This is a genomic window from Oceanobacillus sp. FSL K6-0118 (assembly GCF_038006665.1).
In the GTDB taxonomy this organism is placed as follows: Bacteria; Bacillota; Bacilli; order Bacillales; family Amphibacillaceae; genus Oceanobacillus; species Oceanobacillus caeni.
The window spans coordinates 461374-519044 of record NZ_JBBOVR010000001.1 but is presented as its reverse complement, the minus strand read 5'-3'; the positions used below and the strand labels follow the sequence as shown (position 1 = coordinate 519044).

General features: G+C 37.2%; 49 protein-coding genes, 1 tRNA gene, 3 rRNA genes and 1 riboswitch (2 of these 54 only partly in view). Of the genes, 22 read left to right on the top strand and 31 right to left on the bottom strand.

Features of this window, described 5'->3' with window-relative positions:
- Both thrB and MHI02_RS02650 read left to right on the top strand, forming a co-directional pair.
- Window positions 1–835, top strand: partial view of a homoserine kinase gene (thrB, locus tag MHI02_RS02655; RefSeq protein WP_047185625.1) — the 3' portion only. 59 nt of this gene lie to the left of the window's left edge; the window shows 835 of its 894 coding nt (coding positions 60–894); its start codon lies off the left edge, out of view; it ends in the stop codon at window positions 833–835.
- Window positions 836–915: 80 nt separating this feature from the next.
- Window positions 916–1908, top strand: a complete 993-nt coding sequence (locus MHI02_RS02650) for an NADPH:quinone oxidoreductase family protein (protein ID WP_047185626.1) — start codon at window positions 916–918, stop codon at window positions 1906–1908.
- 59 nt (window positions 1909–1967) lie between these two features.
- Here MHI02_RS02650 and MHI02_RS02645 read toward each other — a convergent pair whose 3' ends face one another.
- Window positions 1968–2138 carry a hypothetical protein gene (locus MHI02_RS02645; RefSeq protein WP_328150399.1) on the bottom strand — a complete coding sequence of 57 codons (171 nt, stop codon included), beginning with the start codon at window positions 2136–2138 and terminating at the stop codon, window positions 1968–1970.
- A 137-nt stretch (window positions 2139–2275) separates the two neighbouring features.
- Between MHI02_RS02645 and MHI02_RS02640 the strand changes: the two genes are divergently transcribed.
- On the top strand, window positions 2276–3193 hold the full coding sequence (locus tag MHI02_RS02640; RefSeq protein ID WP_047185628.1) for an SDR family oxidoreductase: 918 nt from the start codon (window positions 2276–2278) through the stop codon (window positions 3191–3193).
- Window positions 3194–3232: 39 nt separating this feature from the next.
- Here the strand turns inward: MHI02_RS02640 and argF are convergent, their stop codons facing one another.
- The 5 genes from argF to MHI02_RS02615 form a co-directional block, all read right to left on the bottom strand.
- Window positions 3233–4198 (bottom strand): ornithine carbamoyltransferase, encoded by a 966-nt coding sequence (gene argF / locus MHI02_RS02635; protein WP_047185629.1) that lies wholly within the window; start codon window positions 4196–4198, stop codon window positions 3233–3235.
- A 221-nt stretch (window positions 4199–4419) separates the two neighbouring features.
- Complete coding sequence (locus MHI02_RS02630; protein ID WP_047185630.1) at window positions 4420–5616, bottom strand: class I SAM-dependent rRNA methyltransferase; 1197 nt, start codon at window positions 5614–5616, stop codon at window positions 4420–4422.
- A 94-nt stretch (window positions 5617–5710) separates the two neighbouring features.
- Entirely contained in the window at window positions 5711–6802 is a 1092-nt protein-coding gene (hisC, locus tag MHI02_RS02625) for a histidinol-phosphate transaminase (protein WP_047185631.1), read from the bottom strand.
- Between the two features lie 106 nt (window positions 6803–6908).
- Window positions 6909–7325 carry an NUDIX hydrolase gene (locus tag MHI02_RS02620; protein ID WP_225344211.1) on the bottom strand — a complete coding sequence of 139 codons (417 nt, stop codon included), beginning with the start codon at window positions 7323–7325 and terminating at the stop codon, window positions 6909–6911.
- A gap of 99 nt (window positions 7326–7424) precedes the next feature.
- Window positions 7425–7715 (bottom strand): DUF3219 family protein, encoded by a 291-nt coding sequence (locus tag MHI02_RS02615; protein ID WP_047185632.1) that lies wholly within the window; start codon window positions 7713–7715, stop codon window positions 7425–7427.
- A gap of 138 nt (window positions 7716–7853) precedes the next feature.
- On the opposite strand from MHI02_RS02615, the gene MHI02_RS02610 reads away from it, so the two are divergent.
- On the top strand, window positions 7854–8297 hold the full coding sequence (locus MHI02_RS02610; RefSeq protein WP_047185633.1) for a YaiI/YqxD family protein: 444 nt from the start codon (window positions 7854–7856) through the stop codon (window positions 8295–8297).
- A 527-nt stretch (window positions 8298–8824) separates the two neighbouring features.
- Here MHI02_RS02610 and MHI02_RS02605 read toward each other — a convergent pair.
- The 5 genes from MHI02_RS02605 to MHI02_RS02585 all read right to left on the bottom strand — a co-directional run bounded on the left by MHI02_RS02605 (window position 8825) and on the right by MHI02_RS02585 (window position 14506).
- The gene (locus MHI02_RS02605) at window positions 8825–9397 is read right to left on the bottom strand and encodes a GNAT family N-acetyltransferase (protein ID WP_257456603.1); all 573 of its coding nucleotides are present in this window, start codon (window positions 9395–9397) and stop codon (window positions 8825–8827) included.
- 186 nt (window positions 9398–9583) lie between these two features.
- A 5S ribosomal RNA gene (gene rrf / locus MHI02_RS02600) occupies window positions 9584–9698 on the bottom strand.
- Between the two features lie 68 nt (window positions 9699–9766).
- Window positions 9767–12683 (bottom strand): 23S ribosomal RNA (locus MHI02_RS02595).
- A 92-nt stretch (window positions 12684–12775) separates the two neighbouring features.
- Window positions 12776–12848: transfer RNA gene (locus tag MHI02_RS02590), tRNA-Ala, on the bottom strand.
- A gap of 92 nt (window positions 12849–12940) precedes the next feature.
- A 16S ribosomal RNA gene (locus MHI02_RS02585) occupies window positions 12941–14506 on the bottom strand.
- The 16S, 23S and 5S rRNA genes sit together here with 1 tRNA gene alongside, the layout of an rRNA operon.
- A gap of 479 nt (window positions 14507–14985) precedes the next feature.
- On the opposite strand from MHI02_RS02585, the gene MHI02_RS02580 reads away from it, so the two are divergent.
- From MHI02_RS02580 to MHI02_RS02555, 5 genes are all read left to right on the top strand, one after another.
- The gene (locus MHI02_RS02580; protein ID WP_047184534.1) at window positions 14986–15717 is read left to right on the top strand and encodes an ABC transporter ATP-binding protein; all 732 of its coding nucleotides are present in this window, start codon (window positions 14986–14988) and stop codon (window positions 15715–15717) included.
- A complete protein-coding gene (locus tag MHI02_RS02575; RefSeq protein ID WP_047184533.1) occupies window positions 15714–16475 on the top strand; it encodes an ABC transporter permease in 762 nt (253 codons plus the stop codon). Before MHI02_RS02580 ends, MHI02_RS02575 begins: the two co-directional genes overlap by 4 nt.
- 138 nt (window positions 16476–16613) lie before the next feature.
- Window positions 16614–17048 (top strand): MarR family winged helix-turn-helix transcriptional regulator, encoded by a 435-nt coding sequence (locus MHI02_RS02570; RefSeq protein ID WP_047184532.1) that lies wholly within the window; start codon window positions 16614–16616, stop codon window positions 17046–17048.
- A gap of 382 nt (window positions 17049–17430) precedes the next feature.
- A riboswitch (PreQ1 riboswitch) is annotated at window positions 17431–17475 on the top strand.
- A 6-nt stretch (window positions 17476–17481) separates the two neighbouring features.
- Entirely contained in the window at window positions 17482–17967 is a 486-nt protein-coding gene (locus MHI02_RS02560) for a QueT transporter family protein (RefSeq protein WP_047184531.1), read from the top strand.
- A 143-nt stretch (window positions 17968–18110) separates the two neighbouring features.
- A complete protein-coding gene (locus MHI02_RS02555; RefSeq protein ID WP_047184530.1) occupies window positions 18111–18878 on the top strand; it encodes a DUF3891 family protein in 768 nt (255 codons plus the stop codon).
- A 30-nt stretch (window positions 18879–18908) separates the two neighbouring features.
- Here the strand turns inward: MHI02_RS02555 and MHI02_RS02550 are convergent, their stop codons facing one another.
- Both MHI02_RS02550 and yfkAB read right to left on the bottom strand, forming a co-directional pair.
- A complete protein-coding gene (locus MHI02_RS02550) occupies window positions 18909–20003 on the bottom strand; it encodes a mechanosensitive ion channel family protein (RefSeq protein ID WP_047184529.1) in 1095 nt (364 codons plus the stop codon).
- 110 nt (window positions 20004–20113) lie between these two features.
- Window positions 20114–21244 (bottom strand): radical SAM/CxCxxxxC motif protein YfkAB, encoded by a 1131-nt coding sequence (yfkAB, locus tag MHI02_RS02545; protein WP_047184528.1) that lies wholly within the window; start codon window positions 21242–21244, stop codon window positions 20114–20116.
- A gap of 137 nt (window positions 21245–21381) precedes the next feature.
- Here yfkAB and MHI02_RS02540 point away from each other — a divergent pair, with 137 nt between their 5' ends.
- Window positions 21382–23004 (top strand): catalase, encoded by a 1623-nt coding sequence (locus MHI02_RS02540; RefSeq protein ID WP_047184527.1) that lies wholly within the window; start codon window positions 21382–21384, stop codon window positions 23002–23004.
- Window positions 23005–23054: 50 nt separating this feature from the next.
- Here the strand turns inward: MHI02_RS02540 and MHI02_RS02535 are convergent, their stop codons facing one another.
- Together MHI02_RS02535 and MHI02_RS02530 are read right to left on the bottom strand one after the other, a co-directional pair.
- A complete protein-coding gene (locus MHI02_RS02535) occupies window positions 23055–24233 on the bottom strand; it encodes a trans-sulfuration enzyme family protein (RefSeq protein ID WP_047184526.1) in 1179 nt (392 codons plus the stop codon).
- A gap of 180 nt (window positions 24234–24413) precedes the next feature.
- Window positions 24414–25610 carry an ornithine--oxo-acid transaminase gene (locus MHI02_RS02530; RefSeq protein ID WP_047184525.1) on the bottom strand — a complete coding sequence of 399 codons (1197 nt, stop codon included), beginning with the start codon at window positions 25608–25610 and terminating at the stop codon, window positions 24414–24416.
- Between the two features lie 302 nt (window positions 25611–25912).
- Here MHI02_RS02530 and MHI02_RS02525 point away from each other — a divergent pair, with 302 nt between their 5' ends.
- The 5 genes from MHI02_RS02525 (at window position 25913) to MHI02_RS02505 (ending at window position 30109) form a co-directional block, all read left to right on the top strand.
- Window positions 25913–26674, top strand: a complete 762-nt coding sequence (locus MHI02_RS02525; protein WP_047184524.1) for a GTP cyclohydrolase II — start codon at window positions 25913–25915, stop codon at window positions 26672–26674.
- Complete coding sequence (gene ribD / locus MHI02_RS02520) at window positions 26667–27758, top strand: bifunctional diaminohydroxyphosphoribosylaminopyrimidine deaminase/5-amino-6-(5-phosphoribosylamino)uracil reductase RibD (RefSeq protein WP_047184523.1); 1092 nt, start codon at window positions 26667–26669, stop codon at window positions 27756–27758. The genes MHI02_RS02525 and ribD overlap by 8 nt, the downstream gene beginning before the upstream one ends.
- 14 nt (window positions 27759–27772) lie before the next feature.
- Window positions 27773–28339, top strand: coding sequence for a 5' nucleotidase, NT5C type (locus MHI02_RS02515; RefSeq protein WP_047184522.1), 567 nt, complete (start codon window positions 27773–27775; stop codon window positions 28337–28339).
- Between the two features lie 245 nt (window positions 28340–28584).
- Complete coding sequence (locus MHI02_RS02510) at window positions 28585–29241, top strand: GntR family transcriptional regulator (RefSeq protein ID WP_047184521.1); 657 nt, start codon at window positions 28585–28587, stop codon at window positions 29239–29241.
- 160 nt (window positions 29242–29401) lie between these two features.
- Window positions 29402–30109 (top strand): SDR family oxidoreductase, encoded by a 708-nt coding sequence (locus MHI02_RS02505; RefSeq protein WP_047184520.1) that lies wholly within the window; start codon window positions 29402–29404, stop codon window positions 30107–30109.
- A gap of 98 nt (window positions 30110–30207) precedes the next feature.
- On the opposite strand, the gene brnQ is transcribed toward MHI02_RS02505, so the two are convergent.
- A complete protein-coding gene (gene brnQ / locus MHI02_RS02500; protein ID WP_047184519.1) occupies window positions 30208–31569 on the bottom strand; it encodes a branched-chain amino acid transport system II carrier protein in 1362 nt (453 codons plus the stop codon).
- Window positions 31570–31819: 250 nt separating this feature from the next.
- Here brnQ and MHI02_RS02495 point away from each other — a divergent pair, with 250 nt between their 5' ends.
- Window positions 31820–32983 carry a pyridoxal phosphate-dependent aminotransferase gene (locus MHI02_RS02495; RefSeq protein WP_047184518.1) on the top strand — a complete coding sequence of 388 codons (1164 nt, stop codon included), beginning with the start codon at window positions 31820–31822 and terminating at the stop codon, window positions 32981–32983.
- Window positions 32984–33040: 57 nt separating this feature from the next.
- On the opposite strand, the gene MHI02_RS02490 is transcribed toward MHI02_RS02495, so the two are convergent.
- Genes MHI02_RS02490 through glgB form a run of 5 tightly spaced genes read right to left on the bottom strand, consistent with a single transcriptional unit; the run spans window position 33041 to window position 41132 of the window.
- Window positions 33041–35470: a glycogen/starch/alpha-glucan phosphorylase gene (locus MHI02_RS02490; RefSeq protein WP_047184517.1), complete on the bottom strand. Its 2430-nt coding sequence runs from the start codon at window positions 35468–35470 to the stop codon at window positions 33041–33043.
- Window positions 35471–35484: 14 nt separating this feature from the next.
- Window positions 35485–36912: a glycogen synthase GlgA gene (gene glgA / locus MHI02_RS02485; protein ID WP_047184516.1), complete on the bottom strand. Its 1428-nt coding sequence runs from the start codon at window positions 36910–36912 to the stop codon at window positions 35485–35487.
- 37 nt (window positions 36913–36949) lie between these two features.
- Window positions 36950–38056, bottom strand: coding sequence for a glucose-1-phosphate adenylyltransferase subunit GlgD (gene glgD / locus MHI02_RS02480; protein ID WP_047184515.1), 1107 nt, complete (start codon window positions 38054–38056; stop codon window positions 36950–36952).
- Window positions 38053–39213 (bottom strand): glucose-1-phosphate adenylyltransferase, encoded by a 1161-nt coding sequence (locus tag MHI02_RS02475; protein ID WP_084824031.1) that lies wholly within the window; start codon window positions 39211–39213, stop codon window positions 38053–38055. Before MHI02_RS02475 ends, glgD begins: the two co-directional genes overlap by 4 nt.
- Window positions 39214–39242: 29 nt before the next feature.
- Window positions 39243–41132, bottom strand: coding sequence for a 1,4-alpha-glucan branching protein GlgB (gene glgB, locus MHI02_RS02470; RefSeq protein WP_341165621.1), 1890 nt, complete (start codon window positions 41130–41132; stop codon window positions 39243–39245).
- A 313-nt stretch (window positions 41133–41445) separates the two neighbouring features.
- Between glgB and pulA the strand changes: the two genes are divergently transcribed.
- Complete coding sequence (gene pulA, locus MHI02_RS02465; RefSeq protein WP_341165620.1) at window positions 41446–43599, top strand: type I pullulanase; 2154 nt, start codon at window positions 41446–41448, stop codon at window positions 43597–43599.
- Window positions 43600–43636: 37 nt separating this feature from the next.
- Here pulA and MHI02_RS02460 read toward each other — a convergent pair whose 3' ends face one another.
- Window positions 43637–44254, bottom strand: a complete 618-nt coding sequence (locus MHI02_RS02460; RefSeq protein ID WP_047184513.1) for a methyltransferase — start codon at window positions 44252–44254, stop codon at window positions 43637–43639.
- A 245-nt stretch (window positions 44255–44499) separates the two neighbouring features.
- Between MHI02_RS02460 and MHI02_RS02455 the strand changes: the two genes are divergently transcribed.
- The 5 genes from MHI02_RS02455 (at window position 44500) to MHI02_RS02435 (ending at window position 48779) form a co-directional block, all read left to right on the top strand.
- Complete coding sequence (locus MHI02_RS02455) at window positions 44500–45036, top strand: ribonuclease H-like YkuK family protein (protein ID WP_047184512.1); 537 nt, start codon at window positions 44500–44502, stop codon at window positions 45034–45036.
- Window positions 45037–45234: 198 nt separating this feature from the next.
- Entirely contained in the window at window positions 45235–45585 is a 351-nt protein-coding gene (locus tag MHI02_RS02450) for a DnaJ family domain-containing protein (RefSeq protein WP_047184511.1), read from the top strand.
- Between the two features lie 64 nt (window positions 45586–45649).
- Window positions 45650–46705, top strand: coding sequence for a sporulation integral membrane protein YtvI (gene ytvI / locus MHI02_RS02445; protein WP_047184510.1), 1056 nt, complete (start codon window positions 45650–45652; stop codon window positions 46703–46705).
- Between the two features lie 449 nt (window positions 46706–47154).
- Complete coding sequence (locus tag MHI02_RS02440) at window positions 47155–47340, top strand: hypothetical protein (protein ID WP_047184509.1); 186 nt, start codon at window positions 47155–47157, stop codon at window positions 47338–47340.
- Window positions 47337–48779, top strand: coding sequence for a sodium:solute symporter family protein (locus MHI02_RS02435; protein ID WP_047184508.1), 1443 nt, complete (start codon window positions 47337–47339; stop codon window positions 48777–48779). Before MHI02_RS02440 ends, MHI02_RS02435 begins: the two co-directional genes overlap by 4 nt.
- A gap of 78 nt (window positions 48780–48857) precedes the next feature.
- Here the strand turns inward: MHI02_RS02435 and MHI02_RS02430 are convergent, their stop codons facing one another.
- From MHI02_RS02430 to MHI02_RS02390, 9 genes are all read right to left on the bottom strand, one after another.
- On the bottom strand, window positions 48858–49559 hold the full coding sequence (locus tag MHI02_RS02430) for a LutC/YkgG family protein (RefSeq protein WP_047184507.1): 702 nt from the start codon (window positions 49557–49559) through the stop codon (window positions 48858–48860).
- Window positions 49543–50979: a LutB/LldF family L-lactate oxidation iron-sulfur protein gene (locus tag MHI02_RS02425; RefSeq protein ID WP_047184506.1), complete on the bottom strand. Its 1437-nt coding sequence runs from the start codon at window positions 50977–50979 to the stop codon at window positions 49543–49545. Before MHI02_RS02425 ends, MHI02_RS02430 begins: the two co-directional genes overlap by 17 nt.
- Window positions 50980–50996: 17 nt before the next feature.
- The gene (locus tag MHI02_RS02420) at window positions 50997–51713 is read right to left on the bottom strand and encodes a (Fe-S)-binding protein (protein WP_047184536.1); all 717 of its coding nucleotides are present in this window, start codon (window positions 51711–51713) and stop codon (window positions 50997–50999) included.
- Window positions 51714–51754: 41 nt separating this feature from the next.
- Window positions 51755–52468, bottom strand: a complete 714-nt coding sequence (locus tag MHI02_RS02415; RefSeq protein WP_047184505.1) for a FadR/GntR family transcriptional regulator — start codon at window positions 52466–52468, stop codon at window positions 51755–51757.
- A 212-nt stretch (window positions 52469–52680) separates the two neighbouring features.
- Window positions 52681–53982, bottom strand: a complete 1302-nt coding sequence (locus MHI02_RS02410; RefSeq protein ID WP_047184504.1) for an MFS transporter — start codon at window positions 53980–53982, stop codon at window positions 52681–52683.
- A gap of 369 nt (window positions 53983–54351) precedes the next feature.
- The gene (locus MHI02_RS02405) at window positions 54352–54918 is read right to left on the bottom strand and encodes an NADPH-dependent FMN reductase (protein ID WP_047184503.1); all 567 of its coding nucleotides are present in this window, start codon (window positions 54916–54918) and stop codon (window positions 54352–54354) included.
- Between the two features lie 12 nt (window positions 54919–54930).
- A complete protein-coding gene (locus tag MHI02_RS02400) occupies window positions 54931–55989 on the bottom strand; it encodes an LLM class flavin-dependent oxidoreductase (RefSeq protein WP_047184535.1) in 1059 nt (352 codons plus the stop codon).
- A 200-nt stretch (window positions 55990–56189) separates the two neighbouring features.
- Window positions 56190–56627, bottom strand: coding sequence for a MarR family winged helix-turn-helix transcriptional regulator (locus tag MHI02_RS02395; RefSeq protein WP_047184502.1), 438 nt, complete (start codon window positions 56625–56627; stop codon window positions 56190–56192).
- A gap of 229 nt (window positions 56628–56856) precedes the next feature.
- On the bottom strand, window positions 56857–57671 hold the 3' portion of the coding sequence (locus MHI02_RS02390) for an ISLre2 family transposase (protein WP_341165619.1). 595 nt of this gene lie beyond the right edge of the window; the window shows 815 of its 1410 coding nt (coding positions 596–1410); its start codon lies beyond the right edge, outside the window; it ends in the stop codon at window positions 56857–56859.

Here is a 57671-nt window from a genome sequence, read left to right as displayed (position 1 = left end):
TTCGATGGGACTTGCGTTAAAACTATACTTGACTTTACAGGTTGAAAAGTCAGACCAGTGGGAATTTATACCCGCCTCTGTCCCTAACTCTGACATCCCTTATGAAGAGAATTTCATATACAAGATTGCAAAACAAATAGCGGAACGTCATAATAAAACACTTCCCCCATGCAAGGTAACAGAAATAAGTGATATTCCTTTAGCAAGGGGACTTGGAAGTAGCGCTTCTGCTATATTAGCTGGTATTGAAATTGCCAATCAAGTTTGTCATTTAAATCTAAGTGATGACGATAAATTACGTTATGGTACAGAAATAGAGGGTCATCCGGATAACATAGCACCCGCCCTATTTGGCGGATTAGTCATATCTACGGATTTTGGTGAGGAAATCGTCCATATGGACCTACCTAATTTGGAATTGGATACGGTGGTATACATTCCAAATATAAAATTAAAAACGGAAGCATCAAGGAAAGTACTTCCAGAAGCATACCCAATGAAAACCGCTGTAAAATCTAGTGGGATAGCCAATCTCGTAGTAGCAGCATTGTTACAAGGCGACTATACACTTGCAGGACGCATGATGGAAAAGGATTTATTCCACGAACCATTTCGGAAAGAACTTATTCCAAATTACGATAAAATACGTGAAGATGCAAAAGGTCTAGGTGCTTATGGCACTATTTTAAGTGGAGCTGGGCCAACTATGATTTCCTTTGTACCAGCTGGACAGGGTACAACTATTGCAGGGGCATTGCAACAAATATTGCCTGATTATAATGTTAAAGCCTTGAACATGTGTACAGAAGGTTTACAGGTTTTTTATCAAGAATAATCGAGAGAGGAAAACATTGTTTTTCCTCTTTTTTTTGTTCATAATAAAATTATCTTTATGTTTCAGAAAGGAGTTTCATGATGAATCAATCATTTGAAGCACTAGTTGTTGACAAACAAGAAGATACATTCTTAACAGAAGTGAAAACATTATCCATAGATGATTTACCAAAAGGAAACGTTCTAATCAAAGTGCACTATTCCGGTGTGAACTACAAGGATAGTCTAGCTGCTATTCCAAATGGAAATATTGTAAAATCTTATCCATTTGTTCCAGGAATTGATTTAGCAGGTGTAGTAGTTTCCTCAGAAGACGATCGTTTTAAAGAAGGCGATCAAGTTATTGCCACAAGTTACGAAATCGGGGTATCCCACTTTGGTGGATATAGCGAGTATGCTAGAATTCCATCTGAATGGATCGTTCCCCTACCAGATGGATTGAGCCTAAAAGAAGCAATGATTATTGGAACTGCTGGATTCACAGCGGCTTTATCTGTTCAGCGATTGTTAGAAAACCGTTTGAAACAAGAAAATGGCAAAGTCCTTGTTACAGGTGCTACCGGTGGTGTTGGAAGTTTCGCTACAGCCATCTTAGCAAAACTAGGCTTTGAAGTAGAAGCTAGTACAGGAAAAGACAGTGAGCACCAATACTTAAGAGACCTTGGCGCATCTTCCATTGTATCACGGGAAGAAGTGTATGATGGAAAGATCCGTTCACTTGGCAAACAAAAATGGGCAGCTGCTGTGGACCCCGTTGGTGGTGAAGTTCTAGCTTCCGTTCTAAGTAATATTCAATATGGGGGCTCTGTTGCAGTAAGTGGGTTAACTGCTGGTAATAAAGTTCCAACAACCGTTTTTCCGTTTATTCTTCGAGGCGTTAACCTCCTTGGAATAGACTCTGTATTTTGTCCCATGGAAACACGTGTAGATATATGGGAGCATCTAGCGTCTGATTTTAAACTAAACAATTTAGATTCCCTTGTACAGCAGGAAATTACCTTACAACAGCTCCCTGATGTTTTACCAACCCTTTTGAAAGGCGGAGCACGTGGGAGAACCATTGTTAAATTATAACTATCAAAGCGATTAGAAAACTGGCATTCGCCTAACTTAAGCGGATGCCAGTTTTCTAATTAAATAACAGGATAATAAGCTTCATACCTTGGATTGCAGTAATATGGTGGTCTGTTTCCTATCATTGGCAATTCAAACGGCTTTTGGTTTTTATTATAATATACTGCTACCTTTTCATTAGATTGATTGATTAACAAATATTTAACCTCAGGATTATAATAATACTTCACAACATCCCTCCTAACATTCATCTTTCTTACACAGTATTCGAAAATTAACTAAAGTGAGCACGTACCTTCTATTCAAGCACAAGTATCGCCCAATCATCATAAATTAATCTTAACGTTTAACTATAGGAGGAAAGATAATGTCCAATGATAAAACTAATAATCAAGATTACCCTTTGTACCCGAATTACGGAAAAATCACGAAGTATGAGGATGTTGCGATTACAGTACCTGAACAAAGGCAATACTTCCAGCCTGGGGTAGAGAGTCTCATGGTTCCGCAACCAATTATAGAAAACCCTAATTATAAAGGTAGTGGGAAATTAAAGAATAAAGTAGCTCTTATTACTGGCGGTGATAGTGGAATCGGAGCAGCTGCAGCTATTGCTTTTGCGAAAGAAGGAGCAGATATTGCGATATCCTATTTAAACGAACATGAAGATGCCCATCGAACAAAGAACAGAATTGAAGAATTAGGACAACGCTGTCTAACACTGCCGGGAGATCTTCGGGAAAAACAACAATGCGTTCACATTGTTCGTAAGACAATAGAAACATTTGGTAAACTCGATATTCTTTGTAATCATGTAGGAATTCAATTCCAACAATTAAGCTTATTAGATATTACGGATGAACAATTTGATGATACATTTAAAGTCAATGTGTATTCCCATTTTTACACAACAAGAGAAGCACTTAAATACTTAAAAGCCGGAAGTTCCATTATTAACACTTCCTCTGTCGTTGCATTCGATGGAAATGATCAACTCATCGAGTATTCTGCAACGAAAGCAGCTATTGTTGGGTTTACACGTGCGTTGGCAAGAAATTTAGTAAAAAAGGGAATCCGGGTAAATGCTATTGCTCCTGGGCGAATATGGACACCTTTAATACCATCTAGCTTTTCCGCTGATCAAGTATCTCTTGCGGGTAACCCTATGGATCGCCAAGGTCAACCATTTGAACTCGCCCCAGCCTTTGTGTATCTTGCCTCAGATGATTCAAGATTTGTAACAGGTCAAGTTCAACACGTAAACGGCGGCCAAGTCTTTGGCTAAAGAGCAAAAATGAGCCCTTCTGGGAGCTCATTTTTGTATCTAGCCCATTAATGCCGTCATTAATGCCTTTTGTGCGTGTAGACGGTTCTCTGCTTGTTGGAAGACTACAGAATGTTTTCCATCAATAACTTCTGCAGTAACCTCTTCTTCACGATGCGCTGGTAAGCAATGCATAAAAGAGACATCCGACTTCGCTAAAGATAAAAGTTCTTTATTTACTTGATATCCCTTAAAGGCTATTTCACGTTTCGCTTGTTCTGCTTCTTGCCCCATACTTGCCCAAACATCTGTATAAATGACATCAGCATTTACTACTGCTTCTTTCGGGTCTTCCATTACACTTATCATTGCCCCATGTGATTTCGCGATATGTTGTGCTCTGGCTACAATGGTAGGATCAGGCTGATAACCTTGAGGTGCTACGACAGTTAACTCCATTCCCATCAAGGCTGCACCAATCATAAGGGAATGAGCCATATTATTCCCATCACCTATGTATACCATTTTCACACCATTAAGTGCACCTTTTACTTCTTTAACCGTTTGTAAATCAGCAAGAACTTGGCATGGGTGATAGGTATCAGTTAATCCATTAATAACTGGGATACTAGCATATTTAGCCAATTCGTCTACCACTTTTTGTGAAAACGTACGAATCATCATTCCATCTAAATATCCGGATAAAACTTGAGCAGTATCAGCAATCGTTTCCCCTCTTCCAATTTGGATATCTTTAGAGGAAAGAAAAATCCCCATTCCACCAAGTTGATAAATACCAGCTTCAAAAGAAACCCGGGTTCTAGTAGACGACTTTTCAAAAATCATTCCTAACGTTTTCCCTTTTAAAGGTTCAAACGTAATCCCTTTTTTTCTTTGATCCTTTAAATAGTCTGCTAAATCTAATAGATAATTTATTTCATCTTTTGTATAGTCAGCAAGTGTTAAAAAGTCACGTCCATGTAGTTCATGATTATTAAACGTTATTTGATTGTCCTTAGTTATCATAAGGTTCCCCCCCAAATTCATCTCTATATGAATTATTATGCATCATTAGGAATAAATATACAATACCTATTCTATCATTTTTAAATTATTTTTATTTATAGGAAATGCTAAGAAGCCGTAACAAATTATTGTTACGGCTTCTTATGCTATAAACAAGACTTGTTCTCCCACCTCCCTCCTTTGTTTCCCCAGAAGCTTGAGGTGGGAGTCTTACTGCCCGTTTAGTGGGATAACTTTTCCAAAATAACGACCTTCAAGTAATTTCCTTGTGGGAAATTCCGATCAACTTGAAAATCGCTTGGCAAGCTAAATTCCTCTAAAATCTTATATTTTGTCTTACTATCCTTAAATCCTTTATCTATAAACCCTTTGAATTTCTTCATACTAAAAGAAGCATTGTTTGTGGACGCAACAATGATTCCACCTTTTCCCGTAATGGCAATTGTATCTTTTATTAAGGACGGGTAATCCTTCGCAGTACTAAACGTTCGCTTCTTGGAGCGAGCAAAACTCGGCGGATCTAAAATAACTAAATCAAATACCAAATTCTTTCGGTTTGCATATTTAAAGTAATCAAACACATCCATCACAATGATGTCTTGTTCTTCAAAATCAATTCCATTCGTACTGAATTGTTCAATTGTTTTACTTTTACTACGCTTTGCCAAATCCACGCTTGTTGTTTTCTTAGCTCCGCCTAAAGCAGCCGCTACAGAAAAAGCCCCTGTATAAGAAAAAGTATTTAACACATTTTTCCCTTTAGCATATTTATCACGAATAATCTTCCTTACATTACGTTGATCAAGAAATATCCCCACCATTGCACCGTCATTTAAATAAACAGCATAATTCATTCCATTTTCTTTCACAATGATTGGAAATTCTCCCCGTTCCCCTTTCACAAAATCATCATCATTGATATATTTCCCTTTTGTATCAAAACGTTTTTTCTCATAAATTGCTTTGTACTCTCCGATTTCGTCTAATACATCTATAACCGTTTCTTTAAAAGAGTAGGCGCCCTCACTATACCAATTAATGACATAATAACCGTCATAATAATCAATAGTGATGCCACCAATTCCATCTCCTTCCCCATTAAATATACGGAACGCATTTGTATTTTCATCCTGGAAGAATGCTTTCCTTTTATCGATTGCATTCGAGATTTTCTTTTTGAAAAAGGAAAAATCTATATTTTCATGTTGTTTATCGGATAATACCCAACCTAAACCTTTATTTTGTTTTCCATAATAACCTTTAGCAATAAATTTTCCATTTGGTTCTACTAAATGAATGATGGAGCCTTCCTTTTGAATATCTTCTGAGTTGATAATCGTATCCTTATTGATTAATGGAAAATGTCTTTGATATTGATTGATATAACTAGCTTTCACTTTTAATTCTATTGGTTTCATATTTTCATCCTTTACCAGCCTTTATTCTAAGTATACCCGTTATAGTCATAAAAAACCTGAGTAACCACTATGCTTGTTACTCAGGTTTTACCAATTAATTTAAAACTTCTTTAAGAGCATTAAGGAAAAATTCATTCTCCTCTTTCGTTCCAATCGTCACACGAACATACTCTGGTAGACCCCAGATTTTTCCGTAGCGTACAATGACACCCTTAGCTAATAGTTCATTGTATAACTTTTCAGCATCTGATCCTAATTGTAATAAAATAAAATTACTCATTGTTTCTACATAATTTAAACCTAGTTCAGAAAATGCTTGATAAAGCTCTTTTGCACCAGAAGCGTTCGCCTCTTTAGAAGCATTCACATGGTCCTCATCTAGAATAGCAGCCTTTGCAGCAGCTTGTGCTATACTGTTCACATTAAATGGTTCTTTTACTTTTAAGATTGTTTGAATAATTCCTTCCGAGGCAACACCAAACCCAACGCGTAATCCAGCTAAACCATATATTTTAGAGAATGTTTGTAGCACTAGAACATTTTTACCAGTCTTTACAAATTCAATTCCATCCGTATAATCTTCAGCTGTTGCGTAATGACTATATGCACCATCAAAAACTACTAATACTCTTTCCGGTACTGCATTTAATAGAGTTTCCAAATCAGCTTTTGCTAAATATGTACCTGTAGGATTATTCGGTGAACAAATATAAAGTAATTTTGTCTTATCTGTTATAGCATCTACCATTTTTTGAACATTAAACTGAAACCCTTCGTCAAACGGAACGGGAACAACAGTAGCTCCCATTAGGTCAGCACCAAAGTCATACTCGCTAAACGATGGGGATGGTACCACGATTTCATCTCCTTCATCTAAGAAGGCTTCCGATATTAAAGTAATCAATTCATCCGCACCGTTTGTAACAATAACTTGTTGTTTGGAAACATCTAATTTTCCCGAAATAGCTTCTTTTAATGCAGCCGTATCTGCATCTGGATAACGATTTAGTTCTGCTAATCTCTCAGATATTGCCGCCACACCTTTAGGTGACGGTCCTAAAGGGTTTTCATTAGAAGCTAACTTTACAACCTTTTCTAAGCCCAACTCTTCTTGTAACTCCCAAATAGGTTTTCCAGGAGAGTATGGTTTAATTTTTTCTAAGACTTTACGCGGTTTAACAGTCATATATGTATCTCCCTTTCTCAATTTCAATAACAAATTTAAGTAGATTGTTTCATTTAATTCATTCCATTATATAATATAAAGTTTCAATATGGTAGAAGAAATATTCTCAATTTATATACCCTTTTTTAAATATATGGTATTTCTCAAAGTCTTGAAGAATATTTTGACGTAATAATTTTTTTGCATCTTCTTGATTAGCCCAGTAGAAGTCGGTATGTTCATTTGATAGTGTAACTTCATCATTATCAGTACTACATAGGTAATGCAAAAAAATTAATTGTCTATCTGGGTCATCGTTGATGGTGGTTGCATATAAGATTTTCTCAGGAATGACTTTTAAGCCTGTTTCCTCTTCAATTTCTCGTATAAGCGATTCTTCTAATTCTTCGCCATTTTTTAGCTTTCCCCCAGCTAATTCCCATTCCCCACCTCCAAATTTATTATGTGAAGATCGTTTAAGGAGTAAAATTTCCCCATTATATATGATAAGACCTTTTACAATGACAACCATTTTCTTTTCCACTATTATACAACTCCCGAGTGTTTTTAAATGACGTGTTCAAAAAGGAGGATGAAAAGAAGCGCCGAAGTGTCATTTTCACCGAACTTTTTGAACAACCTCTTAAAGCTTTTCTATTAGCTGTAGCCTAAATTCTCCAACCTTATTCTCTTCATATAAATTCGTAATCGATGTTGAATAATTATAAATGACTGCTTGAAAGTCTAACTCCGCCTCCGGAATCTCTACACGAAAGTCATTTTTATAAAGTAGTGTAGTAATTTCATGATAGTCTTCACTTTTAACTTGAAATTCAAAGGAAATCAATATAGCTTCTTTTCCGTCTTTTTGTATGACATCTTTGGTAAGGTTCTCTACATGAAGTGTCCTATCATTAATTTTTACTTTAGCCATTTCATACATCCTCTCTTTATCCCATAATAAAAGATTTTGACTATTATTTGTAGAAATTCAACTTTCATGTGAAAGAAATTTTACGGTAAACATGCTAAGATAATAGTTAGAACACAATGATCAATAGGAGAAAAACAAATGAAAATTTATGTTGATGCTGATGCTTGTCCAGTAAAGGATATTGTCATTACGGAAGGAACAAAATTCAATCTTCCTGTCATTCTTGTCACTAGTTTCTCACATTACTCAAATGAAAGACAACCAAATGGCGTTGAAACTATTTATGTGGATACTGGAGCAGATTCTGCCGATTACCGTATTATGAAACTTGCTAAACAGGGAGATATCATTATCACGCAAGACTACGGACTTGCTTCCCTTGGTCTAGGTAAAGGTTGTTACGTATTGCATCATAAAGGATTTAGGTACAATCATGACAACATAGATCAACTTCTTCAAACTAGATATTTAAGCGCTATGGCACGTAAAAGTGGAAAGCGAACAAAAGGTCCGAAACCTTTTACGGAAGAAGATCGAATGAAATTCAAAAAACTCTTTGTAGAAACATTAAAGGAACTTTAGGTATTCTCATTCATCCTCCTCTGATGGTTAGTCAAAGTCAGTAGAAGAGAAGAGTAACACTTAGTCTATTTATAGGGATAATTTGATCTATAGAGGGCAAAAAATACGGGATATAAGTATAATATTTCTCCAACCATTTAATTAAAGGAAGAATAATTGAATCAATTAAGGGCTCCAAATTTTCAAAGGCAAATCTATTCTGTTAAATTTTAGTTAATTATATTATTAGACCGATTGTATTAATCATAGCTCATGTAACTCCTTTAAAATTAAACCAGCATCTAAAAAGGATGCTGGTCTTTTAAATATTATGTACTGATGGGTATTGATGGCAATTGTACATTACAGCTTTAGAGGCTTTAGTAACCTTTTTTAATTCCAATGGTTTTCAAACTATTTGCCCCTCTATTTTTTACATAACAAATTATACCGTTATTTAAGAAAATTGAAATTTTTGTAGAGACAAAATTATATACCAATTATGGAGACCACTTTCCTCTACTAAGGAAGCTCATGATCCCTACAAATTAAAATCTGCAATTATCTTCCCATTCTTCCTTTAAAATACCCATACGAATAGAATCATAATACTTCCCATTATACAATCTGCATTTTCGTAGACGCCCTTCAAGTTGCATACCAATCTTTTCTGCTACTCGGATCATTCTCTTATTTCCAGACCACGTAGCTAACCCTACTCTAACTAAAGGGAGTTCACCAAATAAATAATCAATCCATAGCTTTAAGGCTTCTGTGCCATAGCCACCACTCCAATAAATTGGATTATAAATACCAATTCCTACCTCTAGCCAATTAGATGGTCTATGTTCCCAATAATAACTTACCGTCCCAATTATTTTTCCATCTGTCTCAATAATTAATCTAGGTTCAACCTCATTTTGATTAGCAACTCTTAGTTTATTAAGAGTCTCACTTTTATAAGTTTCATATTCCTTTTTTTCTAAAGGAATATAGGGAGCATCCCATTTTTTCCATTCCGGATTTTCCTTTCCGTAAATAAGACGCCATAATATAGGTAAGTCATTTTCTTGAATGCTTCGGATTATAACTTTTTCACCCCGTAAAACTGTATCCCTGATCATAATATAGCTAGGTCTCCTCTCCTTTATTTCTATAATATATATAATATATACATTATATAACTTTAATTTACATAGAAATTCAATTGGAATTGAAACCCCAATAAACACTACCGTTTGCGGTTATTCTTAAAACAAAAAAAGACAAGATACAATTTTGCAATCATATCTTGTCTTTACATTATTGCCTGGCGGCGTCCTACTCTCGCAGGGGGAACCCCCAACTACCATCGGCGCTGGAGAGCTTAACTTCTGTGTTCGGTATGGGAACAGGTGTGACCTCTCCGCCATCGCTACCAGACAATTGATATTCAATTAGGATTTGTATCCTGAAAACTAAATAAGAGTAAATGAAGACATGAAAAGAATTTAGTTAAGTCCTCGATCGATTAGTATTTGTCAGCTCCACGTGTCGCCACGCTTCCACCTCAAACCTATTAACCTCATCGTCTCTGAGGGATCTTACTCATTTAAAATGATGGGAAGTCTCATCTTGAGGGGGGCTTCATGCTTAGATGCTTTCAGCACTTATCCTTTCCATACGTAGCTACCCAGCTATGCTCCTGGCGGAACAACTGGTACACCAGCGGTATGTCCATCCCGGTCCTCTCGTACTAAGGACAGCTCCTCTCAAACTTCCAACGCCCACGACGGATAGGGACCGAACTGTCTCACGACGTTCTGAACCCAGCTCGCGTACCGCTTTAATGGGCGAACAGCCCAACCCTTGGGACCGACTACAGCCCCAGGATGCGATGAGCCGACATCGAGGTGCCAAACCTCCCCGTCGATGTGAACTCTTGGGGGAGATAAGCCTGTTATCCCCGGGGTAGCTTTTATCCGTTGAGCGATGGCCCTTCCATGCGGAACCACCGGATCACTAAGCCCGACTTTCGTCCCTGCTCGACTTGTAGGTCTCGCAGTCAAGCTCCCTTCTGCCTTTACACTCTGCGAATGATTTCCAACCATTCTGAGGGAACCTTTGGGCGCCTCCGTTACCTTTTGGGAGGCGACCGCCCCAGTCAAACTGCCCGCCTGACACTGTCTCCGAACCGGATCACGGTCCTGGGTTAGAAGGTCCATACAGCCAGGGTGGTATCCCACGGATGCCTCCACGTAAGCTGGCGCTCACGTTTCTAAGGCTCCCACCTATCCTGTACAAGCTGCACAGACATTCAATATCAGGCTACAGTAAAGCTCCACGGGGTCTTTCCGTCCTGTCGCGGGTAATGCGCATCTTCACGCATCGTATAATTTCACCGGGTCTCTCGTTGAGACAGTGCCCAAGTCGTTGCACCTTTCGTGCGGGTCGGAACTTACCCGACAAGGAATTTCGCTACCTTAGGACCGTTATAGTTACGGCCGCCGTTTACTGGGGCTTCGGTTCTAAGCTTCGGGCGAAAGCCCTAACTCTTCCCCTTAACCTTCCAGCACCGGGCAGGTGTCAGCCCCTATACTTCGCCTTTCGGCTTCGCAGAGACCTGTGTTTTTGCTAAACAGTCGCTTGGGCCTATTCACTGCGGCTCTACTCCGTAGAGCACCCCTTCTCCCTAAGTTACGGGGTCATTTTGCCGAGTTCCTTAACGAGAGTTCTCCCGCTCACCTTAGGATTCTCTCCTCGCCTACCTGTGTCGGTTTGCGGTACGGGCACCTGTGACCTTGCTAGAGGCTTTTCTCGGCAGTGTGAAATCAGGAACTTCGGCCAGAAGGCCTCCCCATCACAGCTTGAAATGGCCAGGCGGATTTGCCTACCTGACTTTCTCACTGCTTGGGCGCACACATCCATCCGTGCGCATTCCTTATCCTACTGCGTCCCCCCATCGCTCAAACGGTCATGAGGTGGTACAGGAATATCTGCCTGTTGTCCATCGCCTACGCCTTTCGGCCTCGGCTTAGGTCCCGACTAACCCTGAGAGGACGAGCCTTCCTCAGGAAACCTTAGGCATTCGGTGAAAGAGATTCTCACTCTTTTTTCGCTACTCATACCGGCATTCTCACTTCTAAGCGCTCCACCAGTCCTCACGGTCTGACTTCACAGCACTTAGAACGCTCTCCTACCATTGTTCGTAAGAACAATCCACAGCTTCGGTGATACGTTTAGCCCCGGTACATTTTCGGCGCAGAGTCACTCGACCAGTGAGCTATTACGCACTCTTTAAATGGTGGCTGCTTCTAAGCCAACATCCTGGTTGTCTAAGCAACTCCACATCCTTTTCCACTTAACGTATACTTTGGGACCTTAGCTGGTGGTCTGGGCTGTTTCCCTTTCGACTATGAACCTTATCACCCATAGTCTGACTCCCAAGTTTAAGTATCTGGCATTCGGAGTTTGACTGAATTCGGTAACCCGATGAGGGCCCCTAGTCCAATCAGTGCTCTACCTCCAGTACTCATCATCTTGAGGCTAGCCCTAAAGCTATTTCGGAGAGAACCAGCTATCTCCGTGTTCGATTGGCATTTCACCCCTACCCACACCTCATCCCCGCATTTTTCAACATACGTGGGTTCGGGCCTCCAGTCAGTGTTACCTGACCTTCACCCTGGACATGGGTAGATCACACGGTTTCGGGTCTACGACCGCATACTAAATCGCCCTATTCAGACTCGCTTTCGCTACGGCTCCGTGTCTTCCACTTAACCTTGCATACAATCGTAACTCGCCGGTCCATTCTACAAAAGGTACGCCGTTACGCATTAACGCGCTTCGACTACTTGTAGGCACACGGTTTCAGGTACTCTTTCACTCCCCTCCCGGGGTGCTTTTCACCTTTCCCTCACGGTACTGGTTCACTATCGGTCACTAGGGAGTATTTAGCCTTGGGAGATGGTCCTCCCGGATTCCGACGGAATTCCACGTGTTCCGCCGTACTCAGGATCCACTCCGGAGGAAATTCTTTTTCGATTACAGGGCTGTTACCCTCTTTGGCTAACCTTTCCAGGTTGATTCATCTAAAGAATTTCTTTGTAACTCCTTGTGGAGTGTCCTACAACCCCAGAGAGCAAGCTCTCTGGTTTGGGCTGTTTCCGTTTCGCTCGCCGCTACTTGGGAAATCGCATTTGCTTTCTCTTCCTCCAGGTACTGAGATGTTTCAGTTCCCTGGGTGTGCCTCTTATGCCCTATGTATTCAGACATAAGTCCTGTTCCATTACGAACAGTGGGTTTCCCCATTCGGAAATCCTCGGATCTATGTTTACTTACAACTCCCCGAGGCATATCGGTGTTAGTCCCGTCCTTCATCGGCTCCTAGTGCCAAGGCATCCACCGTGCGCCCTTATTCACTTAACTAAGTTTACAATGAATAAGCGTGCTATTATATAGCCTTGCTTTAAAAATTGATGTCGTTTGTTTACTCTTATTTAGTTTTCAAGGTACAAAAATGGAGCCTAGCGGGATCGAACCGCTGACCTCCTGCGTGCAAAGCAGGCGCTCTCCCAGCTGAGCTAAGGCCCCTTGTAATTAATATAGAGAAATTACTCTCTCAAAACTGAACAAACAACACAATATGCTTCATCCAAATTAGGATGTTCCGTAATAATCCTTAGAAAGGAGGTGATCCAGCCGCACCTTCCGATACGGCTACCTTGTTACGACTTCACCCCAATCATTGGTCCCACCTTCGGCGGCTGGCTCCAAAAGGTTACCTCACCGACTTCGGGTGTTACCAACTCTCGTGGTGTGACGGGCGGTGTGTACAAGACCCGGGAACGTATTCACCGCGGCATGCTGATCCGCGATTACTAGCGATTCCGGCTTCATGTAGGCGAGTTGCAGCCTACAATCCGAACTGAGAATGGTTTTATGGGATTTGCTTGACCTTGCGGTTTCGCTGCCCTTTGTACCATCCATTGTAGCACGTGTGTAGCCCAGGTCATAAGGGGCATGATGATTTGACGTCATCCCCACCTTCCTCCGGTTTGTCACCGGCAGTCACCTTAGAGTGCCCAACTTAATGCTGGCAACTAAGATCAAGGGTTGCGCTCGTTGCGGGACTTAACCCAACATCTCACGACACGAGCTGACGACAACCATGCACCACCTGTCACTTTCGTCCCCGAAGGGAAATCCCTATCTCTAGGGAGGTCGAAAGGATGTCAAGACCTGGTAAGGTTCTTCGCGTTGCTTCGAATTAAACCACATGCTCCACCGCTTGTGCGGGTCCCCGTCAATTCTTTTGAGTTTCAGCCTTGCGGCCGTACTCCCCAGGCGGAGTGCTTAATGCGTTAACTTCAGCACTAAGGGGCGGAAACCCCCTAACACCTAGCACTCATCGTTTACGGCGTGGACTACCAGGGTATCTAATCCTGTTCGCTACCCACGCTTTCGCTCCTCAGCGTCAGTTACAGACCAGAGAGTCGCCTTCGCCACTGGTGTTCCTCCATATCTCTACGCATTTCACCGCTACACATGGAATTCCACTCTCCTCTTCTGCACTCAAGTCCTCCAGTTTCCAATGACCCTCCACGGTTAAGCCGTGGGCTTTCACATCAGACTTAAAAGACCGCCTGCGAGCGCTTTACGCCCAATAAATCCGGACAACGCTTGCCACCTACGTATTACCGCGGCTGCTGGCACGTAGTTAGCCGTGGCTTTCTGGTTAGGTACCGTCAAGGTCAGGTCAGTTACTACCTGACTTGTTCTTCCCTAACAACAGAGTTTTACGATCCGAAAACCTTCTTCACTCACGCGGCGTTGCTCCGTCAGACTTTCGTCCATTGCGGAAGATTCCCTACTGCTGCCTCCCGTAGGAGTCTGGGCCGTGTCTCAGTCCCAGTGTGGCCGATCACCCTCTCAGGTCGGCTACGCATCGTTGCCTTGGTGAGCCTTTACCTCACCAACTAGCTAATGCGCCGCGGGCCCATCTATAAGTGACAGCTTACGCCGCCTTTCAAACTTCTTATTATGCAATAAAAAGTATTATCCGGTATTAGCTCACGTTTCCGCGAGTTATCCCAGTCTTATAGGTAGGTTGCCCACGTGTTACTCACCCGTCCGCCGCTCGTTCCACTCTCTTCACCCCGAAGGGATCAGAAGAGATTCCCGCGCTCGACTTGCATGTATTAGGCACGCCGCCAGCGTTCGTCCTGAGCCAAGATCAAACTCTCCAAAAAAGTTTGTTTAGAATTAACATAATTAATTCTATCTCTTAGCTTTTAGAAGTGTTACCTTCTATTTTTAAAAGAAAACGAGTTTCTCTTATCTTAACATACTGGTTGTTTGTTCAGTTTTCAAAGAGCAATTAATTTCTCGCCGCTTATTTAAAGCAGCTTTATTAATATAACATAGTTCCTATTCGTTGTCAACAATTAATTCAAATTGTTTTTTCAACAGCAACTTTTATATTATATCAACCACCGAAATCTATGTCAACATTTTTTAAAAAGTTATTTTTAAAAGGAGCTAACTTTGATAACAGCAAAATTTATATTACTATTCTCTAACCAAAAAGTCAACACTTTTATTTCATATCTTTATATTAATTCATTAAACACGATACAAGAAGCTGATTATGCATATTTATAGAATGCTAAAGGAAAATATTGAATAATAGAAGGGGTTTAAAAATTTGTTTATAAGGAAGGTAAATATAATGACAACTGAATTTGAGCCAATTATTACATTTAAAAACGTTACATTTTCTGATCGTAATGTTCCTATAATAAAAAATATTTCCGGCTCGTTTGCCAAAGGTAAAATAACAACACTAGTGGGCCCTTCTGGTGCAGGTAAGACAACTTTATTTCGATTATGTAATGGACTTATTTCTCCTGACTCGGGACAAATAATAATAAATGACAAACCTATTGATGAGTATGATCCAATAATATTACGTCGCAAAATCGGACTTGCGTTGCAAAGTGCTACAATGCTAAGTGGATCGGTATATAAAAACCTTTCATTACCACTTACTTTAAAAGGCGAAACATTACCTGAAGATGATGCAAAAGAATTATTAGAAGATGTATCACTAGGAAAAGACTTCTTAAATCGGAATATTAATGATCTATCTGGAGGACAGAAGCAAAAAGTTTCTATCGCTCGTACATTAGTAAATCGTCCTAAGGTTCTCTTATTAGATGAAATCACTTCTTCTCTCGATCGTATATCTCAACACGACATTGAAGAATTAATACAAAAGATAAACCAAAAATACGGAACAACAATTGTTTGGATTACGCATAATTTAGACCAAGCCTTGACCATTGGTGACTATTCATGGGTTATGATGGCTGGCGAGGTCCTTGAAACGGGCAAGAGTGAATTTTTAAATAACCCGAAAGATGAAAGAGTAAAACGTTTTATAAAGGGAGACTTAGAATGAGTTATTTAACATTGACATTAGCACTAATTTTTGTATTAATTCCCATCATCCTATCTAAAACATTACATTTAGATTTAGAAAAGGATACAATTATCGCAACAGTTCGTTCTATTATTCAATTACTTATTGTCGGATATGTATTACAATTTGTCTTTGCATCGGAAGAGTATATTTTTATCATTTTAATGATTGCCTTAATGATTGGTGCAGCAACACAAAACGCCAGGAAAAAGGGAGCATCAATAAAAGGGATTACTTGGAAGCTTATTATTACTTTTATTTTTATAGAAATACTTACTCAAGCAATCTTACTAGGATTCCAAATAACTCCACCTACCGCACAGTATATTATACCGATAAGCGGAATGGTCGTTGGAAATTCGATGGTTCTTGCCATTTTATTCCTTAATCGGTTTACTGCTGAAGTAGAAGCGCGGCAAGATGAAACAGAGCTCATCTTATCCTTAGGTGGGACACCGAAACAAGCAATCCATACTCCCTTAGTTACTTCTATTAAAGCTAGTACGATTCCTACTATTGAAAGCCAAAAAACAATCGGCCTAGTCCAATTACCTGGAATGATGAGTGGACAAATCATTGCAGGGGCAGATCCAGTACAAGCTGTCCAATTCCAACTACTTGTCCTATTTTTACTATTAACAACCGCAATCGTCACAAGCATATTCCTAGGGTTCTTATCCTATCCAGCTCTTTTCAATGATAAAATGCAAATGATGAAAATTAGAGATAAAAAATAATTAGAGCGTGAATCTAATTTTAGATTCACGCTCTATTGCGTTTTATTGACAGATGTCTCTCTATTTTGTATATTATACTTAATTAAAAATTTCTTAATTAAGTATACAGGTATTAATAATATTAAAGGAGAATTTATTATGTCAGAGAATTTATCGCTAAAGGCTTTTGTTGTCTTGCTAAAGGCTAATAAGACGTTGGCAGAATTAATTAAAAAGGATATAAGTAGTCATGGAATGCGGACATCTGATTTCACTGTATTAGAAGCATTATATCATAAGGGGCAACAGACTATTAAACAAATTACACAATCCGTATTGATTAATACTGGTTCCATTACTTATGTTATCGATAAATTAGAAAAAAAAGGACTACTAGAAAGAACTCCATGCAAAGATGACCGCCGTGTAGTTTATATTCAATTAACAGATCAAGGAATTAAACTAATGGAAGAAATCTTCCCGCTTCATCAACAAGTCATCGAAAACGTGTTTGAAGGTGTTACAGATGAAGAAAAGAAAATAGTAATAGATGTATTAAAGCGCGTCGGCAAGAAAAGTGAACAACTAAAATAAACAGGGAAAGACGATGAGATATATTTTCCAAAAAGGGTCAGATACTTCTAAAACTCTATTACTCCTTCATGGTATAGGTAGAACAGAATAAGACCTATTGATTGTCGATAAAGAATACTTCCATCAGTGGGATCCTCTTTCATCCTCCACTGATGGTTAGTCGCACTGATATCTTAAACATGAGTACTGATATCCCAAGCACGAGTACTTATCGGACCTATACAGGCAGTCAATCTCCCAAATACCTTGTTTGTTTCCCCAGAAGCTTGAACCGGAAGTCTTACTGCCCGTTTAGGCTGGAAAAAAACTAATACTTAAAGATTACTAATATTTCCATTGTGAATGATTATAAATTTTGCTATGATATATTCTATTGTATTAAAAATCCGTGGTTCGAAAGCCTCCCACGTAAAAAAACTAAGGAGAGATGGAAATGAATATAAAAACGTTAACTGCAAATGGCGTTTTGGCTGCAATGTATATAGCTGTATCAGCACTTATACAACCATTTGGCTTTACGAATGTCCAATTTCGTGTACCTGAGATGTTTAATCATCTCGTCGTATTTAATAAGAAGTTCTTTTTCGGTATTATATTTGGTGTATTTTTAACCAATCTATTTTTCTCACCAATGCGACTGTATGATATTGTATTTGGTGTCGCGCATTCGGCAATATCTTTAGGACTTATTATTCTACTTTCTAAATACACGAAAAACACGCTACTTTTACTAGCAGCCAATGCAATCATTTTCAGTTTTAACATGTTCATTGTCGCATTAGAATTATACTTAGCATTGGGATTACCTTTCCTATTTTCTTGGGTAACTACAGCCATTGGAGAAATCGTTGTTTTGGCTATTGGTATTCCAATTATGTATACTTTAAATAAACAAGTACATTTTGATAAAATCATATAAAGAAGATTTCCGTCATTGGGAGTCTTACTACCCGTTTAGATAGGATAAAGGGATATACCATAATAAAAACTTCACGATTAACTTACTAATTCGTGAAGTTTTTTTATATACTTACATAATATTTATACAAGGAGGCGCTAGTTATGATTGTTAGAGAAGAAACAGATCATTTTATAATGATTGAGCAAGACAACCATGCCATTGTATCTGGTGAATTAATAAAGTATTGGAAAAAAGAACTATTATTAAGTAACACTCTTATGGATTCGGTTGTAACAGCAATCACACTTCATGACTATGGTTGGAAGTACTTTGATAAGCAACCAGTATGGAATGATCATCTAAAAGCACCGTATGATTTTACGAGTTACCCCTTAGCTCCGAAGACCATCATTTATACACACGGAATAAATGAAGTTGAAAAAATAGATACGTATGCAGCCTTATTATGTAGTATGCATTATACAAACTTTATTACCCAAGAATCTTCTCCATTTGCGGATACCTTTGTAGCACAAGAAAGAAAGAGACAACAGGAAATCATTCACTCGATGAAAGATTTTGATGAGAACTTATTTGACTTCCATTATGAATTACTAAAGTTTACAGATAGTCTCTCCCTGTTCTTTTGTATAAATAAACCCGGTGTTAAAAAGGAGGAATTCCATTTCTTTTATAAAAACGGAATTCCAGTACCCTCTATTGATAAAGGGAATAGCCAGATTCTTTGGCCGGAATGGAAGGCGGACAATACGATTTATATGGATCCATTTCCATTTGAAACCGAGCTAACTATAAAAATTAAGCAGAAGAAAGTGGCTAAGGATTTAATTACGAAACATGGCATAGTAAAAAGCTATGAGAACACACCATGCGAAATATTAGATTTGAAACTATTATCTAAAGAGTAAAGAAGGAGTCCCCATGAACTCCTTCTTTACTTAAGACTCTTGTCTAACTTGCAATAGATGCTCTGAATCATCGGACGAATCGTTCTCTATATATAGTTTTCTTGTAGGGTAAGCAAATTCCGCTCCTTCTTCTCTTACAATATCAAGAATTTGGTAATTTATTTCCTCTTTCACTTTTAAATACTCTCCCCAGACTGTTGTCTTCGTAAAGAAATACAAAAGAATGTCCAAACTACTTTCCTTATACTCATCAAACCTTACAAATATGGTTTCTTGATGAATATCTGGGTGATTTTTTAATAGATTTTCGATTCGTTGTATAATGGATTCCATTTTTTCTCTTGATGTTTCATAATCTAACGAAAGATTAAAAGTAATTCGGCGTTTATTCATTTTACTCCAGTTTGTGATTGACTCATTTGCTAATTGATTATTAGGAACAGAAACCAACGCATCTGCAAAAGTTCGTATTTTTGTACTACGGAAGGAAATATCTTCTACTGTTCCCTCTACACTCGGTGTCAATATCCAATCCCCAATCGTAAAAGGCTTCTCAGAAATAATAACAATTCCACCAAGGAAATTAGCTAAAGCATCTTTAGCAGCTAAAGAGATGGCAAGTCCACCTAAGCCAAGCCCAGCTATAAGTCCTTCAATACTATAACCAAATTGCTGAAGGATAATTGTAGCGGCAATCGCGACAATAATAAACTGTAATGTTCTAGATAATAATGGTATTAATATCTCATCTATGTTAATATCTGTTTTTTCATTAATTTTCCTAAATAAATTGGATGACGATGAGGATAAACTAACTAATCCCCAAGTGACAAGAACTATGAATGCCGCACTAATAAATTTATTTAAGACACTTCCATGGATATACGGATAGTACGAAATAGCAAAATAAAAACCTAACAACGTAAAAAACCATTCCATAGGTTTTTGAAATGCAAGGAATATATTAGACAAAGCATTAATCTTCGTCTTTCTTACAATTCTCATGACGATTCTAAAAACATACTTCGTGAATAATTTCCTGAATAAAATAAATAACAGGAAGATACCTATAGCTATTCCTAATTCCATTAAATGACTATATGATATAAAGTGCTCCCAAGTCATATATGTTTATTACCTCCTAGGATTAATAGCAATATCATAACATATACCCCCGGATTCCGTCATAAGGAAAATAACCTATAGGATCTTCTTAGAAATTATTCTCACTTCTTCTATGATCGGCTTATCTTTGCTTCCCTCTTTGTAAAATCAACGTCTTTATAGTAGGCATTTTTAACTAAAATGTTAGGGCCCAAACATTTTACTGCGGGACAATGGCAATTTAAACTTTTTGCCGTTTTTGTTCCCATCCATCTTTTATAAGCTTCTGGTAAGGTTGTATTTTGTATATTACCTAAGGATGGTTCATCATCTCCAAAATCCGTAACAATGATCTCACCCGTAAAAATATTTACGTTCAACCTTGACCTTCCATCCGGATCATTGCGTAAAGAAACATTTTCTTCTTTATACAATCTTTCAAGTAGTGCTAAATCTTCTTGATTTGAACTACAAGCATAGAATGGTAATGTTCCAAACAACATCCACATGTCTTTATTCCGATGATCTAATAAACGTTTAATCCCTGTTCGAATTTCATCTAAACTTAAGATTTCTAGATTACTAGCAAAATCAACTGGATACATTGGATGAATTTCATGACGACCACAGCCCATCTCATTTACATGATCATGGATTTGTTCTAAGTAAGGAAAGGTTCGTTTATTTAGCATAGTTTCCGCTGCAACCAGAACCCCTTCATTAGCCAAACGTTTAGAGTTTTCCACCATTCGTTCGAAGTATTTTTTCCGATTATCCAATGAAGGCTTCCGTTCCATTAATGCAAATCCTGTTTCCGCAAATTCATCTTCCGTGCCCCAATTATGGGATATATGTAAAACATCTAAATATGGAATAATCTCTTCATAGCGATTGTATGGCAATGTTAAGTTAGAATTTATTTGTGTTTTCACACCTCTACTAGAAGCATAAGACAATAACGGCACCACATAGTTTCTAACCGATTTCTTATTCATCATCGGTTCCCCGCCCGTAATACTTAACGTACGAAGATGCGGTATTTCATCAAGTCTTTTTATTAGTAAATCGATTGGTAGTGCATCAGGATCACTTGGTCGTAGTGTATATCCTACTGCACAGTGTGCACAGCGCATATTACACATAACTGTTGTAGTGAATTCAATATTAGATAAAGTCATTTCACCGAATTCTTCTACATCCATATATGCTTCCCACGGATCATTAGCAGGTGATATATGCTGTTTCTTCTTCGTTGTTTCCATTTTATCTTCCCCTTTTCGTTAACTATTCCTCTATTGTAACACCATATGAATAACCTTCGAAAAATATAGGTTAATTTAGTGTTTTTAGGAAAATATAAAAACGTCAAATTCAATATTTACAGAAAAGAGGAATTAACTTGGAAAACGGACATTCATCTAATAACGAAACGAATATAGAGAATGATGACACGCTTACAACAAGACAAGGCCATCCTGTCACCAATAACCAAAACATTAGAACAGTAGGAAATAGAGGGCCTGCTACTTTAGAAAACTACGATTTTATAGAAAAAATCAGTCATTTCGATCGTGAAAAGGTTCCAGAACGAATTGTACACGCACGTGGTGCTGGTGCATATGGTTATTTTGAAACATATGGAACAGTCGGTGATGAACCCGTATCGAAATATACAAGAGCAAAGGTTTTCCAAGAAAAAGGAAAACAGACCCCCGTTTTCGTAAGATTTTCAACGGTAGTAAATGGTAAGGATTCTCCTGAAACCGTCCGCGACCCACGTGGCTTTGCAATTAAATTTTACACGGAAGATGGTAACTGGGATTTAGTAGGAAATAATTTAAAAATCTTCTTTATCCGTGATGCCATGAAATTCCCGGATATGATCCATGCTTTTCGACCAGATCCAGTAACGAACCTTCAAGATCCAGAACGCTTTTTTGACTTTTGTGCAAACTCACCGGAAAGCTTCCATATGGTTACGTTTGTATATTCTCCATGGGGAATTCCAGCAAACTATCGCATGATGCAAGGCTCCGGTGTTAATACGTATAAATGGGTTAATAAAGAAGGAAAAGCTGTATTAGTTAAATACCATTGGGAACCAAAACAGGGGATTAAAAACTTAACTGTAAAAGAGGCTGAAAAGATTCAAGGGAAAAATTTCAGTCACGCAACACAAGATTTATATGAAGCAATTGAACGAGGAGAGTATCCAGAATGGGAGCTTTTTGTTCAAATTATGGAGGACGGCCCACATCCTGAATTAGATTTCGATCCACTAGATGATACGAAACTTTGGCCAGAAGACCAATTCCCTTGGTTACCAGTTGGAAAAATGGTATTAAACAAAAACCCAGAAAACTTTCACACTGAGGTGGAACAAGCAGCTTTTGGTACCGGCGTCCTTGTTGATGGACTTGACTTTTCTGATGATAAGATGTTACAAGGAAGAACGTTCTCTTATTCCGATACACAGCGTTATCGAATAGGTGCAAACTACCTTCAATTACCAATAAATGCTGCGAAAAAACGCGTCGCAACAAACCAGGAAGGTGGCCAACTAAGATATGAAGATGATAAGGCCCCTGGTCAAAACCCACATGTTAATTATGAACCGTCCATTTTAGGAGGTTTACAAGAGGCGAAACAACTAGGGAAAGAACATACACCAAAAGTAGAAGGAAATCTTGTCCGCGAATCGATTGACCGAAATGACAATACGAAACAAGCAGGTGAAACCTATCGCCGCTTCGAACAATGGGAGAAAGATGAGTTAATTAACAACCTTGTTAATGACCTATCTATCTGTGACAAGCGTATTCAAGATAAAATGATCGCATTAGCAGAAGATGCCGATGAAGAGTATGGACGTCGTTTAAGAGAAGGTATAGCGGAAAAGACAAAAGAAATGGCTAACCATACAATGGAAATAGGAGAAGAATTACGGCCACTTGGGGCAGAAGACGCTCATCAGGCAGTGAAGGATGCCGTTGAAAAGGGACGTGACGCGGAACCTTATTGATTTTTTTACAGCCGGTATTCGAGATTAAAAACGAATACCGGCTTGTCTATTTATACCTCCTGTAATGCTTGAAGGACATCTTTTTTCAAGTCTTCAATATGTTCCAAACCAACAGAGAATCGAACAAAATTGGCAGGGATACCTGCTGTTTTCATTTGCTCCTCATTTAATGCCCCTTCCCACATGGCTGCAGTATGCACAACTAAGGATTCCACTCCACCTAAACTTACTGCATGTTGTGTAAGATTTAACGAAGAAACAAATTTTTGCGTTTCTTTATAGCCACCTTTAACGGAAAAGGCAATCACTGCTCCATAGCCATTCATTTGCGACTTAGCTAGTTCATGTTGTGGGTGACTTTCCAATCCAGGATAAAATACTTCCTCTACCATTTCCTGTCCCTCTAAAAACATAGCTAGCGCAAGCGCATTCTCATTAATACGCTCCATTCTTATCGGGAATGTACGTAAGCCTCTCAAAAGCAGCCAAGCATCCATCGGGGATAATACAGATCCAATTGCTGTATGGACATTCCAAATTTTCTCTGCAAGCTCATTACTTGTACAAACGACACCTGCGACAATATCATGATGCCCACCTAAATACTTTGTTGCACTATGTACAATGATATCCACACCATAATCATGAGGTCGTTGATTTAATGGAGAAGCAAATGTATTATCCGCCATCACTAAAATATCATGTTGCTTAGCCAGACTAGCTACCGCCTCTAAATCTGTCACAATTAGCGTTGGATTAGCCGGTGTTTCAATTATAATTAATTTTGTATTAGGGCGAATCGCCTTCTCAAATTCCTGAACATCGGTTTGTTCTACAACGGTAACCTCTATCCCGAATTTCGTCAGCATCTCATCCAATATTTTAGCTGTACCCATATAATGTCGCGTTTGAGCAACAACATGGTCACCCGCTTGAAGTAATGCTAAGAGTGTAGTTGAAATAGCTCCCATACCTGACCCTGTAACAAGCGCCGTTTCCGTTCCTTCTAAATCCGCCATAATTTCAATCACACGGTCATGAACTGGGTTACCATAACGCGTATAATACTTAGAATGTCTAGGAGTATTCGCCATTTCCGCAAACTCCGCTGCATCTTTTGCCATAAACGTTGCAGAATAATAAATGGCCGGTGAAGCCGTCCCTTCCTTTTCACTCCATTCTTTATCAGCATGTAATACTAATGTTTCATTTTTATCATATGTATTCATGTTAATCCCCTTTTCCGCTCACCTTTTCACAAATAATTGTTATAGGTTTAAAGATTCTGTTAATTGATTATACCATTTTCAGTCTAAAAAGAACATAGATATTTTCCATTATTCCCATTTTTCTACCCACATTACTATGAAATAGGGGTAAAAAATATGGAAGGGAATCCCCTCCAATATTTACAAGGATAGTACTTTTTTAATTTTATCTATTGCGAGGTCAAGCTCTTCCTTTTTTATAATTAGAGGTGGAGCTAAGCGGATAACAAATTCATGTGTTTCCTTACATAGTAATCCTTCTTCCTTTAAAGCTTCACAATATTTTCTTGCTGATTCTGTTAATTCAATACCAATAAAAAGTCCTTTTCCCCGAACTTCTCTAATAATAGGATTTTTTATTTGTTTCAATTTATCTTTAAAATAATCGCCTAGTTTTAAAGATTGATCTACCAAGTTTTCTTCTTTAATCACTTCAAGTGCGGCTATAGACACGGCGCAAGCTAAAGGATTTCCCCCAAATGTCGAACCATGTGAACCTGGGTTAAATACTCCCAAAATATCTTTATTTGCTGCGACACAAGAAATCGGAAAAACACCACCACCTAATGCCTTGCCTAATATATACATATCAGGTTGGACATTTTCCCAATCACAAGCAAACCATTTACCAGTTCTTCCAAGTCCAGCCTGGATTTCATCTGCAATAAATAGTACATTTCTTTCCTTGCAAATCTCATAAGCTTCTCTCAAGAAACCATCTGGTGGAATTCTAATACCCGCTTCCCCTTGAATTGGTTCTAATAGAAATGCTGCAGTATTCTCCGTGATTGATTCCTTTAACGATTCAATATTTCCATACGGGATTAATTTAATTCCGGGTAGCATGGGACCAAAGCCACGTTTATATTCATCTTCTGAGGATAAAGATACTGCAGTCATCGTACGCCCATGAAAATTACCTTCACAAGCAATAATTTCCGCTTTGCCATCTGTAACACCCTTCACCTCATATGCCCATCGTCTTGCCGCTTTAATTGCTGTTTCTACCGCTTCTACACCTGTATTCATTGGCAGCACCAGATCTTTTTTTGTTAACCGAGAAACAACCTCATACCAGGGACCGAGTTGATCATTATGGAACGCTCTTGAAGTTAATGTGACCTTATCTGCCTGTCTCTTTAAAGCCCCCACTATTTTAGGATGCCTATGCCCCTGGTTCACTGCTGAATATGCACTTAACATATCCAAGTATTTTTTTCCCTCTGGGTCCTTTACCCAAACACCTTCCGCTTCGGAAACTACAATAGGAAGTGGGTGATAGTTATTCGCACCATATTTTTCAGTTTGTTGAATAATTTTGATTGATTTTTGGCTCATCAAAAATCAATCCCCCTTTCCTTGAAAACTTGGCATTCAAGATATCAGTGGTCATGACCGGAATATCGGCAATCAGGACTGGGATATCAGCAATTACCCTCTACAACAGGTCGGTGAATGCCCAAGTTCACTTATGCAGGATAAGAAGTTTACTCTTATCCGTCAAAAATAAATCGCTTCATTATTCATTCATATTTCTTAATCAACACATTCATTCTTCCTTTTTATAAGAAAATAAAATTGATGAACCTCTCCTTTTTAACTATACTAAGTAAAAGGAGTTACGAAAAGGAGTGGAAACCATGGGAAATATCAAATTAAAATCTGAAGTATTTTCGATTTTAAAAGATAAAATTAAACTAATCCAAACGGAAGAAGATCGTGCCATTTACTTAGTAGGGCCAATTCGCCTTCCGGTTAACTTATATAATGAAACAGTCGAATTTCAATGGTATTGTTGGTTAAATTATGATGAGGTAACGGAGGATTATGAACGTATCATTGAAAATCTTTCGTCATCCAATCTTGCAGAATATCAACAATCAAGTGTACTTGTCTATGGAGACTTCAAAAATGCAGATGATGCGTTAATCCGTATGCATTCGATTTGTCATACTGGTGATATTTTTGGAAGTAAACGTTGTGATTGTGGATTTCAACTAAAACAATCGATGAAAAAAATAAAAGAACATGGAGTCGGTGCTGTATTCTACTTAGCTAATCATGAAGGTAGAGGCATTGGTTTATTTTCCAAGGCTATGGCCTATTTATTACAAGAGAACGGCTATGATACGGTAGAAGCTAATGAAAGCCTTGGCTTTGTGAATGACTCTAGAAACTATAATGATGCTATTCAAGTTCTAAAGGCGTTACGTGATAAGCCAGTAACATTAATTACCAACAATCCTAAAAAACTTGAAGCATTAAAAGATGCAGGGCTTCTACTTTCAGGTAGGGTTCCATTATGGGGAGATGTATCAGAGTATAACAAAAAATATTTAAAAACGAAGATTGAGAAATCCGGTCACTTGCGAGATGAGGAAGGGACTTGTAGTAATGATTAATGATGAATTCTATATGGATTTAGCTTTAAACAATGCAAAAGCAATGAAAGGACAAACCGACCCTAATCCATTAGTAGGTTCGGTTATTGTCAATGATAACCGTATAGTTGGAGTTGGGACTCATCTAAAAGCTGGAGAGCCACATGCCGAGATTCATGCACTACGAATGGCTGGGGAAAAGGCAAAAGGGGCAACGATTTATGTCACGTTGGAGCCTTGTTCCCACCATGGAAGAACTGGCCCATGTGCAGAGGCTATTGTAAAGGCAGGAATTAAGAAAGCTGTGATTGCGACGTTAGACCCCAATCCAATCGTCGCTGGTAATGGTGTGAAAATACTAAAGGATGCGGGAATCGAGGTTAAAGTCGGTGTTCGGGCAAAAGAATCGAATAAAATGAACGAAGTCTTTAATAAATATATTACCGAACAAAAGCCATTTATTACTTTAAAAGCAGGTATAACATTAGATGGTAAGGTAGCAACCCATACATTTAGCAGTAAATGGATAACCTCTAAAGAGTCTAGAGAAGATGTACATCAGTTGAGAAGCGAAAATATGGCAATATTAGTTGGCATCCATACAGCATTAAAAGACGACCCTGCCTTAACCTCAAGAATCCCAAACGGAAGGAATCCTTTACGAATCGTCATGGATTCCCGGTTAAGATTACCACTTAATTATCAATTAGTAACAGATAAACAAGCTCCAACATGGATTTTCACAAGTAAAAACTACGATAAAGAAAAGAAAAAGCAATTGGAAGAATTAGGTGTCAGGGTAATCGTAACAAAATCTGAAAACTCCGTTGATCCTATAGAAGTGGTGAACACCCTTGGAAAAAAGGGCATCTCCTCCCTAATAATCGAAGGCGGAGGGAATATCCACGCCTCTTTCTTAAAGAAGAAACTAGTTGATAAAGTAATTTTATATATTGCCCCTAAGCTAGTCGGCGGAAAAGATGCCCCAACATTTTTAGAGGGGAAAGGCATTGAACTTATGAAGGATGCCATAGAGCTTACGGACACCGGTATTACTACGATTGGTAACGACTTTAAATTCATAGGCTATCCATCATTTAAATAAGAAGAGGGATCCATATGCGATTTGGTTTTGATATTGATGACACATTAATCAACTTACGTGAACATGCATTTCATATTTACAATAAGAAGTTAAGTCAGAAATTAGATTCATCGGTATTTCAAAGTATTAAGCGAGTGGAAATTCATGAACCCTTTGGGCTAACAGACGAAGAGGGAACAAAAATGTGGAATGATACATTAGAAGAGATCTACTATACGGACTGCCCTTCTTTCCCCGGTGCCAAAGAAACCTTAAATCAATTACATCAAGATGGTCATTCCATCTTCTATATTACAGCAAGGCCTAAAGAACATGGAGAGCGAACAAAAGAATGGATGATAAATCAAGGCTTTCCTATTAAAGATGATCACTTTTTCTACGGAATGAAAGATGAAGAAAAAATCCATACGATTAAAAAATTACATCTCGATTTTTACGTTGACGATAAACCGAATATACTACAAACACTTGCCAACGAAGAACCGAAACTATTACTTAAAGATCAACCATATAATCAACAAGAAAAACATTTTACGAGAATTGTAGATTGGGCTGATTTTTTTAAACTAATTAGTATTTAATCACGCTATACTAAATTTCTAGTATAGCTTTTCTTTTCCAAACAGAAATATATTGCATATTACATTCCGGAATAACTTGTAGTATAATAAATTTAATATAAATGTGTGTTCGAAAGGGAGAATAAAAAGGACCGAGTCGGCTAAAGTCACAACGTCCTATTGCAACACTGCCCCTACACAGGGGTGTGTCACTTTTACTGGGCCTTTTGAACAACTTCTATAAATATTCTGGGGGGGATATCGTTTTGCCAATACCAATAAATCATGAAAAGCCAGCAAGGAAATCTGCTAAGGAAAGCGCATTTAGCCAACTCCAACAATGGATTATCGATGGGACACTTCTCCCAGGGGAAAAAATAAATGATACCGAGCTTGCGCAAGCCTTGGGTGTTAGCAGAACTCCGGTACGGGAATCTTTACAGCTCCTTGAGGCACTGGGTTTTGTAGAAATGTTCCCGGGTAAAGCAACACAGGTTACGGAAGTAGATAGGAGTTCAATTAAAGATCTTCTACCACCATTAGCTGCATTACAAGCTTTATCTGCAGAATTGGCTATCCAAAACATGAGTAAAGAAATACTTACTTCACTTGTAAATACGAATAAACGTTTTGCGGAAGCGATTCATTCAAAAAATTACTATTCCGCTTTAAAAATTGATGAACAATTTCACGATATTATCGTGGATGCTGCTAATAATTCATACATTAAAAATATTATAGAATCTTTACAAGCACATGTTAGAAGACTCTTTTTTCATAATTCCATCATCTTAACGGAGCATTCTATCCAGGATCATGAAGCCATCATAAATTTAATAAAAAATGAAGATGTTGATCAACTAAATACCGTTATGAAGAATAATTGGCTCCGTACCATTGAACTATTTCCAGATATAAACTAATCGTACATGTTCAAAAAGGAGGGCAGGACTTTTTGAACAACCTCTATAAAATACAAAATCGCCCTAGCTTCTTTCTTAATAAAGCTAGGGCTAATCGTTTTTCTCTCCCCTACCCGCATGTTACACTCTTGATAAGAAATAGATATAGGAGGACATGAGGATGGGGAAATTACAAGGAAAAACAGCTATTATTACAGGAGCTAGTAGTGGGATTGGTGCTGGTATTGCGAAGGAGTTAGCGAAAGAAGGAGCAAATGTTGTACTGGCTGCACGCCGCACAGAAGAGCTCGATGAACTACGAAATGCCATCAAGGAACACGGAAACGGTGAAGTGCTTACTGTTCAAACAGACGTAACGAATAGACAGGATATTGAAAGACTAGTAAAACAAGCACAAGAAGTATTTAACCATGTCGATATTTACGTGAATAACGCTGCCCAAATGTTAACAGCGCCCGTTCGTTCAGGAAAGGTAGAAGAATGGGAGCAAATGATTGATACAAACATTAAAGGCGTGCTTTATGGCATTCATTCCGTTTTACCGTCAATGCTTGAGCGCTCCAGTGGACATATTATTAACATCGCCTCTGTTTCTGCATTTGAAGTAACAAAGGGAAGTACTGTTTACAGCGCAACGAAAGCAGCTGTTCAGACCATTTCCAAAGGATTAGAAAAGGAACTTGCGAAAACTGGTGTCCGTGTAACAAATATTTCACCTGGCATGGTCGATACCCCTTCAAGCAAAAATAATTCATGGAACACCGAACGCAAGAAATTGGAAACCAAAGATATCGCAAGAGCAGTTGTATATGCAGTAACACAACCTAATTATGTCAATGTAAATGAAATTACTGTCCGACCAGTTTAATCTCAAAACGCTCCGAGCAAAAAGACTCGAAGCGTTTTTCTATGTTCATTATATTTAGCTCTATTAATTTAATATTTTAAAGTAACCTATTCCTAAATTTAGTGAACTTCTTGAGTTTTAGACACTTTTTGAATACGTGCAATAATACCTGTAATCGCAATAACAATCAATGCTGGTATCAACCAACCAAGCCCGATTCCGTAAAGTGGCAATACTTGCTCATAGAATTTCAAGATTGGTACCATCCAACCAAAGTTATCCCAACCTAAGGAATCACATAGAGCTGTTAACCCATCAAAAATGCTAATCAAAAAGGTAACTATGGTTGTTGCTACATAAACCATACGTGCATGATTAAATAATGGTGACAAGAACGTTAATATCATCAATACAACTGCTAATGGATATAGGAACATCAATACTGGAACAGAAAATCCAATGATATTAGCTAAACCAAAGTTTGCTATTATAAAAGAGAAAGCAGTAAAGATAACTACAAACATTTTATAACTAATCTTTGGAAGTAATTTATGAAAATATTCAGCGTTTGCTATGATTAATCCAATTGCTGTAGTTAAACAAGCAAGAATAATAGCAACAGCTAACATAATAGATCCTAATGTTCCGAAGTAATATTCTGCTGATCCACTTAGAACAGGTCCACCTGTATCAAATAGTCCAATTCTTCCAGTACTGATAGAACCAAGATAAGCAATACCAACATAAACTACTGCTAAAAGCATGATAGCAACTCCACCTGATTTTGCTGTAGCCGCTAGTACTTCTGATTTAGAAGTCACACCAAATGATTTAACCGTACTAATTACAATAATTCCGAATACTAAGGCTGCTAAGGCATCCATTGTATTATATCCTTCTAAGAACCCTGTCATAAATGCAGCATTTACATATGATCCTTCTGGTGCTTGTTGCGTTCCCATCGGATTAACAAGTGCTGTAATTAAAAGAATTGCTAATAATAACACAAGAGCTGGTGCTAATATTTTACCAACGTTATCGACAAGTTTCGCAGGATAAAGAGAAAATAACAGTACAACTACGAAAAAGATTAATGTAAAAATAAATAGTGCAATTTGTTGAGATCCTTCTGAAACAAAAGTACTAATCCCTACGTCGTAAGCTACTGTACCAGTACGAGGTATTGCGAAAAACGCTCCAATTGTTAAATACAATAAAGATGTAAAGAAAACACCGTATCCAGGACTAACCCTGCTAGCTAAATCCTGCAAATCACGGCTTCCCGAGAATCCCATAGCAAGGATTCCTAGAAGTGGTAATCCTACTCCTGTAATTAAGAATCCTATAATAGCTGGTGTTAAGCTTGTCCCTGAGTATTGACCAAGCTGTGCTGGGAAGATTAAGTTCCCTGCTCCGAAGAATAATGCAAATAGCATAAATCCTATCGCAATATAATTAGAAGTTGATAGCTTTTTCTTCATTAAAGGTTCCCCCTGAGTTGTTTTATTAATCCAAACTTTCATTAAGTATTTAAAATGCAATATATCGGATGAACCCTATCATACTATCATTTCTAGCAAAATGCAATATATCACAGAGAAAAAGTTAATATTTTTTGTCTAGAGTGATTAATTTGATAATTTAGGTTGAATAAGACTTTAAATACTATAGACATTTGTAAAAAAAAGTTATACCATTTTAGTTAATTCACAATAAACAAGAGGTATTAGAATGGAAATATCAAACAAACTTAAACAATTACCAACACAATTTTTTGCTACTCTAGTTACAAAGGTAAATACAGCTATAGAAGAAGGCCGTGATGTCATTAATCTTGGGCAAGGAAATCCAGATCAACCAACACCTTCGCATATAGTAGAGGCTTTACAACATGCAGCTGCCGACCCAAAGTCTCATAAATACTCTCCCTTTAGTGGTACGTATGAATTTAAAAAAGCTGCAGCTGACTTTTATAAACGGGAATATAACATTGAAATAGATCCCAATACAGAAGTAGCTGTTCTTTTTGGGACTAAAATTGGATTAGTTGAACTACCACTTGCTGTAATGAATGAAGGAGAATTAATGCTTTTACCTGACCCAGGTTATCCTGACTACTTATCTGGGGTTTCATTAGCGAATGTTAAATATGAAACGATGCCATTGCTAGAAAAAAACAATTTTTTACCTGATTATGATGTATTAACGGAAGAACAAAAGAAAAATGCTAAACTTCTTTACTTAAATTATCCGAATAATCCCACAGGCGCTACTGCAGACATTCCTTTTTTCCAGGATACGGTTGAACTGGCCAAACAATATAATATCGGAATTGTTCATGATTTTGCATATGGAGCAATTGGCTTTGACGGAGAAAGGCCTGTTAGCTTCCTGCAGGCAGACGGTGCAAAAGAAGTTGGTATAGAATTATATACTCTATCAAAAACATATAATATGGCTGGTTGGAGAGTTGGCTTTGCTGTAGGAAATAAAAAAATGATTGAAGCCATTAACTTACTCCAGGACCATTTATTTGTAAGTTTATTCCCAGCAGTGCAGTACGCCGGTGCTAAAGCCTTAACAAGCGAGCAAGACTGTGTAGATGAATTAATGAAGCTTTACGAAGGCAGACGGAATGCTTTTATACAAGAATGTAAACGGATTGGTTGGAATGTGAAGGCACCTAAAGGTTCTTTTTTTGCCTGGCTACCTGTCCCAGAAAAGTATAGTAGCGAAGAGTTTGCTGATCTTTTATTAGACAAAGCAGATGTAGCGGTTGCTGCCGGTAAAGGTTTTGGAGAATATGGAGAGGGATATATTCGAGTTGGCTTACTAGTAGATGAAGATCGCTTAATAGAAGCAGTTCAGAGAATAGAAAGGTTAGAGATATTTTAGTATTTTTTATCGGCTAAAAAACGGGCGGAACCTATTATTAGATTCCGTCCGTTTTCTTTAATCCATTTGTTTAATTTTCCAAATATCTGTTGCGTACTCACGAATGGTCTGGTCGCTCGAAAACTTACCGGAGTAAGCAATATTCGTAACACTCATATTCATCCATGTTGTTCTATTTCGATAAGCCCGCTCCGCAAGTTCATGCGCTTCAAGATAAGGCTCAAAATCTTTCAATACAAAATACGGATCATTATGGTAGAGAATATTGTAGAAGATATCTTTAAATTCAATATTATGGATTCCAAACTCACCTTGATTCAATTGGTCTAGAATTAGTCTAACACGGTCATCTGTATTATAAATATCGCGGGCATTATAGCCACCATTTTGATAATAATCTAATACTTCGTCCGCATTTAGTCCAAATATAAAAATATTATTTTCCCCTACTAAATCGTATATCTCTATATTAGCACCATCCATTGTACCTAAAGTGACGGCGCCATTCATCATCATTTTCATATTTCCAGTCCCGGAAGCTTCCTTACTTGCAGTGGATATTTGTTCACTAATATCCGCCGCCGGAATTATTTTCTCTGCAAGACTAACATTGTAATTCTCAAGGAAAATTACTTTCAGCTTTCCATTAATATCCTTATCATAATTAACGATAGAGGCTACCGTATTGATTAACTTAATGATTTCCTTTGCCAAATGATAACTCGGAGCCGCCTTAGCCCCGAAAATAAAGGTACGCGGTGTCACATCCTGATTAGGATTAGCCTTTAATTCATTATACAAATAAATAACATGGAAAATATTAAGTAATTGGCGTTTATATTCATGCAATCGTTTAATTTGTACATCAAAAATAGATTGATCATCCACAAGAATGCCCGTTTGTTGATGTATATAATTAGCTAGTATTTTTTTATTCTCATGTTTTACTTGGTCAAACTTCTCTAATAAAGCTTTGTCATTGGAATACTTTAATAAACTAATCAGTTGCTTAGGTCGTTTAATCCATTGCGTTCCGATAGCTTCAGAAATAACATTAGAAAGCTTTGGATTTACTTGTAATAACCAACGCCTGTGTGTTATCCCATTTGTTTTATTATTAAATTTATTAGGAAATAAAGTATAGAAATCTTTCATTTCCTGCTTCTTTAAAATTTCGGTATGGATCCTTGCAACTCCATTCACACTAAAGCTTCCAACAATAGCAAGCCTAGCCATATGAACCCTACCATATGCAATAACAGCAAGGTCAGGAATTTTATCCCGCAATTCCTTATGATCAAACCATATCGATTTACAGAAGCGCTCATTTATTTCATCAATAATCATATAAATCCTTGGTAATAAGTTTTGAATCATTTCTTCTGGCCAGGTTTCTAATGCTTCACTTAAAGTCGTATGATTGGTATAAGCTAGAACATGAGTGGTAATTTCCCATGCAGTATCCCAATCCAATCTTTCCTCATCCATCAAAATCCGCATTAACTCTGGAACCGCAAGACTGGGATGTGTATCATTGATTTGAATGACCACCTTTTCAGGTAGTCTACTGATGGGAAGTCGATAATTTTTCTTAAAGCTTCTAATAATATTTTGAATACTTGAAGAAACAAGGAAATATTGTTGCTTTAATCTCAATTCTTTTCCTTCATAATTGGAGTCATCTGGATAAAGAAAACCTGAGATTTGTTCTATGGAATGTTGATGATCCAAATCATGGTAAAATTCACTATTTTCTTCTTGCCCAGCTTCCTGATAAGCCACTGGTTCCGCGCTCCAAAGTCTTAACGTGTTTACAACCTCATTTTGATATCCTAAAACTGGTATGTCATATGGTACGGCGAGTACTTTATCAGTATTCTCATATTTAAACTCTAAGGAACCATCATTTCGTTTGAACATATGTACCTTACCATGAAATTGAATAACAAATGCCTCTTCTTCCTTCCTCGTCTCCCAGGGATACGGTTCTTTTAGCCAATAATCTGGTAGCTCTACTTGGTTACCATGAATAATTCTTTGTTCGAATAATCCATAACGGTAACGAATACCGAACCCATGCCCAGGGTAATACAAAGAGGCTAATGAGTCTAAAAAACAAGCAGCGAGTCTCCCAAGTCCTCCATTACCAAGTCCCGCATCCCTTTCTTCTGCAAACACAAGTTCAGAACAAAAGCCTAGGTCTTCAAGTGCTTCTTTCGCGATATTCAACAATCCACTATTAAGAAGATTACTTTCCAATAATCTTCCAATTAAAAATTCCATTGATAAATAATACACTTGCTTCAAATTTTTATCTTGATATCTTTTAATTGTTTCATACCATTTTGGCATAATTTCGTCATTCACAATAGATGCAAGCGCATAATAAATATCCTTATTAGAAGCAGTACTTACTTCCACTCCTTTTTCGGTGATTAATTTCTTTTTAAGCTTTTCTTTTAAATCATTTGCTGTCAATTGTGACAAGAAGCCATCTCTCCCTAACCGTATATTGGGGTTGGTACTAGTTTTTCATATAGTTCCACATATTTCTCTGCGGAATTTTTCCATGTAAATTGACTCCTATTTACATTTCGAATCAACTGTTGGTATTGCTCATGATCATGATAAATTTCTAACGAATATTTAAGAACATGGAGTAAGTCATGTGCATTATAATTCGTAAAACTAAAACCGTTACCTTCTCCCGTTATTTCATTATAAGAGGTAACTGTATCTTTAAGTCCTCCGGTTTCACGTACAATTGGTACTGTTTTATACTGTAAAGCAATTAGCTGAGCTAAGCCACATGGTTCAAATTGGGAGGGCATTAAGAAGAAATCAGCACTTGCATATAACCGTCTAGCTAATCCTTCATCAAAAGTAATTAAACTTTTGAACTTTTCAGGATAACGATTAGCAACCTCCGAAAAGTAATGTTCAAATTCATGATCTCCTGTCCCCAAAACAATGAACTGTACATCTTCTTGTAAAAACTCATCTAAAATATGCTGAACGAGATGGAACCCCTTTTGTTCCACTAATCTAGAAATAATAACATATAAAGGCATACCTAAATCCATTTCCATATTAAGTTCTTCACCAAGTGCTAATCGATTCTCTACTTTTTTCGAACGAGCCGAACGATAATTAAATGAAACATGAGGGTCTGTCATTGGATTATAATCTTTAGGGTCTATACCATTTAAGATTCCAGCTAAATCTCGTTCTCGATCTAATAGAACTTGGTGTAACCCTTCACTATAAAATGGATATTTAATCTCCTCCGCATAGGTTGGGCTTACTGTTGTAATTTTATCGGCATGGAACAGGGCGCCTTTGAGGCAATTTAACATCCCGTTCCATTCCAACCCACCAATATGCTCCCGATCCAAATTAAAGAAATCCTCAAAAATATCGACTGGCATCATGCCTTGATACTTAATATTATGAATGGTAAATACTGTTTTCATATCATTAATTGGTTTTAAAATATTTGCCAATACGACTGCAATAGCTGCCTGCCAATCATGTGCATGAAGAATATCCGGTTTAAATAATCCTTGATTTAAAAACTCCATAACGGCATGACTAAAATAAACAAACCGCTCCCCATCATCGTAATATCCATAGATCCCTTTTCTGGTGAAATAATAATCATTTGCTACAAAGTAATAGATTACTTGATTATGTTTTAATGTGTATACTTCTGCATCCTGATTTCTCCAGCCAAAAGGGACATCAAAGGATGTTACATATTCCATTTTTTCTTTCCATTCAGCCGAAATTTCATCATACATTGGTAAGATAACTCGGACTTCCATTTGTTCTTGTTTCAAAGCTTGTGGGAGCGAACCTATTACATCACCCAGCCCTCCTGTTTTTATGAAAGGTGTCGATTCTGAGGCAACAAATAATATATTCTCCATTCCATATCTTCCCTTTCCAATTATTATTCAAAAATCCTTATATATCACTCCGTTTTGCCACAACATATGGTTTATCCTTAGACCCGATAATTCGTTGCCCTTTCTTTACATGAACATCCTTATCCAAGATTACATTTTCTAAATATACGTCTTCTTCAATCGTACAACGCTGCATAATAATAGAGTTTTTAATCTGTGCCCCTTCATTCACGATGACCCCACGGAAAAGAATGCTTTTGTCCACTTCCCCCTCGACCTCACAACCATTAGCTAGAATGGATTGTTTGACACTCGAAGGATTATAGTATTTCGCTGGTGGATTACTCGATACTTTTGTTTTCACAAATGGAGGGTTGAAGAATAACTCTAAATAATTATCCTCAATTAATAGGTTCATATTATGTCGGTAATAACTTTCGATGGAATTAATAAATGCTCCGTAACCCTTGTATCGATACATAACAACTCTAAGATCCGCTAACTTCTCCTTTATTCCATGAACAAAAAAGTGATCCCGATTATACGCAATACAATCATCCACTAATTCCATTAATAAAGATCTATTAATAATGTAGGCACCTGTAAATAACAATGGATTTGTCTGCTCATTCGTTATATCTTCCACCCAACCTAAATCATCCGCACAAATACGAAAATATGGGATATGCTCTTCTCTTAATTCCTCAGCCACCGTTGTAACTAGTGTCACATCAGCGCCGCGATCAATATGGTATTTAAAGGCCTCATCATAATCTATATTTGCTGTAAATTGGCTTCCACTGATTAATACGTAATCAGATTTCCCACGATTAAAATAGTCCCTATTATTATGGAAAAATTGTAAATCTCCTTTTGAAACATCACTCGGATCATTCCAATCCGGTGGTAAAATATATAATCCACCATTTCTGCGATCCAAATTCCAATTTTCCCCTGTACCCAAATGATCTGATAAAGAGCGGTATTTCGATCTAGCAAAAATAGCTACTTCGTTAATACCGGAATTAACCATATTGGATAAAGCAAAGTCAATCATTCTATATCTACCGGCAAAAGGAATAGAAGCATGGGTTCTGAAATAAGTTAATTCATTAAAGACGTGATGTTCATGCTCCAAATTTATTAAACCCATCATCGTTTTCATTGTTTTCCTCCTCCCGTCATTGCCAACATACCATTTAATATTTCCTGATTAATCACCATAGGTTCATCATTATCACCGACATGAATATTAGTCCCTTCAGGAATCACTGTATTTTCCATCACAATGACCCGATGAAGGTTTGAGTTTCTCCCTACTTTTACCCCCGAATGTAAAATAGACTGTGAAACGGTACTACTCTTTTCTACTTTGGCATTACTAAATAAAACAGATTTTTCAACCTTCCCGTAAACAAAGCAACCAGAATTAATCAATGAATGCCTCACCGTCGCATCTTTACCGATAAATTGTGGAGGATAATTCGAATCTTGCGTATGAATACGCCAGCTATTATTATCAAGAGAAAGTCCACTCTGCTCATTATTCAGTAAATCCATATTCGCTTCCCAATAACTTTGAATCGTACCGACATCTTTCCAGTATCCATCAAACTCGTATGCATATAGGCGTTTTTCATCACCTAACATTGCAGGGATAATATCTTTTCCAAAGTCGTGACTAGATGTCTTCCTCATTGCGTCTTGAATTAAATATGCTTTTAATGTTTCCCAAGTAAATATATAGATTCCCATAGAAGCTAAATTACTTTGTGGATGCTCTGGTTTCTCCTCAAATTCATAAATTCTTAAGCTATCTGTTGTATTTAAAATACCGAAACGGGATGCCTCTTCCCAAGGCACCTTGATTACGGAGATAGTTGCATCTGCTTTCGTCCGTATATGTTGATTGAGTAGCTTTTGATAATTCATTTGATAGATATGGTCACCTGAAATAACAAGAACATATTTAGGATTATATTGATTGATAAAATGAATATTTTGATAGATAGCATCAGCAGTTCCGGAATACCAATCTCCACCTGTTTTAGCTGTATACGGCGATAATACACTAACACCACCATACCTACGATCCATATCCCAAGGCTTCCCATTTCCAATATGTCTGTTAAGTTCCAATGGTGAATATTGTGTCAGTACTCCCAAAGTTTGGATATTTGAATTGGAGCAATTACTTAAAGTGAAATCTATAATTCTATATTTTCCTCCGAAAGGTACTGCTGGTTTTGCTATTTGATTGGTTAATGCTCCCAATCGTTTTCCTTCTCCCCCTGCTAAAAGCATACCTACGCATTCTCTCAAAAAACATCGCTCCTTTTTGAACACTCCGTTTAGTTGTTTACTTTTTTAAATATCGTGACTGCTAGTGGCGGTATCTTTATCTTTATATGTTGGGCTAGCCCATGCCACTTTTCAGGAAAACTAAAATGTTTATTCTCGTTCAGTTGTCCTGACCCCCCATATTTTTTCTGGTCAGAATTAAAGATTTCCTCGTAGATTCCTGAAGTTGGAACCCCAACTTTGTAGTCGTAATATACATTTGGGGTGAAATTACAAACAATAATAATTTCTTTATCTTTACTCTTTCTTCTAAAAGCTATAATACTTTGATCTATATTGTGTGGATCAATCCACTCAAAACCATCTGGGTCGTGATCAAGTTCAAAAAGTTCTGGATTCTTTAGGTAAAAGCGATTTAGTTCTTTAACATATTGGAAGATTCCATGATGTAATGGATAATCTAAAAGATGCCAATCTAACTGTTCCTTATCCTTCCATTCAGCATATTGAGCTAACTCAGCCCCCATAAATATTAGTTTTTTCCCCGGATGACAGGTCATATATCCATATAGCAATCTTAGGTTTGCAAACTGTTGCCATTGGTCTCCAGGCATTTTATCTAGTAAAGACTTTTTCCCATGTACAACTTCATCATGGGAAAGTGGTAAAAGAAAGTTTTCTGAATGTGTATACATGAAAGAAAAGGTTAATAAATTATGATGCCATTTTCTGTGGACAGGGTCTTTTTTCATGTACGATAACATGTCATTCATCCAACCCATGTTCCATTTAAAATTAAAGCCAATTCCACCAGAGTAAGTAGGTGCCGTTATGAGTGGTAGATCGGAACTATCCTCTGCCATCATTAACGCACTAGGTTCATAGGAAAAAATTACTTCGTTCAGTTTACGTAAAAAGGCATATGCTTCTAAATTTTCTTCGCCCCCATACGTGTTATAAATCTTTTCTTCCCAATCTTGGCGGTCGAAATTTAAATACAACATACTTGCTACAGCATCTACGCGAATTCCGTCCAAATGATATTCTTCTAGCCAATATAATGCATTTGAAATTAGAAAACTTTGTACTTCTGGACGACCAAAGTCAAATGTAAGTGTCCCCCAAGTTGATTTCTCTGCCTTTTTCGGATCAGCGTACTCATAAAGCGGCTTTCCATCAAATCTCCTTAGGGCAAAATCATCCTTACAAAAATGCCCAGGAACCCAGTCCATAATCACTCCTAATTCGTTTGCATGGCATTGATCTACGAAGTACTTAAAATCATCAGGACTTCCATACCTCGCCGTAACAGAAAAATAGCCAGTAATTTGATATCCCCAAGATAAATCAAATGGGTGTTCAGCCAAGGGTAATAATTCGATATGTGTATACCCAAGAGATTTAACATAGGGAATTAACTTCTTTGCTAACTCTCTATATGTATAAAATTCTCCTGATTCCTTCTTTTTCCATGAACCTAAGTGAACTTCATAGATAGAAATTGGGGAAGTGTGAGGATTATAAACTTCCTTCTTTTTACTCCAATGATCATCCTGCCAATGATATGTGGAGGGACTTAATGTTAGTGAAGCCGTACCCGGTCTAAGCTCTGACTTCCTAGCATATGGATCTGCCTTCATTCTTACCTCACCTGAAGGAGAGATAATTCGATATTTATATGCTTGGTTTTCTTTAACGTCTGTAAAAAAACCAACCCATAGCCCTTCATGATTTAACCTCTCCAAAAAATGAAACTCACCATTCCAGTCGTTAAAGTCCCCGACAACAGATATCTCATTTGCATTTGGAGCCCATACCACAAAACGAAACCCTTGCTTGCCTTCCCATTCTATTAAATGACAACCTAAAAAATGTTGACTACGGTAATTTGTTCCCTGATGAAATAAATAGATATCTTGTTCGGTTATATGGTAATTCATTGAGTGCATTTCCTCCTAGTTTAATAAGCAAGGATCTTACATAACGAAAAAAATATGGTTGATCCTTCAAATACACGGTTAATTATAAGATGAATAACCATTCACTTCAATCAGTTTTCAGAAGATTCGTTCGACAATTAATGACCCCGAAAACTGCAATGCATCACGTTTTGTCGAATGACGTTAATTATCTGTAAACTTTGTTTAAACGGGATATTAAATGGTTATAATTTTCCTAATAGTTTATATTTCCATTTTATTCACTATTACATATACTAAAGAAGTGTATAGTTTATTAAAGGAGTTGCTTTCTTTGGAAAACAAGGTTGCGTGGATAGACGATATTCATGAAATAACTGTAATAGGCGACATGGAGAGTTTATTTGTAAATGGGCAATCCCCATTCATTTACATTGAAAACAAACAGAGTTATATCCAGACCAAAGCCGAAAAGATAAACCATTCGAAAGCTAGAATTCGTTATCATGAGGAACTACCAATCGGGGAGAATTTATTCCTATTATGGAATGATATAAAAATTCCTATCTATCCAGGAGCCATTGTACGAACGAAGTGGTTTGACGAAAACTATTCTAATTTGGACGTAGAGCTTGGCGCTATTTGCCATTCGGCTTCAACAACCTTTTCTATATGGGCCCCTACCGCAACCGTAGTAAAAGTAGAATTAGATAGTGATAAAAAACTTCCTTTAAAAAGGCAAAACAGAGGAGTGTGGACTCTAACAGTAGATGGAGATTGGCATGGTTGTTCTTATATTTATGAAGTAACATTGAATGGAAAAACTACTCTAGTCAATGATCCCTATGCCAAAGCGATGCTCCCAAACAGTGAAAAAGGAATCATCGTTGACTTCACTAGAACAAAGTCATTAAAAGACAGTACAGTTTCCAGACCAAAACGAAAAAGTTTACAGGATGCTATTATTTATGAATTACATGTAAGGGACGCAACAGTTCATGAAAATAGCGGTGTAAGAAATAAAGGTAAGTTTGTAGGGCTAGCAGAGAAAAACACTACCAATTCTAATCGTTACTCAACAGCCTTATCTTATATAAAAGATTTAGGCGTAACCCACGTTCAATTACTGCCCATTAATGACTTCGCCCGAGTTAATGAATTAGAACCAGATACTTCTTATAATTGGGGTTATGACCCATTATTTTTTCAAGTTCCTGAGGGGAGCTATTCTTTAATTCCTAAAGACCCTATAGCAAGAATCAATGAATGTAAAACAATGATAGAATCTTTTCATCAAGAAGGAATCTCTGTTATTTTAGATGTCGTCTATAATCATGTTTTTGTAATGGAGGAGTCTCCGTTTGAAAAAATAGTTCCTGGCTACTACTTCCGATATCGTCCAGATGGAATGATTAGTAATGGAACTGGGGTTGGGAATGACATTGCTTCAGAAAGACAGATGGTTAGGAAATTCATTCTGGATACGATAAGTTTTTGGTTAGAGGAATATCAAATTGATGGCTTTCGCTTTGATTTGATGGGAGCACTTGATATTGAAACAATGAGGCAAATTCATGACCGCTGTAAAAAGGAACCTAGCCCTATTATGCTTTTAGGAGAAGGTTGGGAATTGGATACTGCTTTACCTTCCCATCTTAAAGCAACAAGTAAAAATTCTCATGAGTTAAATGGGGTTGGCTACTTTAATGATTTATTTCGGGATACAATAAAAGGAAATTTATTTTCCCACCACGATACTGGCTTTGTGAATGGAAATGGGCGTTATGTTGAACGACTTGCCCATTTGGTAACAGGATCTGTATTAGAAGAATACGGTATTCCCTTTGTTTCTAATATGAATCAAACAATCAATTACGTGGAGTGTCACGATAATCATACCCTATGGGATCGGCTTTTATTAACGAATCCGGATGCGAGTGAAATGGAACGTAAAAAAATGCATCAATTAGCTACTGGATTAACACTATTAAGCCAAGGAATTCCATTTATTCATGCAGGCCAAGAATGGTTTCGAACGAAGCAAGGTGTGGAAAACAGTTATATATCTAGTGATGAAATTAATCAACTAGACTGGGATAGACGTGAATTAGAAGATAATAATGTTCAGTTCGTAAAATCACTTATTTCTCTTCGTAAAAAGTATGAAGTTTTTCATCTAAGTTCAAAGGATGAAATAAGAAGGAGATTTCATCCTTTGGTGACACCAGCCCCTATTTTTGGTTTTACATTATTGGGAGATGATGTCGATTTCTCTATTTATGTAAATCCTACGAACAAAAAAGTCCCCCTACAATTGCCATCATCGGGGAAATGGGTTGTTACACTAAGCAATATCCAATCTAGTAATAAACAAGTTATAGGAGAATTTACTTCCATCAATCCCTTTGAACTATTAGTGTTTAAAAAGTATCGAAAAGTAACGAGGAAAGAAGAAGGCACCAAACGATTCGCTAATGCTAAAGAATAAGTGGAAGACGAACAGATTGTTACTGCTGTTCGTCTCTTTAACATTTATTCAAACGATAAATTAATATACGTTCATATGGATCCTTATCATACATCTTTGGTATTTTAATTTCGGATATTAACTCAAATAATGTTTCATTTTCCAAAAAGAAAATATAATCATCATGTGGATAATATAAGATAATATCTACTTCACGTTTCTTTTGCTCAAAGGAAACCAGTATATTTTTAACTACTTTTCGGAAAATATTAATCGAAAACGGGTTAAAAAAGTAAAAACGATTATCCTCTTTTTTAATTTCATACTCCTCTGCTAAACAATTAAGGAAAAACATTTTGTCCGATTTCCTTTTTGTCTTTGCCATATAGTGATTTTTATTATCAATCGCCTTTTTATAAAATTCCTCATTCCTCTCAATACCTATAATGGATGAATGGTAAAAGTAATGAATATAGAAATTTAAACGGCCTAAACCACAGCCGAAGTCAACAATATAGTCAGTCTGTTTGACAGGGTAAATCGTAAACAAGAGTTCTAATACATCATAAGGTGTTGGTTCATATGGATGGTAATGTATGGTATTCCCATTGGTATAGGCATTCTTGTGATCTTGGGTTTTAATATTAAGCAATTTATCATAATAATATTCTTTCATGTCGATTCTCCATAATAGTTGATTCTGTTTAATAGCAGGGTCCTTTTTACATGTTAACCGTTCATAACCTTCACATAAAATATTCTTCTAACGTCAATCCACTTAAATCAAAAAAGTTCAAATGAATCATAAAAATTAGTATATGAAAATAGTCGTATTTATTAATTCGTGAATATACTGTATTAAACAGACCGTTACAATACTTATTTATACCTCGTTAATTCTTTACAAAAAGGAAGGGAATTATGGCAAAACTAAAGGTGTTAGATGATTCGTTCCAAAATTTAAGTCAAAAAAACATGTCATTTGAACAGGTCTTTGAAAATATCGTTCAATTTATGAGAAATGACCCGAATGGGAATTACCGTTTAATGTTTGGAACGGATTCACAAGTACATGGCTATTATACTAAATTTATTACTGGAATAGTAATTCAGCGCGAGAAAAAAGGGGCATGGGCATGTATACGAAAAATAAATGTACCTCGTAAGATGACAAACCTTCACGAACGTATTTCTTATGAAACGACTTTGACAGAAGAAATTGTATCCATGTTTACCGAAGAAAGAAAAAGCCAATTAATTGATATTATTTTGCCGAATATTTATAAAGGTGCTTCCTTTACTATCGAAGGACATCTCGATATTGGCTCAGGCAACCGAAACAAAACAAGAATCTTTGTAAACGAAATGGTATCTAGAATGGAATCCATTGGTGTAGAACCAAAAATAAAACCAGAATCCTTTGTAGCAAGCTCCTACGCAAACCGTTATACGAAATAAATAATAGGGGCTGTCGTTAAATAAACTCACTTAAGGCAGCCTCTATCATCTATTCGTCAAACAGCCTAAAAACACTGGAAATACCTAATTATATTGATTAAATCTAAGTCTCTAGGATATACTTTTAACAACTTGTATTTTTAGAAAACTGATGAATACTAGAAATATCTATCTAACAATGAAAGAAGGCAAGGAAACTTGTATCATATAGTAGAAGAAAGAATCAAAGAATCGATCGAAAATGGTGAATTGGATAACCTTCCAGGAAAAGGTGAACCTCTTAATCTAAGAGAAGAGTATCAAGGATTATCTCCAGAAATTAGAAGGACCTTTAAAATACTCAAAACTGCAGGATATATCCCAGAGGAGAAAGAAAAAGAAAATTTAACCTTTAAAGACTTACATCAATTTGCTACTGGGATGGAAAGCGAGCAAATACAATTTGAACGTAAAAGGCAATTTGAATCCTTTGTAAAAGAAAGAAAACTCAAGAAAAATCCTTCATTTCGTCATTACGCGAAAAAAATATATAACAAATTACTTTCTTAAGTATTGGGAACAATTGGATACCTCATATATAATAAAAGTATTCGTAATTGAAAGGAGTTTTTATTTGGCTAAGTTTTTTACAACCAAACGGATTATTATTGCAGTTTCACTTATATTAATTGCAATTATTCTATATTTCTATTCTTCCGCTTTCATGCCTTTAATATTAGCCACGGTTACAGCTTTCGTCTTAGAACCTTTAGTTCGGTTCCTGCAGAAACATTTAAAGCTGAAAACTAGGGCACCTGCAGTATTAATTTCATTTCTTTTGTTTGTTTTAAGTATCGCCTTTATATTTTATGTTGCTATCACTAGAGTCGTAAATGAAACAATACGATTTGCTGAAAGATTACCTTATTACATTATTGATATCAATGTCTTCATCGAAAAATTGCTCGAAGATATTAATAAAACTGCGGCGGGACTTCCACCTATTTTTATAAATGAAATGGAAGGACAGATTTCTAACCTTCTAGAATGGTTGACCAATATGGCGCAGGGAATGATACCGATACTAGCGGGTTGGATCCAAGGAATTCCAAATTTAGTCGTTGTTATTATTATCTATTTAATCGCGTTATTTTTAATAAGTATAGACCTTCCAAAATACAGAAAAATATTTTACTCCAAATTCCGTGAAGAAAATGCTGAAAAAATCCAATATATCTTACAACGCTCCACACGGTTTTTTACAGGCTTTATAAAAGCACAGCTTTTAGTTAGTATTATTATTTTTATCGTAACGTATATCGGTCTAATCTTTATTTCTCCACATAATGCACTTGTTATGTCCTTAATTGTTTGGTTTATCGATTTAATTCCAATTATCGGTTCCATTGTTATCCTTGCACCATGGGCATTATTTGATTTAATAGCTGGAGATACGAATACAGGAATTCAATTACTTGTTTTAGCTGCCATATTATTAATCATACGCAGAACGGTCGAACCAAAAGTTATGGGAGACCAAATTGGTTTACCTCCACTTCCAACTTTAATTGGTTTATGGTTAGGTTTGTACTTCTTCGGCATCATTGGATTGATTATCGGTCCATTATCCATCATCGCCATACTGTCAGCAAAAGAAGCTGGACTTATTAAATTGGATTTTAAAATATAACATCCAAAAGAGGATGGGACATAACGAAATGTTTAACTCAAAAGACGAACAATCCTACAAAATTAGTGGAGGAAATATACGTAGACTCCTGCGGGGAAAAAGGCCTGGGTGAGACCCCGCAGTGCGTTAGCACGAGGAGGCTCACCAGCCGCCCGCGGAAAGCGAAGTATATTTCCGTAGCGGTTTATCTACTCCATAACTTCTGTAAAGTTCGGATTTCCCTTTTGATAAAACATTTTTGTCCCAACCTCTTTTTTGTCTAAGAAGGGGTATCTACTAAAAAAATTTATTTAAATATAGAAAAGAATGGCACTATTTGTTATGATATAAAAAACCATCTATTTACGAACCTTTTCATACCTAAATTGTGAAATATTTCACTATACCACATTAAAAGCATTATCTATTATTCTATTAACAAAATTTTTTTATAGAAAGTAGGTTTTATCTTGAAAGGAGAATTAAAATGGGGGCTTATGATTTTATTTTTTGTTCTTATAGCGTATATCCTCCCCTATACGCTTTTAACAAATGTTACAAAATGGTATGGGAGTTTCTTTGTTTGGATCATCCTAGCCGTCATCGTTATTGGGATTAATTATTTTATAACAAAGGATTGGGGTAAAGAAAAATGAGTACAACTTTAGTATGGAGCGCCATTGTTATATATGTCGCAGTTGCCATTCTCATTGCATTATTATCAAGGTCTGGAAAACAAAATAACATGAATAGTTACTTTCTTGGAGACCGAAAGATGAATGGGTTTGTATCTGCGCTTAGTTATAGTGCCACAACTTATAGTGCGTTCATGTTAGTAGGACTCGCCGGTCTTACTTATAATGGTGGAGTTGGAGCATTAGGTTTTGAACTGATTTATTTAATGGGGGTTTCCCTTGTTGCCTTTTTTGGACCAAGGTTTTGGAAGGTAGGAAAGAAATTTGGGTATGTAACTCCATCCGAAATGCTAGGTGATCGCTATGATAGTAAAACAGTAGCGATTCTCGTTGCTGTCTCGAACTGTATTTTTTTAATTCCTTATAGTGCGGTTCAATTATCAGGTGTTGGTTACTTATTACAAGGTGTGACAAATAATGCTATTTCCTTTTCTACTGGTGTTATTCTTGCTACAGCATTAGCTATCTTCTTCACTTATATCGCAGGAATTAGATCAGTGGCATGGACAGACTCCCTACAGGCACTTTTTATGATTATTACTTCTACTATTGTAGTGCTAGTATTAATTAAAGGGCTCGGTGGTTTTAGCGGTTTCTTTGGCACACTTGAAACAAAATATCCTGAATATTTAACCGTGCCCGGAAATGGCTTTTTTAGCTTTCTAAACTTTTTAGGTTTAAGTCTACCTTGGTTTTTCTTTAGCTTATCCAATCCACAGGTTAGTCAAAGATTGTACATGCCTTCATCACTAAAAAGTATGAGGCATATGCTTATGGGATTTTTGATATTTGGATTGATTTATACGATTGTGGCAATTATTTGGGGGTATTCCGCTTTAATCATGTTTCCAAATTTAGAAAATGCAGACATGGCAACACCATTAGTTCTTCAATCAGATCTAATACCGCCAATTTTGGGGGCTATCGTTATGGTAGGAATTATGGCAGCTGCCATTTCGACTATTGATTCCATTTTACTTACCCTTTCATCTTTGTTTGCTAGGGATGTATATGGGAACGTGAAGAAGAATACAAGTGATTCCGCACAACTTAAAGTTGGTAAATTTATCATTCCTGTAATAGCAGCTTTAGCATTTATCTTTTCGCTAATGGAAGTTAACCTGATTGCAGTTTTATCTGTTTCTTCCTCCGCTGGTTTGTTAGTAGTTGTACCAGCCATAATCGGGGCGTTCTTTTGGAAGCGTGGAACGGCAGCTGGGGTTATTTCTAGTGTAGTAGTTAGTGGATTCATTGTTATTATCCTGGAATTGATGCAAATAAAGCCTTTAGGTTTAGCTTCCGGACTTTGGGGTATTCTTATTTCAACCATCCTTTTCATCAGTGTAAGTTTGCTGACAAAAGCACCGGAAGAGAAGGCGAAGGGGTTCTTATCTGTATAATATAAAGTTTAGAAGAGATTAGGGACATAGGAAAGTCTAAAAACTATCCTATGTCCTATTGAAGTTAGTGTGATCATTTTAATCCACTAAAATGTAAGTTGCTTTCACCGGACCATGAACTCCAACAATTAAATTCATTTCAATATCCGCACTATTACTTGGCCCAGATATAAAACTTACATAAGATGCAACAGTCTCCCCTTTAAGCGTTGCCTCATGAATTTGATTAGCTGCTTGTGTCATGCGAGGAACAAGCGTACTTTTTGGAATAATGGCTATATACGTTTTGGGTAATAAACTAATGGAGCGGCCATTATTTTTATTATTAAATAATGTCACAGTAGCGGATTCAGCTAATGTAATATCACTAAATGTAATTCCTACATCTGCCTGTTCCGCAATTACCTGATTTCCCTTTCCTAATTCGGGATCCCAAATATGAACATTTACATTTTCATCTAAATTTTTATAAAAACGGTTTAGTCCATATTTCTCATTACGAGGATCATTGGATACTATAATCGACTTTCCATCATATTTCCTAATCGTTTCTTCAAGAACTATTGGTAATTCCATCTGATCTGTTTGTATAAAATCAGTATGGATAGCTTCACACTGTTTTTCTAAAACTTCAACCAATTCATCCTGCGATGCCCCTTTAAATACTTCATATTGAGGATAAACGCTCCAATCAGGCCGTGCTACCCCTTGGGTTCGACGTGGCCTGTTAAGTCTATCGGCTAGATTATTTAAAAATGACTCCTTATTTTGAACGTTCATGTTGTTCACTCTCTCTTTCTTTAAACCAAGCACGAAATGACTTTTTGCTAGGGGCAGGAAAATCACGTACATCTGTCCATCCTTTTAGAGGCCCTGGTCCATTTTCAATCATGTCCTCGTCTTTGATCCATGGGATTAAAGCAGGCCTTGCTAATTTAGTACTTATTTTATAAGCGGCAGGACTTGATGACCATTTAGCAAACCCATTCATCAAAATCTTTTCAGTCATTGGTGCCTTATTCTCCCTTTCCACGATAATTTGTCGGTGGCGGATAAGCATTTCATGTAATGGAATTTTAACTGGACATGCTTCTGTACAAGCACCACATAAAGAAGATGCATAAGGAAGTTCTTTATGATCATCATATCCATCCAATAACGGCGTAATAACCGCACCAATTGGTCCTGGATAAATGGAATTGTATGCATGACCTCCAACATGTCGGTAAACTGGACAAACATTGATACAGGACGCACAGCGTATACAATGAAGAGCAGCTTGAAATTCCGTTCCTAAAATTTTCGAACGACCATTATCAACAATAACTAGATGATAATCATCAGGGCCATCTACTTCATCCTCTAAGCGCGCCCCACCATAGGTTGTGATATAACTAGTTAACTTTTGTCCAACAGCCGATCTCGTTAATAAACTAACAAGTACTTCCATTTCCTCCCATGTAGGGACAATGCGTTCCATCCCCATCACCGTGATAACAGTATCTGGAAGGGTAGTTACCATTTCTGCATTTCCTTCATTCGTTACTAACGTAATTGCTCCTGATTCTGCTATAGCGAAGTTGCATCCCGTAATACCAACATCAGCAGATAAGAAATCTTTACGTAATTCCTTTCTAGCAAAAGCAGCAAGCTCTTCTGGGTCATCGGATTTATCATACCCTCTTTTTTTGGCAAAAGTATCGCGGATTTGCTCCTTGTTCTTATGTAAAGCAGGGGTAACAATATGAGAAGGTGCTTCCTCATCCAACTGCAAAATCCATTCTCCAAGATCTGACTCGACTACCTCCACCCCTAAATCCTTTATCGCTTTATTTAAACCAATTTCTTCCGTTACCATAGACTTCGCTTTTACTACTTTTCTGGCGTTTTTCTTTTTAACGACATTCTGAATATAATGGTTCGCTTCTTCAGCAGTCTCCGCGAAATAGACATTTCCACCTTTTTTAGAAACTGCATCGCTCAATTGCTGTAAATAGAAATCAATATTTTCTATTGTATGTGTACGAATTTCTTCTCCTAACCTGCGCCAATCTTCCCAGTTTCCAAGTTCTTCCGCTTGAGAAAGTCTTCCAGCTCTAAATCTCCCTTGTGCGGAAGAAACGGCTTCACGCATGAAATCATTCTCAATCCCTTTTGTTATACGTTCGTTATACGGAGCTTCCCCAATTTTAACACTCATGTAAACTCCTCCATCCATTAGTGAGTATTTAATATTTCTGTAATATGGATAACTTCTACTTGTTTCCCTTCTCTACGCATTCTTCCACCTATATTCATAAGACATCCCATATCACCGCCAACCAAGTAATCCGCTCCTGTCTCGGATACATGCCTCGATTTTTCTTTTACCATTTCTCGAGATATGTCAGGGTTTTTCACCGAGAATGTTCCACCAAAGCCACAGCAATCTTCTGCAACGGGAAGTTCAATTAATTCAACTCCCTTAACATTTTGCAAAAGTTTCCTTGGTTGATCCTTAACACCAAGAATTCTTGTCATATGGCATGATGGATGATAGGTCACTCTTCCTTTAAATGTGGAACCAACATCTGTTATTCCAAGAACATCAACAAGAAATTGCGTTAATTCATAGGATTTATTGGCAAGATCCCTTGCATCCTCCTCCCACTCTTTATCTCCCGCAAATATCTTGGGGTATTCTTTTAACATTCCAATACATGATCCAGAAGGACCTACGACATATTCCGAATCTCTGAAACTCCTCATCATCTGTTTCATAGATTGTTTTGCTTCTTTTAAATAACCACTATTAAAAGCTGGTTGACCACAACAAGTCTGGGATGCAGGAAAATCCACCGCACAGCCAGCTCTTTCTAAAATCTCAACCGTATTTTTTCCAACGTCTGTAAAAAACATATCACTTAAACATGTAATAAATAAGGATACTTTCAAACCTCTCACCTCTTCATTATGTAGACTACCAAGATAGCTTCTTACCATTTATCAATATGTTTAAATAGATCTTTATTTACCTCTTCTAAATGATCATGCATACATTGCCCCGCAAGTTCTGAATCCCTATCTTTTAAAGCATTAAAAATCCTTTCATGTTCCAAATATAACTTTTCAGATCGCCCCTGCGAATATAACAAGACTTTCCTTGTTTCACGAATGGATTCGGTAAGTAGATCGGACACACTACTCATTAGGTTGATAAGTAACTGATTATGTGTTGCACTTGCAATCGCCATATGAAAATCGGTATCCGCACTTGCTGCTAGTTCATCATTATCTTTTGCATTTTTCATAACAATTAGTGCCTTTTCTATTGGCATTAAATCTTCCTCTTTATAAACTTTTGCAGCAAGGCTGGCTGTTCCTACCTCTAATATTTTCCGTAGTTCATACAACTCTTTAACATCGTTTTTCTTCATTAAAAAAGCTGTAGTAACAGGCAAAGTGAATCTAGACGGGTCAAAATCCTTTACATAAGTCCCTTCCCCTTGTCTCATCTCAAGTAACCCCATTGAACGAAGTCCGCTAAGTGCTTCCCGAATAGCAGATCTACCAACATCAAAATGATTTGCCAGTTTTTCAACAGAATCTAACTTATCCCCCGGTTTTAGTTGTTTATTTTTAATCATCTCGATTAAAGAATCTGCCACTTCTTCGTAGATTTTTCGCTTTCTTATTTTTTTATATTCCAATTCATGTTCAACCCCTGTTCATAGTTGTTGGATTTCTTAAATCTATTAAATCCCTTCTAGTTGTGATGATAATCTATTGTTATATTTTTTGATACAATGGTTCACTCCTAAAGAAAGTAATCTGGCAAAATTTTAATGTTTAATCAGCGAGGCATAATACCTTGCCGATTTTGTTTTTAAATGAAGTAGAAACAGAATCCTTCCAACAAAACTTAACCGCTAACTTCTTCAAGATTTGAATCACTTTGCTCCTTCACTTGACCATTACCTTTGATCGAAATAATCGCAATGAAACTGACTAATGCAGCTAAAATCATATAAAGCGCAACCGGTACGTAAGAATTGTTAAAAGTGGCTAATAATGTTGTTGCCACAAGCGGAGCCGTTCCTCCTGCAAATGCCGCACCAAGCTGATATCCTAACGAAATCCCGGTATTACGTATTTTCGCCGGGAAAAATTCCGACATCATCGTTCCCTGGACAGCATTGAGGGAACCCCAGATGAATCCCAAACCAATAACCGTTGCTAAAATAAGTAAAAATACCGAACCTTGTTGCAGCATCCAGAAATATGGAAAAGCATATAATACAGTCGCCACAATACCAAATAGGTAAATTCTCTTTCTACCAATTCGATCTGATAGATGTCCAATAATCGGAATAAGAATCGTAGCAACTAAGGAGCCAATTACAACCGCATTCAAAGCCTCGGACTCATTGAATGACAAATTGGATGTTGCATAAGAAACGATAAATGTTCCATATATGTAGAATGGTGCCGTTTCAACTACTTTTGCCCCCATCGCGATTAACACTGCTTTCCAATGGTAACGTAATGTATCTGCAATCGGAAGCCTTGATATTTCACCCGCCTCTTGGGCTTTTTTAAATGCGGGAGTTTCATCAATACCTTTCCTAATCCATAAACCGAATAAAACAAGTAAGACACTTAATAAAAACGGTACACGCCATCCCCAAGACATGAACTGCTCATCTGGTAGAAGTGTCATCACCGACATAACCAAGGAACCTAAAATCAATCCCAGGGAAATCCCTATTTGCGGCACACTTCCAAATAACCCCTTTCTATTTTTCGGTGCATATTCTACCGCTAACAGTACAGAACCGCCCCATTCGCCACCAAGTGCCAACCCTTGCACGAAACGTAAACAAGTTAGAAAAATTGGCGCCCAAATACCAATCACTTGATAAGTAGGCAGCAGCCCCATACCAAAGGTAGATAAGCCCATTAAACTGAGCGTTAGTACTAACGTCTTTTTCCTACCTAAACGGTCCCCAATATGACTAAAAAGGACTCCACCGATAGGTCGTAAGAAAAAAGCAACTGAAAAGGAAGTATACGCAATAATTAACCCCAATACTGGATCCTCACTTACGAAGAATAACTGGTTAAAAACTAAGGCAGCAACCGTACCGTATAAAAAGTAATCAAACCACTCGATCGCACTACCTATTAAACTAGCACAAAGTACCCTTACATTCCCCTTTAACATTGTGTTTCTCCCCCCAATTAATTAATTCACCCCAATTTAAATCACTTACAATACTTGGACAGTTCATATGTTTGCCAACTCATCAGATGACCCGATAACCTTATGTTCGTATTCTATCATGAGTTTTAGGGCTTGTAAATATCATTTTCAAAGGAAATGAATTATTCAGTATATTCCATTTTACTTGGTTTTAATAACTTAAAAGTTGTTGTAACAGTACTTTTATCTTACTCATAAGTGCAACAATACAATTGGGGTTACATATAACTTTTATGAATCATAAATCAAATTCAACTTAAAAAAAGACAGGAATCTTCCCCCAAGGAAATAATCCTGTCTTTCATTCTAAATTGTGTCACTTTTTTCTTCTTAAAAATCATACTCCTCTTCCTTAGCCTTACGAATATTCGTATAGGTTTCAGTTAACACTACTGTATCTTCGACTAAGCGTTGGATCCGGAAGATAATATCATCGTTGATTATTTCTTTCCTATAAAAGTCCTTTTCTTCAATAAATACATACGATTGAACAACTTGTGCTTTCATATAAGATAAAATTGGTTTTAATTGTTGTTCTACGATTAAATAATGTTTGGATGATCCAGCGGTAACAAGGATACCTACGATTTTGTCCCAAAATGATTTTTCAGGAAGCAAATCAAATATATTTTTCAATGTAGCTGGAATCGATGCTTGAAATATAGGTGTTCCAATTATGATGACATCTGCCTCCATAATTTGTTTTGTAACGTATCCAGTATCACCTTCATATTCCAAATAATTTCGCCCATCACTAAATTGAATATCGTAATCTGCTAGGTCAATTAGATTAAATTCTACTTCTGGATATTTTTCTAAGATTTCTTTGGATAGGTAATTCATTGCTGTTCTAGTTTTAGAACCCACAATGGAACCAGATAAACCTACTATTTTCACACTTATTACCTCCTATTGTTTTGCTGTATATTTTTTAATAGCCGGTACAATTTCGGTACCAATAATTTCAATATTTTTCATTATCCTGTCAAACGGAACGCCGCCAAATTCCAATTGTGCCATGTATCGTTGATGACCAAATTGTTCATGTTGATACAATATCTTTTCAATAATTTCTTGAGGGCTTCCCACAAGCATGACACTCCGTTTGTCCGCTCCTTGTGCAAATAGTTGCTTAGCAAACCCTCGTCCATTCGTTCGTTTCATCCCTTCATTGATGTGAGGATAATATTCCCTTAATGCTTGTTGTGTTGTTTCGGCTGTATAGAAAAACCCTGTTGTGGCAACTGGGAAATCTGCTGGATCGTATCCTGCTTGGGTTAAAGCATGACGATAAGTATCAACAGATGTTTTAAAATGTGATACTGGTCCACCGAGCATTGCTAAGGCCATCGGAACACCTTGGAAGCCTGCTTTAAAAGCACTAGCAGGAGTGCCGCCAACAGCTCGCCAAATCGGCATAGATCCTTCTTTTGGCCGTGGCAATACTTTTGCATTTCTTAAAGGTGCTCGAAAGTTCCCGCTCCAATTGACAACTTCATTTTCATTAATTTGTAGTAACAGTTCAAATTTTTCCTCAAATAATTCTTCATAATCACGAATATCATAACCTAATAATTCAAAGAGTCCAATCCTCGAAGCTCGGCCAGCAATAATTTCTGCACGACCATTAGAAATTAGATCAATAGTTGCAAAATCCTCAAACACCCTAACTGGGTCGGATGTAGAGATAATGGTTGAAGAGCTTCCTATTTTTATTTTCTCAGTTGCTTGAGCTATTGCTGCTAATACAACTGAGTGTGCTTGCGTAGTAAAATATTCTTGATGGCTTTCACCAATACTAAAAAAATCAATGCCTGCTTGATCAGCTAATTTTGCAGTTTCAACAAGTTCCTTAAGTCGTTGCTGTGCGGAAATCCGCTCACCTGTTTGAGGATTAGATAAATGATCACCTAATGAATACAATCCAAACTCCAATCCCTTACTTTGATCTATTCGGTATTTTTCCATGCCCATTTTTCTGTCACCTTTCTTTAGTTGGTTTGTATTTTCGACTATTGGTTTCGTATATTCCGGTATGAGTAGTGAAACTAAGCTTTTTTGCGCTTGTTCCGGCATTCATAGCTCCGATGAGTGCTAAACTAAACATTTAAGAAACTTCTTACCATCAGTTTACAAGTCAAGTGATATCATAAAAAATAAATGGTTAATTACTTTCCCATTTTACCTTCCGTATTTTTTTGTAATTTAGTCATGAGCTTGTATAAAGTTTTTTGCTCTTCCTTTGTTAAGGAATCATTAAAAAGAGACGTTTGGAAGTTTTTTTGCTGTTCAAAAACCTCTTCTATTTTTTCTCTACCTTCTGAAGTGAGAGTAATCCATTTCGTTTTCCAGTCTTGCTTTCGCTTTATATATCCCTCTTGCTCAAGTCTGGTGAGCATACGGGAAATTCCACCCTCTGATACCGTTAATTTAACAGCTAGTTCACTTTGCATGATAGGTTGATAATTAGAAATCTGAGTAAGAACATCAAACTGTGCTGCGGTAATGCCAAATTGCTTTAAGAATTCATTCGATAATAAATTACTTTGATGCGTAAACCGCGCGATACGCAACCAGAGCAGTACACCTAGTGTATTTTTTCTCACCGTACTCACTTCCTTTCGTTACTATCACTTTACACCTCAAGTTATAAAAAGACAAGGGATGTTTATTACAGGTATGTGTCAAGTTTTTCTCGGTGTGTCTTTCACACCAATATTTCCGGCACTCTATTTTTGTACACTTTTTCGGCTACCGCGCGACCCTTGTCGCTTGCTGTCCCCAATTTTTAGGTAACGTTCTAAAAACCAAGAACCTTACCTAAAAATCAGGGTGTTATCTAAAACTTTTTATTAACTGTCCAATAGCTGATGAATGAGCTGTATTTAGGCTTATTTTACCTTGTTTTGCTCCAATTGACGGCTGGGTTTCCTGGCGTAGAAATTCAGTCATACGAACCACTTTTTTCACGTCTCGTTGTTTTCTTACACTTCGCCTTTGGTCTCTCAAATAGACGGATCGTAATGTTTTATTTAGAATCCCTTGTTTGATCTTCACCATTGCCTCACTACCTTCTAAACTCCAATGCATTCCACGCTTTTTCATTCGGAATGAAATATGTCGTTGGTTGGATTCCATTGCACCCATGCCCCTTGCCTCTTTTGGTGGATTCTCAACTTTTTCTCTCCAATCAAAAATTCGATCCCAATTACCGCCAATATATCTACGAAAATCCTCGGCCTTTTCTAACTGCTTATCCGTTTCTAAAGTGCTCTCCAATGTATCCATCCAACGTATGAAATCATCCAGTTCGTGTTCTTTGATTGCCTTTTGTACACCTTCTTTAAACTCGCTCTTTTTAACTCCAAAAGTTCGATTCAGTGCTTTAGAAATGTGAAAGGAATCCAATTGATTTAAAACAGGATAACTAGACTGTGAGAAAGCCTCTTGAAAACGTTCTGCCGTATAACCGGGACCACCATCACTATTGGTGACAACTTGTGTATTTTCTAAGGAATAATGACTAGCTGTAAACGCCTGGACTTCTTTCCAAAAATCATTCGTTGGTTTGGTTGTCATGATGACCTGTGGATTCTTTAGGGAAATACGCTTCCCATTTTTACTCCAACCTTCATGAATGATCGCATGAT

Excerpts from the sequence above, each read along its gene's own strand:
- MHI02_RS02525 (WP_047184524.1), top strand. The coding sequence starts at position 25,913 with ATGGGAAATATCAAATTAAAATCTGAAGTATTTTCGATTTTAAAAGAT.
- MHI02_RS02515 (WP_047184522.1), top strand. The coding sequence starts at position 27,773 with ATGCGATTTGGTTTTGATATTGATGACACATTAATCAACTTACGTGAA.
- MHI02_RS02435 (WP_047184508.1), top strand. The coding sequence starts at position 47,337 with ATGAGTACAACTTTAGTATGGAGCGCCATTGTTATATATGTCGCAGTT.
- hisC (WP_047185631.1), bottom strand. The coding sequence starts at position 6,802 with ATGACTGTTAAACCGCGTAAAGTCTTAGAAAAAATTAAACCATACTCT.
- MHI02_RS02610 (WP_047185633.1), top strand. The coding sequence starts at position 7,854 with ATGAAAATTTATGTTGATGCTGATGCTTGTCCAGTAAAGGATATTGTC.
- MHI02_RS02560 (WP_047184531.1), top strand. The coding sequence starts at position 17,482 with ATGAATATAAAAACGTTAACTGCAAATGGCGTTTTGGCTGCAATGTAT.
- MHI02_RS02400 (WP_047184535.1), bottom strand. The coding sequence starts at position 55,989 with ATGGAAAAATACCGAATAGATCAAAGTAAGGGATTGGAGTTTGGATTG.
- MHI02_RS02630 (WP_047185630.1), bottom strand. The coding sequence starts at position 5,616 with ATGAAACCAATAGAATTAAAAGTGAAAGCTAGTTATATCAATCAATAT.
- MHI02_RS02650 (WP_047185626.1), top strand. The coding sequence starts at position 916 with ATGAATCAATCATTTGAAGCACTAGTTGTTGACAAACAAGAAGATACA.
- MHI02_RS02430 (WP_047184507.1), bottom strand. The coding sequence starts at position 49,559 with ATGAACGTTCAAAATAAGGAGTCATTTTTAAATAATCTAGCCGATAGA.
- MHI02_RS02425 (WP_047184506.1), bottom strand. The coding sequence starts at position 50,979 with ATGAGTGTTAAAATTGGGGAAGCTCCGTATAACGAACGTATAACAAAA.
- argF (WP_047185629.1), bottom strand. The coding sequence starts at position 4,198 with ATGATAACTAAGGACAATCAAATAACGTTTAATAATCATGAACTACAT.
- MHI02_RS02570 (WP_047184532.1), top strand. The coding sequence starts at position 16,614 with ATGTCAGAGAATTTATCGCTAAAGGCTTTTGTTGTCTTGCTAAAGGCT.
- brnQ (WP_047184519.1), bottom strand. The coding sequence starts at position 31,569 with ATGAAGAAAAAGCTATCAACTTCTAATTATATTGCGATAGGATTTATG.
- glgB (WP_341165621.1), bottom strand. The coding sequence starts at position 41,132 with ATGAATTACCATATAACCGAACAAGATATCTATTTATTTCATCAGGGA.
- MHI02_RS02410 (WP_047184504.1), bottom strand. The coding sequence starts at position 53,982 with ATGTTAAAGGGGAATGTAAGGGTACTTTGTGCTAGTTTAATAGGTAGT.
- MHI02_RS02495 (WP_047184518.1), top strand. The coding sequence starts at position 31,820 with ATGGAAATATCAAACAAACTTAAACAATTACCAACACAATTTTTTGCT.
- MHI02_RS02535 (WP_047184526.1), bottom strand. The coding sequence starts at position 24,233 with ATGAATACATATGATAAAAATGAAACATTAGTATTACATGCTGATAAA.
- MHI02_RS02580 (WP_047184534.1), top strand. The coding sequence starts at position 14,986 with ATGACAACTGAATTTGAGCCAATTATTACATTTAAAAACGTTACATTT.
- MHI02_RS02460 (WP_047184513.1), bottom strand. The coding sequence starts at position 44,254 with ATGAAAGAATATTATTATGATAAATTGCTTAATATTAAAACCCAAGAT.
- yfkAB (WP_047184528.1), bottom strand. The coding sequence starts at position 21,244 with ATGGAAACAACGAAGAAGAAACAGCATATATCACCTGCTAATGATCCG.
- glgD (WP_047184515.1), bottom strand. The coding sequence starts at position 38,056 with ATGAAAACGATGATGGGTTTAATAAATTTGGAGCATGAACATCACGTC.
- MHI02_RS02455 (WP_047184512.1), top strand. The coding sequence starts at position 44,500 with ATGGCAAAACTAAAGGTGTTAGATGATTCGTTCCAAAATTTAAGTCAA.
- MHI02_RS02640 (WP_047185628.1), top strand. The coding sequence starts at position 2,276 with ATGTCCAATGATAAAACTAATAATCAAGATTACCCTTTGTACCCGAAT.
- MHI02_RS02575 (WP_047184533.1), top strand. The coding sequence starts at position 15,714 with ATGAGTTATTTAACATTGACATTAGCACTAATTTTTGTATTAATTCCC.
- MHI02_RS02505 (WP_047184520.1), top strand. The coding sequence starts at position 29,402 with ATGGGGAAATTACAAGGAAAAACAGCTATTATTACAGGAGCTAGTAGT.
- MHI02_RS02555 (WP_047184530.1), top strand. The coding sequence starts at position 18,111 with ATGATTGTTAGAGAAGAAACAGATCATTTTATAATGATTGAGCAAGAC.
- MHI02_RS02615 (WP_047185632.1), bottom strand. The coding sequence starts at position 7,715 with ATGGCTAAAGTAAAAATTAATGATAGGACACTTCATGTAGAGAACCTT.
- glgA (WP_047184516.1), bottom strand. The coding sequence starts at position 36,912 with ATGGAGAATATATTATTTGTTGCCTCAGAATCGACACCTTTCATAAAA.
- ribD (WP_047184523.1), top strand. The coding sequence starts at position 26,667 with ATGATTAATGATGAATTCTATATGGATTTAGCTTTAAACAATGCAAAA.
- MHI02_RS02530 (WP_047184525.1), bottom strand. The coding sequence starts at position 25,610 with ATGAGCCAAAAATCAATCAAAATTATTCAACAAACTGAAAAATATGGT.
- MHI02_RS02550 (WP_047184529.1), bottom strand. The coding sequence starts at position 20,003 with ATGACTTGGGAGCACTTTATATCATATAGTCATTTAATGGAATTAGGA.